Source organism: Mycobacterium sp. PO1, from assembly GCF_017312405.1.
In the GTDB taxonomy this organism is placed as follows: Bacteria; Actinomycetota; Actinomycetes; order Mycobacteriales; family Mycobacteriaceae; genus Mycobacterium.
Window position 1 is genome coordinate 113298 of record NZ_BLTG01000009.1, and the last position, 54670, is coordinate 167967.

The 54670-nt window shown below is 67.5% G+C and carries 51 protein-coding genes (1 of these 51 running past the window's edge); 32 read left to right on the forward strand and 19 right to left on the reverse strand.

All coding sequences use genetic code 11. From position 1 onward, the window contains the following. From J3476_RS03690 to J3476_RS03705, 4 genes are all read left to right on the forward strand, one after another. A protein-coding gene (locus J3476_RS03690; protein ID WP_207065187.1) for a bifunctional MaoC family dehydratase N-terminal/OB-fold nucleic acid binding domain-containing protein crosses the window boundary here: on the forward strand, positions 1-942 show its 3' portion. The gene continues 33 nt to the left of window position 1, outside the view; the window shows 942 of its 975 coding nt (coding positions 34-975); its start codon lies off the left edge, out of view; it ends in the stop codon at positions 940-942. Beyond that, positions 939-1385, forward strand: coding sequence for a MaoC family dehydratase (locus J3476_RS03695; protein ID WP_207065188.1), 447 nt, complete (start codon positions 939-941; stop codon positions 1383-1385). The genes J3476_RS03690 and J3476_RS03695 overlap by 4 nt, the downstream gene beginning before the upstream one ends. Continuing rightward, the gene (locus J3476_RS03700) at positions 1385-2542 is read left to right on the forward strand and encodes a lipid-transfer protein (RefSeq protein ID WP_207065189.1); all 1158 of its coding nucleotides are present in this window, start codon (positions 1385-1387) and stop codon (positions 2540-2542) included. Before J3476_RS03695 ends, J3476_RS03700 begins: the two co-directional genes overlap by 1 nt. A gap of 64 nt (positions 2543-2606) precedes the next feature. Then, positions 2607-3332 (forward strand): hypothetical protein, encoded by a 726-nt coding sequence (locus tag J3476_RS03705; protein WP_207065190.1) that lies wholly within the window; start codon positions 2607-2609, stop codon positions 3330-3332. Positions 3333-3358: 26 nt separating this feature from the next. Here the strand turns inward: J3476_RS03705 and J3476_RS03710 are convergent, their stop codons facing one another. Then, a complete protein-coding gene (locus tag J3476_RS03710) occupies positions 3359-4264 on the reverse strand; it encodes an MPT63 family protein (RefSeq protein ID WP_207065191.1) in 906 nt (301 codons plus the stop codon). 650 nt (positions 4265-4914) lie between these two features. Here J3476_RS03710 and J3476_RS03715 point away from each other — a divergent pair. After that, positions 4915-6354 (forward strand): hypothetical protein, encoded by a 1440-nt coding sequence (locus J3476_RS03715; protein ID WP_207065192.1) that lies wholly within the window; start codon positions 4915-4917, stop codon positions 6352-6354. 125 nt (positions 6355-6479) lie between these two features. Continuing rightward, a complete protein-coding gene (locus tag J3476_RS03720; RefSeq protein WP_207065193.1) occupies positions 6480-6983 on the forward strand; it encodes a hypothetical protein in 504 nt (167 codons plus the stop codon). Positions 6984-6987: 4 nt separating this feature from the next. Here J3476_RS03720 and J3476_RS03725 read toward each other — a convergent pair whose 3' ends face one another. After that, positions 6988-7848, reverse strand: a complete 861-nt coding sequence (locus J3476_RS03725) for a MaoC family dehydratase (RefSeq protein ID WP_207065194.1) — start codon at positions 7846-7848, stop codon at positions 6988-6990. 3 nt (positions 7849-7851) lie between these two features. Next, entirely contained in the window at positions 7852-9546 is a 1695-nt protein-coding gene (kstD, locus tag J3476_RS03730; RefSeq protein ID WP_207065195.1) for a 3-oxosteroid 1-dehydrogenase, read from the reverse strand. 72 nt (positions 9547-9618) lie between these two features. On the opposite strand from kstD, the gene J3476_RS03735 reads away from it, so the two are divergent. The 7 genes from J3476_RS03735 to J3476_RS03765 all read left to right on the forward strand — a co-directional run bounded on the left by J3476_RS03735 (position 9619) and on the right by J3476_RS03765 (position 16247). Next, positions 9619-10404: a 2-keto-4-pentenoate hydratase gene (locus J3476_RS03735; protein WP_207065196.1), complete on the forward strand. Its 786-nt coding sequence runs from the start codon at positions 9619-9621 to the stop codon at positions 10402-10404. Between the two features lie 10 nt (positions 10405-10414). Next, the gene (locus J3476_RS03740; RefSeq protein ID WP_207065197.1) at positions 10415-11341 is read left to right on the forward strand and encodes an acetaldehyde dehydrogenase (acetylating); all 927 of its coding nucleotides are present in this window, start codon (positions 10415-10417) and stop codon (positions 11339-11341) included. Continuing rightward, positions 11338-12390 (forward strand): 4-hydroxy-2-oxovalerate aldolase, encoded by a 1053-nt coding sequence (gene dmpG / locus J3476_RS03745; RefSeq protein WP_207065198.1) that lies wholly within the window; start codon positions 11338-11340, stop codon positions 12388-12390. The genes J3476_RS03740 and dmpG overlap by 4 nt, the downstream gene beginning before the upstream one ends. A 154-nt stretch (positions 12391-12544) precedes the next feature. Next, positions 12545-13012: a heme-binding protein gene (locus tag J3476_RS03750; protein WP_286182561.1), complete on the forward strand. Its 468-nt coding sequence runs from the start codon at positions 12545-12547 to the stop codon at positions 13010-13012. A gap of 161 nt (positions 13013-13173) precedes the next feature. Continuing rightward, positions 13174-13338 (forward strand): hypothetical protein, encoded by a 165-nt coding sequence (locus tag J3476_RS03755; protein WP_373889015.1) that lies wholly within the window; start codon positions 13174-13176, stop codon positions 13336-13338. A gap of 111 nt (positions 13339-13449) precedes the next feature. Then, positions 13450-14100: a hemolysin III family protein gene (locus J3476_RS03760; protein WP_286182580.1), complete on the forward strand. Its 651-nt coding sequence runs from the start codon at positions 13450-13452 to the stop codon at positions 14098-14100. A gap of 71 nt (positions 14101-14171) precedes the next feature. Next, positions 14172-16247 (forward strand): RecQ family ATP-dependent DNA helicase, encoded by a 2076-nt coding sequence (locus J3476_RS03765; protein WP_207065200.1) that lies wholly within the window; start codon positions 14172-14174, stop codon positions 16245-16247. Positions 16248-16257: 10 nt separating this feature from the next. Here the strand turns inward: J3476_RS03765 and J3476_RS03770 are convergent, their stop codons facing one another. Then, entirely contained in the window at positions 16258-16908 is a 651-nt protein-coding gene (locus J3476_RS03770) for a TetR/AcrR family transcriptional regulator (RefSeq protein ID WP_207065201.1), read from the reverse strand. A gap of 136 nt (positions 16909-17044) precedes the next feature. On the opposite strand from J3476_RS03770, the gene J3476_RS03775 reads away from it, so the two are divergent. From J3476_RS03775 to J3476_RS03785, 3 genes are read left to right on the forward strand one after another with little or no spacing between them, the layout of a single operon-like run. Beyond that, the gene (locus J3476_RS03775; protein WP_207065237.1) at positions 17045-17719 is read left to right on the forward strand and encodes a hypothetical protein; all 675 of its coding nucleotides are present in this window, start codon (positions 17045-17047) and stop codon (positions 17717-17719) included. Further along, entirely contained in the window at positions 17716-18525 is an 810-nt protein-coding gene (locus tag J3476_RS03780) for an SDR family NAD(P)-dependent oxidoreductase (RefSeq protein ID WP_207065202.1), read from the forward strand. The genes J3476_RS03775 and J3476_RS03780 overlap by 4 nt, the downstream gene beginning before the upstream one ends. Before the next feature lie 17 nt (positions 18526-18542). Next, positions 18543-19976, forward strand: a complete 1434-nt coding sequence (locus tag J3476_RS03785; protein WP_207065238.1) for a cytochrome P450 — start codon at positions 18543-18545, stop codon at positions 19974-19976. A 24-nt stretch (positions 19977-20000) separates the two neighbouring features. On the opposite strand, the gene J3476_RS03790 is transcribed toward J3476_RS03785, so the two are convergent. Further along, on the reverse strand, positions 20001-20888 hold the full coding sequence (locus J3476_RS03790; RefSeq protein ID WP_207065203.1) for an IclR family transcriptional regulator: 888 nt from the start codon (positions 20886-20888) through the stop codon (positions 20001-20003). A gap of 101 nt (positions 20889-20989) precedes the next feature. Between J3476_RS03790 and J3476_RS03795 the strand changes: the two genes are divergently transcribed. The 3 genes from J3476_RS03795 to J3476_RS03805 all read left to right on the forward strand — a co-directional run bounded on the left by J3476_RS03795 (position 20990) and on the right by J3476_RS03805 (position 24207). Beyond that, a complete protein-coding gene (locus J3476_RS03795) occupies positions 20990-22117 on the forward strand; it encodes a hypothetical protein (RefSeq protein ID WP_207065204.1) in 1128 nt (375 codons plus the stop codon). 2 nt (positions 22118-22119) lie between these two features. Further along, positions 22120-22911, forward strand: coding sequence for an SDR family oxidoreductase (locus J3476_RS03800; protein WP_207065205.1), 792 nt, complete (start codon positions 22120-22122; stop codon positions 22909-22911). Between the two features lie 150 nt (positions 22912-23061). Continuing rightward, complete coding sequence (locus tag J3476_RS03805) at positions 23062-24207, forward strand: sulfotransferase (protein WP_207065206.1); 1146 nt, start codon at positions 23062-23064, stop codon at positions 24205-24207. Between the two features lie 2 nt (positions 24208-24209). Here the strand turns inward: J3476_RS03805 and J3476_RS03810 are convergent, their stop codons facing one another. Both J3476_RS03810 and J3476_RS03815 read right to left on the reverse strand, forming a co-directional pair. Next, a complete protein-coding gene (locus tag J3476_RS03810; RefSeq protein ID WP_207065207.1) occupies positions 24210-24680 on the reverse strand; it encodes a hypothetical protein in 471 nt (156 codons plus the stop codon). 2 nt (positions 24681-24682) lie between these two features. Next, complete coding sequence (locus tag J3476_RS03815; protein WP_373889017.1) at positions 24683-25825, reverse strand: Rieske 2Fe-2S domain-containing protein; 1143 nt, start codon at positions 25823-25825, stop codon at positions 24683-24685. Between the two features lie 236 nt (positions 25826-26061). Between J3476_RS03815 and J3476_RS03820 the strand changes: the two genes are divergently transcribed. The 4 genes from J3476_RS03820 to J3476_RS03835 all read left to right on the forward strand — a co-directional run bounded on the left by J3476_RS03820 (position 26062) and on the right by J3476_RS03835 (position 29999). Then, entirely contained in the window at positions 26062-27282 is a 1221-nt protein-coding gene (locus tag J3476_RS03820) for an MFS transporter (RefSeq protein WP_207065239.1), read from the forward strand. A 4-nt stretch (positions 27283-27286) separates the two neighbouring features. Further along, on the forward strand, positions 27287-27886 hold the full coding sequence (locus J3476_RS03825; protein WP_207065209.1) for a TetR/AcrR family transcriptional regulator: 600 nt from the start codon (positions 27287-27289) through the stop codon (positions 27884-27886). Between the two features lie 249 nt (positions 27887-28135). Then, the gene (locus J3476_RS03830) at positions 28136-29389 is read left to right on the forward strand and encodes a cytochrome P450 (RefSeq protein ID WP_207065210.1); all 1254 of its coding nucleotides are present in this window, start codon (positions 28136-28138) and stop codon (positions 29387-29389) included. Next, complete coding sequence (locus J3476_RS03835) at positions 29382-29999, forward strand: TetR/AcrR family transcriptional regulator (RefSeq protein ID WP_207065240.1); 618 nt, start codon at positions 29382-29384, stop codon at positions 29997-29999. The genes J3476_RS03830 and J3476_RS03835 overlap by 8 nt, the downstream gene beginning before the upstream one ends. 167 nt (positions 30000-30166) lie before the next feature. Here the strand turns inward: J3476_RS03835 and J3476_RS03840 are convergent, their stop codons facing one another. Genes J3476_RS03840 through J3476_RS03855 form a run of 4 tightly spaced genes read right to left on the reverse strand, consistent with a single transcriptional unit; the run spans position 30167 to position 34315 of the window. Next, positions 30167-31048 carry a TIGR03619 family F420-dependent LLM class oxidoreductase gene (locus tag J3476_RS03840; protein ID WP_207065241.1) on the reverse strand — a complete coding sequence of 294 codons (882 nt, stop codon included), beginning with the start codon at positions 31046-31048 and terminating at the stop codon, positions 30167-30169. A gap of 5 nt (positions 31049-31053) precedes the next feature. Then, positions 31054-32250, reverse strand: a complete 1197-nt coding sequence (locus tag J3476_RS03845) for a thiolase domain-containing protein (RefSeq protein WP_207065211.1) — start codon at positions 32248-32250, stop codon at positions 31054-31056. Between the two features lie 3 nt (positions 32251-32253). Beyond that, positions 32254-33312, reverse strand: a complete 1059-nt coding sequence (locus tag J3476_RS03850) for a thiolase domain-containing protein (protein ID WP_152518831.1) — start codon at positions 33310-33312, stop codon at positions 32254-32256. 10 nt (positions 33313-33322) lie between these two features. Further along, the gene (locus J3476_RS03855) at positions 33323-34315 is read right to left on the reverse strand and encodes an OB-fold nucleic acid binding domain-containing protein (RefSeq protein ID WP_207065212.1); all 993 of its coding nucleotides are present in this window, start codon (positions 34313-34315) and stop codon (positions 33323-33325) included. 70 nt (positions 34316-34385) lie between these two features. Here J3476_RS03855 and J3476_RS03860 point away from each other — a divergent pair, with 70 nt between their 5' ends. The 3 genes from J3476_RS03860 to J3476_RS03870 all read left to right on the forward strand — a co-directional run bounded on the left by J3476_RS03860 (position 34386) and on the right by J3476_RS03870 (position 37511). Beyond that, the gene (locus J3476_RS03860; protein ID WP_207065213.1) at positions 34386-35417 is read left to right on the forward strand and encodes an LLM class F420-dependent oxidoreductase; all 1032 of its coding nucleotides are present in this window, start codon (positions 34386-34388) and stop codon (positions 35415-35417) included. Between the two features lie 97 nt (positions 35418-35514). Continuing rightward, entirely contained in the window at positions 35515-36273 is a 759-nt protein-coding gene (locus tag J3476_RS03865; protein ID WP_207065242.1) for an acetoacetate decarboxylase family protein, read from the forward strand. Positions 36274-36308: 35 nt separating this feature from the next. Continuing rightward, a complete protein-coding gene (locus J3476_RS03870) occupies positions 36309-37511 on the forward strand; it encodes a cytochrome P450 (protein WP_207065214.1) in 1203 nt (400 codons plus the stop codon). A gap of 564 nt (positions 37512-38075) precedes the next feature. On the opposite strand, the gene J3476_RS03875 is transcribed toward J3476_RS03870, so the two are convergent. Next, positions 38076-38810: a crotonase/enoyl-CoA hydratase family protein gene (locus tag J3476_RS03875; RefSeq protein ID WP_286182581.1), complete on the reverse strand. Its 735-nt coding sequence runs from the start codon at positions 38808-38810 to the stop codon at positions 38076-38078. A gap of 134 nt (positions 38811-38944) precedes the next feature. Between J3476_RS03875 and J3476_RS03880 the strand changes: the two genes are divergently transcribed. Genes J3476_RS03880 through J3476_RS03890 form a run of 3 tightly spaced genes read left to right on the forward strand, consistent with a single transcriptional unit; the run spans position 38945 to position 43302 of the window. Beyond that, positions 38945-40597 (forward strand): acyl-CoA synthetase, encoded by a 1653-nt coding sequence (locus J3476_RS03880; RefSeq protein WP_207065215.1) that lies wholly within the window; start codon positions 38945-38947, stop codon positions 40595-40597. A gap of 12 nt (positions 40598-40609) precedes the next feature. Then, positions 40610-41731 carry a nitronate monooxygenase family protein gene (locus J3476_RS03885; protein ID WP_152518826.1) on the forward strand — a complete coding sequence of 374 codons (1122 nt, stop codon included), beginning with the start codon at positions 40610-40612 and terminating at the stop codon, positions 41729-41731. Between the two features lie 20 nt (positions 41732-41751). Beyond that, positions 41752-43302, forward strand: coding sequence for an acetolactate synthase large subunit (locus tag J3476_RS03890; RefSeq protein WP_207065216.1), 1551 nt, complete (start codon positions 41752-41754; stop codon positions 43300-43302). On the opposite strand, the gene J3476_RS03895 is transcribed toward J3476_RS03890, so the two are convergent. The 7 genes from J3476_RS03895 to J3476_RS03925 are packed head-to-tail and all read right to left on the reverse strand — an operon-like array spanning position 43292 to position 52267. Continuing rightward, positions 43292-44008 (reverse strand): LpqN/LpqT family lipoprotein, encoded by a 717-nt coding sequence (locus J3476_RS03895; protein ID WP_207065217.1) that lies wholly within the window; start codon positions 44006-44008, stop codon positions 43292-43294. The genes J3476_RS03890 and J3476_RS03895 overlap by 11 nt on opposite strands. A 15-nt stretch (positions 44009-44023) precedes the next feature. Further along, entirely contained in the window at positions 44024-45184 is a 1161-nt protein-coding gene (locus J3476_RS03900; RefSeq protein WP_373889018.1) for a Rieske 2Fe-2S domain-containing protein, read from the reverse strand. An 11-nt stretch (positions 45185-45195) separates the two neighbouring features. Further along, a complete protein-coding gene (locus J3476_RS03905) occupies positions 45196-46755 on the reverse strand; it encodes an FAD-binding protein (RefSeq protein WP_207065219.1) in 1560 nt (519 codons plus the stop codon). Next, a complete protein-coding gene (locus J3476_RS03910) occupies positions 46748-48427 on the reverse strand; it encodes an AMP-binding protein (protein ID WP_207065220.1) in 1680 nt (559 codons plus the stop codon). The genes J3476_RS03905 and J3476_RS03910 overlap by 8 nt, the downstream gene beginning before the upstream one ends. Continuing rightward, positions 48424-49956, reverse strand: coding sequence for a long-chain-fatty-acid--CoA ligase FadD17 (fadD17, locus tag J3476_RS03915; protein WP_207065221.1), 1533 nt, complete (start codon positions 49954-49956; stop codon positions 48424-48426). Before fadD17 ends, J3476_RS03910 begins: the two co-directional genes overlap by 4 nt. A 13-nt stretch (positions 49957-49969) precedes the next feature. Then, a complete protein-coding gene (locus J3476_RS03920; RefSeq protein WP_207065222.1) occupies positions 49970-51067 on the reverse strand; it encodes an acyl-CoA dehydrogenase family protein in 1098 nt (365 codons plus the stop codon). Positions 51068-51085: 18 nt separating this feature from the next. Then, positions 51086-52267 (reverse strand): acyl-CoA dehydrogenase family protein, encoded by a 1182-nt coding sequence (locus J3476_RS03925; protein ID WP_207065223.1) that lies wholly within the window; start codon positions 52265-52267, stop codon positions 51086-51088. Between the two features lie 171 nt (positions 52268-52438). On the opposite strand from J3476_RS03925, the gene J3476_RS03930 reads away from it, so the two are divergent. The 3 genes from J3476_RS03930 (at position 52439) to J3476_RS03940 (ending at position 54619) form a co-directional block, all read left to right on the forward strand. Beyond that, positions 52439-52630, forward strand: a complete 192-nt coding sequence (locus J3476_RS03930; RefSeq protein WP_152518816.1) for a ferredoxin — start codon at positions 52439-52441, stop codon at positions 52628-52630. A 13-nt stretch (positions 52631-52643) separates the two neighbouring features. Continuing rightward, a complete protein-coding gene (locus J3476_RS03935; protein ID WP_207065224.1) occupies positions 52644-53603 on the forward strand; it encodes a 3-oxoacyl-ACP reductase in 960 nt (319 codons plus the stop codon). Between the two features lie 254 nt (positions 53604-53857). After that, on the forward strand, positions 53858-54619 hold the full coding sequence (locus J3476_RS03940) for an ABC transporter permease (protein WP_207065225.1): 762 nt from the start codon (positions 53858-53860) through the stop codon (positions 54617-54619). Positions 54620-54670: the final 51 nt, after the last annotated feature.

A 54670-nucleotide genomic window follows, 5' to 3' on the forward strand; every position in this document is an offset into this window, starting at 1 on the left:
ATCAAGGCGGACGGTAAGAGCGAGCCGCGTACCGGCCGGGATCCGGTGAACCAGCCGATGATCCATCACTGGGTGGACGCCATCGGCGACAAGAATCCGATCTACGTCGACGAGGAGGCTGCCAAGGCGGCTGGGCACGCCGGGATCGTTGCGCCTCCGGCGATGATCCAGGTGTGGACGATGGGCGGCCTCGGACAGGGCCGCGCTGACGACGACCCGCTTTCGAAGATGATGAACCTGTTCGACGACGCCGGCTATGTCGGAGTGGTGGCGACCAACTGTGAGCAGACCTACCACCGGTACCTGACCCCGGGTGAGCAACTCACCGTTCACGCCGAGATCACCGATGTGGTGGGACCCAAGCAGACCGCGCTGGGCGAGGGCTTCTTCATCAACCAGCTCATCACCTGGACAGTGCCCAACGGTTCGACCGACGACGAGACCGTCGCCGAGATGAACTGGCGCATCATGAAGTTCAAGCCTCGGGCCGACGCGGAGTCGGACGTCCCCGAGGACCTGGACCCGGACAAGCTGATGCGGCCGGCCTCGTCGAAGGACACCCAGTTCTTCTGGGACGGCGTCAACGCTCATGAGCTGCGGATCCAGCGACGCCCAGACGGTTCCCTGCAGCATCCGCCGGTGCCCGCGGTCTGGAAGGACCACAAAGAAGGGGTGGCGCCGTCCGATTATCTCGTCTCCTCGGGCAACGGCACGGTCTACAGCTATGTGGTGCATCACGCGCCGAAGGTGCCCGGCCGGACCCTGCCCTTCGTGATCGCCCTCGTCGAGCTGGACGAGGGTGTGCGGATGCTCGGCGAACTACGTGGCGTCGACCCCAGCGAAGTTCAGATCGGAATGCCGGTGCGCGCAACGTATATCGATTTCCCCGACAGCGACATCAGCCCCGCGTGGACCCTGTACGCCTGGGAGGCCGCCCGATGACCGCCCCCGGCGCGGCCCCGGTTCTCGAGGTGGGCGCCACCCTGCCCGAACTCAAGATCTACGGCGACCCGACGTTCATCGTGTCCACGGCCATCGCGACCCGCGACTACCAGGACGTGCACCACGACCGGGACAAGGCGCAGGCCAAGGGCTCCAAGGACATCTTCGTCAACATCCTGACCGACACCGGTCTGGTGCAGCGTTACCTCACCGACTGGGCGGGCCCGGCGGCACGGATCACCTCGATCGGGCTGCGCCTGGGGGTGCCGTGGTATGCCTACGACACCATCACGTTCACCGGTGAGGTCACCGCCGTCGACGGCGGTGTCGCCACCGTGAAGGTCGTCGGCGCCAACAGCCTCGGCAACCACGTCATCGCCACGGCGACGCTCGATCTCGGTTCTTCGCGCGAGCGCTCATCACAAGAACTGGGGGACCGCTGATGCTCTCCGGCAAGGCCGCGATCGCCGGTATCGGCGCGACCGACTTCTCCAAGAACTCCGGCCGCAGCGAGCTTCGCCTGGCGGCCGAGGCGGTGCTCGACGCGCTCGACGACGCTGGGCTCGCGCCGTCGGACGTCGACGGGCTGGTCACCTTCACCATGGACTCCAACCTGGAAACCGCGGTGGCGCGGGCCACCGGAATCGGTGATCTGACGTTCTTCAGCCAGATCGGTTACGGCGGTGGTGCGGCGGCGGCCACCGTCCAGCAGGCGGCGCTGGCCGTGGCCACCGGAGTCGCTGAAGTGGTGGTGGCCTATCGGGCCTTCAACGAGCGCTCGGAACACCGGTTCGGACAGGTGATGACGGGTCTGACCGTCAACGCCGATTCGCGCGGCGTCGAGTACAGCTGGTCCTACCCGCATGGTCTGAGCACCCCGGCGGCGTCGGTGGCGATGATCGCGCAGCGCTACATGCACGAATACGGGGCCACCAGCGCGGATTTCGGTGCAGTGTCGGTCGCCGACCGCAAGCACGCCGCGAACAACCCGAAGGCGCACTTCTACGGCAAGCCGATCACCATCGAGGACCACCAGAACTCGCGGTGGATCGCCGAACCACTGCGGCTGCTCGACTGCTGCCAGGAGACCGACGGTGGTGTCGCCATCGTCGTCACCACGCCGGAGCGGGCCAAGGACCTCAAACACCGCCCGGTGACCATCGAAGCGGCTGCTCAGGCCGCCGGCGCCGACCAGTTCACCATGTACTCGTACTACCGCGAGGAGCTCGGCCTGCCCGAGATGGGCCTGGTGGGCCGCCAGCTGTGGGAGCAGAGCGGTCTGTCGCCCAACGACATCCAGACCGCCGTCCTCTACGACCACTTCACGCCCTACACGCTGATCCAACTCGAGGAGCTCGGCTTCTGCGGTAAGGGCGAGGCGAAGGACTTCATCGGCGGTGGTGCGATCGAGATCGGCGGAAGGTTGCCGATCAACACCCACGGCGGGCAGCTCGGTGAGGCCTACATCCACGGCATGAACGGCATCGCCGAAGGGGTCCGTCAGCTGCGAGGCACGTCGGTCAACCCGGTACCGGACGTGGAGCATGTTCTGGTCACCGCGGGTACCGGGGTGCCCACCTCCGGCCTGATCCTGGGTTGAGCCGGGGTCGCCACGAAGGTGTGGCTCACCCGTCTGGACTGTGGGGCCAACTAGGCTTGGCCCGATGAGCTCCGACGAGCCGGCGCCCGACGACGACACCGGGCCGCTACCGGTCGAAAACAGAGCGCCGCAGACCGGCGGTGCGGGGGAACGCCGGTTCGATGCCCCCTTGTCGGTGAATCCACGGCCGGTGCACAAGGACCGCCGCCCTGTGCTGCTGGTGGCCGTGGCCACGGTCGCGGTGCTGGCACTCGGTGTGCTCGCGTGGCTGTTCTGGCCGGCGCCGGACCCCGAGGACACGCCGACCGGTTCGATCGCCTCCGGGACGCCGTTGGGCTCCGGGGTTCCGGAGACGGAGGCGTCCGACGCGGCGGCCGAGCGCCTGCGCGGGATCCTTCCGCGCGGCTACCCCCCAGGTGCCTGCGAGGAGGTGGCCCCGCGCGACGGCGCCTCGGCGACGGTCAGGTGTCAGAAGAACGACGATCCGGGGGGCCCGCTGTCGGCGACGTACACGCTGGCCACCGACGAAGAAGCGCTCGAAGTGATGTTCGCCGATGTGGTCGACGCGTTGGCGGTGGTCGACTGCCCGGGCAACATCCAGTCACCGGGTCCGTGGCGGCGCAACGCGACCCCGCAACAGGTGGCGGGCACCCTGGTGTGCGGCTTCGACGAGAACACCTCAACGGTGGCCTGGACGACCGACTCTCAGCTGCTGATGAGCGAGATCCAGTCGGGCCCGCAGGGGCCGAACATGGTGCAGCTCTACGCGTGGTGGTCGTCGCACTCCTGACCCGACGGCAGGGCGCGGAGAAACCGTCAGGCCGGAGGCGGCGCCACGACCGTCGTGGTGACCGGGGCGGCGGGGGCGGTCTGCTCGCCTTCGGGCAGCGGCGTCCCCGAACTGCCGGACGGGGCCTGCGCGGCCGAGGCGCCTTCGGGCAGCGGCGTTCCTGCACTGCCGGCCGGTGCCGCCGGATCGGCGGCGGCCGGAACCGGTGCCGGGGTGGCCTCGCCGGGCAGCGGGGTTCCCGAACTTCCCTCGGGCAGCGGCGTTCCCGAGCTGCCTTCGGGCAGCGGGGTGCCGGAGCTGCCGGCCGGTGCCGGCGTCATCGTCGCCTCGGCGCCCTCCGGTGCAACCTCGTCGGTATCGCCCTCGGGGGCCGGGGTTTCCGTGGTGGCAGGTTCGGCCGGTGCGGTGTACGTGCCAGTCGAGGCCGGGGTTCCACCGGTGGGGCCGGTCGCCGGCGGGGCGGGCGGAGCCTCGACCCACACCAGCATGTCGGTGCCGCCGGCGTTGTAGACGACGCTGTCGGGTGCCTCACCGGTGACGTCGAAATAGACCTTGCCCGTGGTGGATTCGCCTTGGGCCAACGTTGCGGGGTTCACTCCCTGCGGGGTGGCGACACCGAACAGCACCCGATAGGTCTGTCCGCTCTCAGCGCGCGCGTTCAGGTTCGCCACAATGGGGATGACGCTGCCGGAGATGGCCTCGTCGGTGGCGGTGGCCTCCCACAACGTACCGGCGACCGGGTAGGGGATCGTGTCGGTGCTGGGCTTCAGGCCGGAAACCGTCCAGCCCTGCACGACGTCGCCGTTGACCAGTTCGCCCTGTTCGCCGAGATAGTGCATGTCGGCGTCAGCGGCTGCAGTCGGCGCGCCCGCGAGAGCGACAGTCGCGGCGGTTGCGGTGGTGATCGCCGCCAGAGCGGGCTTGATCTTCACGTCATGTCCTCCTGTTTTCGTGACATCGAGCAGCGAGGTGATCCCCCCGCGAGCAAGGTAGCAGGCGTTCACACCGAGTAAGCACGGCTCTGCCCCTTTCCGGGTACCAACGGGCAGGGGGCTGAGAAATAGCCGGAAACGCGGACGGCGGTCGCACTGGAGGTCGATGATGCTTTTCAGGCTGGATTCACACTAATTACGTTTTGTTTGCCAGCGGCCCATGCACCGGCTAATTGCCATTCGTGGGTACGCCTGTGTCGGGCAGCAAATGGAAAAAGCTTTGGATGCAAATCCTGCCGCCAGGAATATCCACCGGGGTATTCACCGTGCGTTCTGACTCGTCGTCGGCCTGGTGGTCGCCGTTGCCGACATCGGGTCAGGTGGACACAGCAGCATTACCCCGGTTCATCTGCGATTTGTCTGCACCCAGGAGTTCACTTGCCGGACGCCGGCACGTCAGAAACCGGCGTTGACGTGCGCACTTTGTTCGCGGCCGGACCGGCCGAAAGTCTTGACTAGGCAAAGATCGTGAAACGCTTGACACGGATATCAGCAAAGCCATAAATTCTGATCACATCTTTGTAAAGATGCAGGTGCTGCCGCCAAATGGGGAGATGGGCAGCACCTCGATATCTGTCTAGGGGGTTTTCATGGCCAAGCATGCCAAGAACCGCGCGCGTCCGGCCGCGGTTCGCGCCTACCTGACCGCGGGAGTCACCGGTGCCGCATTCGCGGGCCTCGGCGCGTTCCTCGCGGTTCAGGACGCCACTCCGGCGACGACGCAGTACGACATCAAGCTGGTGTCGAACGAGGAGGACACGCTCTTCCTTTCGCTCAACGGCGGCAGCGATCGCCGCGATCGTGAGCAGCGTGCGCTTGCGGTCCAGGAGGTGACCGACGCGAACCCGGCGCTGCGACCGATGTTCGGCGACGGCGGCTGGCTCATCGGCAACGGTCTGGACGCGGTGGAAGGCTGCGAAGGCGCGGCCTGCAACGGCGGCAACGGCGGCCTGCTCGGCGGTGACGGCGGTAACGGCCTGCACGGCGGCAAGGGCGGTGACGCCGGGTGGTGGTTCGGCAACGGTGGCCACGGCGGTGACGGCTTTGCTAGCGAGGGCTATGCGGCCTCTGCCGGCGGCGACGGCGGCAGCGGCGGCTACTTCTTCGGCTTCGGCGGTGACGGTGGCGACGCCGGTGAGGGAGCAGTCAAGACCTCGTCCGGTGTGTACGTCGGGTACTCCGGCGGAGACGGCGGTCGGGGCGGTGCGGGCTTCGGCACGGGCGGCAACGGTGGCGCCGGCGGCAGCTACCAGAACACGAATGACATCGCCGATGATCCGGACACCGAGATCGACGAGTCACTGCAGAACGATGTGATCGGCGGCGCGGGTGGCGACGGCGGTGCGGCCGGCGGATTCGTCGGCACCGACGGCCACGGTGGCGCAGGCGGAGCGGCCATCTCCGACAACGGAAGCGCGACCGGTGGTGCGGGTGGCGATGGCGGTGGCACCGGCACCATGACCGGCGGCCTCGGTGGCAACGGCGGCGACGGGGGTGACGCCGAGGCGAATGCCGAAGGCGAGACGGCGACCGGGGGCGCCGGCGGAGCCGGTGGCTGGACCGGCACCGGCAACGGTGGCCTCGGCGGCGACGGCGGTGACGCCAACGGCTACGGCGGCGCGGACGCGGTCGGCGGCGACGGCGGCGAGGGTGGCGGCTCCCGAGTCGGTAACGCGGGTGAAGGCGGCAACGGCGGCAACGGTTTCAGCACCGACGGCGAAGCCACCGGTGGGCGTGGCGGCGACGGCGGCCATACCTGGGTGTTCGGCGAAGGCGGCGGCGACGGCGGCAACGGCGGCAACGCCGAGGCCGAGGAAGACGCCACCGGCGGCGACGGCGGCGACGGCGGCAACGGCGGACTCTTCGGCTACCCCGGCGACGGCGGTGACGGCGGCGACGCCGAATCGACCAACGGCACCGCGACCCCCGGCTCCGGGGGCTCGGGCGGCGTCGGCGGCGAGGACGGTGAGTCGGGTGAATCCAGTGGCAGCGACAGCGACAGCGACAGTGACGGCGGCGACAGCGCCTGACCGCCAGCGACACTGACGACGACAGGAAGAGCGCCGGCCACAGCTGTGGCCGGCGCTCTCTCTGCTGTCAAAAAGGTTGTCGGCACCAGACTTTGACGCTACTCACGTGAGGCTATGATCGCCCAATGTCGGAAACCTCTGCACTCCGTCCCGACCGGCTCGTCGTCGTGGCCCTCGTCGTCGCGGTCGGCGCACTGGCTGTGGCGATCTGGGCGCTGCTCAGCGCCCCGTCCGCGGGCGAGGCGACCTCCGCCGGCGATGAGGCCTCGTCCGGTGACGAGGACTCCTCCGAGGAAGCCGGCGCCCACGTCTGCGGCGCCTTCGACACCGTGCGCACCGCGGTCTCGCTGCAGACGAACGCTGACCTGGGTGCGGACCCGGTAGCCGTGCAGGCGGTCGCGGCGAACGCCCGACTGGCAACCCTCGGCGGGGGGCAGTATCTGTTGATGCAACTGAGCGATGCGACGCCGAGCGACCTTGCCGAATCCGTGCGGTCGTTCGCGACCACGCTGCAGGACATCGGCATCGGCCAATTGGCGGGCTCGCCGGCCAATGATCCCGCTCAGGTGCAGCGTCTCAACGCCGCTCAAGACGACGCGGCGCGCATCTCCGAGCTCTGTCAGCAGTGACGGGTCAGGCGGGCACGAACTCCACGCCCGCCAACGCGACCGCGTCGTCACGGTCCGGCGCACTCACCACTGCCGCGTAGGAGTCGTCGGACTTCCAGACACTCACCTTCAGTGTCTCGCCGGGGAAAACCACTCCGGCCATCCGGGCGCCGAAGGATTTCAGTCTGGCGACATCTCCGTCAAGCAGGTTGTCCACCAAGGCTTTGCACGTCATGCCGTAGGTGCACAGGCCGTGCAGGATGGGGCGGGGAAACCCGGCAGCGGCAGCGAAGTCCGGATCGGAGTGCAGCGGGTTGCGGTCCCCGCACATCCGGTAGAGCAGAGCCTGCGACGGCAAGGTCGGCACCGACAGCTCGAAGTCGGGGGCCCGTTCCGGGGCGGCCTGGCTTGTGGACGGTCCGCGGTCGCCGCCGAACCCGCCCTCGCCGCGGGCGAAGATGGAGCGCTTCTGCTTCCACAGCAGTGTGCCCGCCGGATCGTTGACGGTCGTTTCGGACCAGATCACTGCCGCCTTGCCTTTGTCCCAGATCTCGGTGAAGCGGGTGACGGCGATACCGGTGCCTGCCGGCGGTATCGGGCCGGGCGCCTCGACCGCCTCGCTGGCGTGCAGCACCTTCGACAGCTCGATGTCGATGCCGGGAAACTTCACCGCAGGCGGCTCGGTCATGTGGAAACTCTGCGCGACGTTGCCGAACGTCGGCAGCACCTGCGGTGTGTCGTCGGTCAGGTAGCGCAGCTCCTGCTTGTCCATCGGGTCGGCGCCAGCGCCCAGACCCAGATGGTAGAGCTGGATATCGCTACTGGTCCACGAGAATTCGACCGGTTCCAGCTCGGCGCCGATCGCCTCGTCGAGGTTGATGGGCATTGCTCAGTCCTTCCGGTGCCCGGTCGCGGCGATGTGCAGCGCCGCGAGATAGCCGAACGTCATGGCCGGCCCGATGGTTCCGCCCGGGCCGGGGTAGGTGTGGCCCATCACCGGGGCGCTGACGTTGCCCGCAGCGTAGAGGCCCTCGATCACCGAGCCGTCGTCGCGCAGTGCCCGGCCGTCGTTGTCGGTCACCACCCCGCCCTTGGTGCCGAGGTCACCGGGAACCATCTTGGCCGCGTAGAACGGACCTTCGCTGATCTCGCCGAGGTTGGGGTTGGGCTTGTTCGTCGGGTCGCCGTAGTACCGGTCGTAGGCGCTCTCGCCCCGCTTGAAGTCCTGATCGACCCCGTCGCGGGCGAAGCCGTTGAAACGCTCGATCGTCGCGGTGAGTTCTACTGCCGGCAGGCCGGTCTTGGCGGCGAGTTCATCGAGGGTGTCGGCCTTGACGATGACGCCGGATTCCATCCACTTCGACGGGATCCGCTGTCCCGGCTGAAGACCGGCGAAAATGTAGCGGTCGCGATACCGCTGGTCGAACACCAGCCAAGCCGGGATGTTCTCTCCGGGTCCGGGGCCCTGTCCGTATTGCCCGCCGTACATGTGGTGGCACGCCTCGACATAGGGCATCGACTCGTTCATGAAGCGCTTGCCGGCCATGTTGACGATGATCGATCCCGGCGAGTTGCGTTCGGACAACGCGAACCAGGGTGCACCGACCAGGGGCACCGTAGGGCCCCACCAGGCGTCCTCCATCACATCCAGTGCGGCGCCGAGCTTCTCGGCCGCCAGGATTCCGTCGCCGGTGTTGGCCACCGCCCCGACCGTCCACTCGGTGGTGATCGGAGCGCGCTGGTACTTGACCCGCATCTGCTCGTTGTGTTCGAACCCGCCACTGCCCAGGATCACGCCGCGACGCGCCCGGATGAGTTGCGGTTCCGCTGTTTCGGGCCCCTGGGTGTCGCGCACCAGAATGCCGGCGACGACACCGTCTTCGATGTACAGGTCGGTCATGGCGGTGTTCAGCAGCACCGGCACTCCCGCGTCACGCAACCCGATCCGCAGCGGGGCGATGAGGGCGCGGCCCATCCCGACGAGGTTCTTGCCCGTGGCCTGGGCCCACATCGTGCGGGCGCCCACCTTGAGGCTGCGCAACACGCCGCGGGGGTGGCGCTTGAGCTGGTTGAGTCGCACGTAGTCCTGCTGCATCACCACCACGTTGAGTGGCACCTTGCCGTACGGGGGTTCGAGGCCCTTGAGGTCGGGGCCGAGCTTCTTGGCGTTGAACGGCTTGGGTTCGACCGACCGCCCGGAGGCCTTGCCGCCCGGGGTCTCGGGGTAGTAGTCGGAGTAGTTGGGAACCCAGCACAGCTTCAGCGGGGAGTGCCGCAGGACGAACGACAGCATCTCCGGCCCGCGCTTGAGGTAGGTGTCGATCTTGTCGGCCGGCACCACGTCTCCGATGATCGCGTGCAGGTAGGCGCGCGCCGCCTCGGTGGTATCCTTGACGCCGTCGCGCTGCAGGACCTCGTTGTTGGGGATCCACACTCCGCCACCTGACCGCGCAGTGGAACCACCGTAGTGCGGGGCCTTCTCAACGAGTACTGTCGAGAGTCCCTGGTGGGCGGCGGTGAGTGCGGCGACCATGCCGGCGGCGCCGCTCCCGACCACGACGACGTCATACACCTGTCCAGTCATGTAGAACACGTTATAGAATTGCCCGGCCAGCTAACAACTGGCCCGGTCAGAAAAACGAGGGGAATTCATCTGATGCTCCGTGACGAGGTTCGGGAACGACTCGCCGCCGATCTCGCGCAGGCGGAACGCAGCAGGGTTCCGATCTCGCCGTTGACCGATGGTCAGCCCGATATCGACGTGGTGGATGCCTACGAGATCCAGCTGATCAACATCCGGCAGCGGGTGGCTGAGGGGGCCCGGGTGATCGGGCACAAGGTGGGCCTGTCGTCGGAGGCGATGCAGAAGATGATGAATGTCGACGAGCCTGATTACGGGCATCTGCTCGACGACATGCAGGTCTTTGAGGACCGGCCGGTCCAGAGTGCGAGCTACCTGTATCCGCGGGTGGAGGTGGAGGTGGGATTCATCCTGGCCGACGATCTGCCGGGAGCCGGTTGCACCGAGGACGATGTGCTGGCTGCCACGGCGGCGTTCGCCCCGGCCATCGAGCTCATCGACACGCGCATCACCAACTGGCAGATCAAGCTGTGCGACACCATCGCCGACAACGCCTCGTCGGCCGGCTGGGTGCTCGGCGAGGCCCGGGTCTCACCCAAGGACGTCGACATCAAGGCCATCGACGCGGTGCTGACCAACAACGGGGAGGTCGTCGCCGAGGGGCGCAGTGACGCGGTGCTGGGCAATCCGGTCACCGCGGTGGCGTGGTTGGCCCGCAAGGTGGAGAGCTTCGGGGTGCGGTTACGGGCCGGCGACATCGTGTTGCCGGGTTCGTGCACCCGTGCGATAGATGCCCCGCCGGGCAGCCACTTCGTGGCCGAGTTCAGCGGGTTGGGTTCAGTACAACTGAGTTTCGAGTAAGGAGCCGCTCATGACTGACAAGAAGTCTGTGGCGATTGTGGGGTCGGGCAACATCAGCACCGACCTGCTGTACAAGTTGTTGCGTTCGCAGTGGCTGGAGCCACGCTGGATGATCGGCATCGATCCAGAGAGCGAAGGCTTGGCGCGGGCCCGCAAGTTGGGGCTCGAGACGTCGCACGAGGGAGTGGACTGGTTGCTGAACCAGTCCGAGAAGCCTGACATGGTGTTCGAGGCGACCAGTGCCTACGTGCATCGCGCCGCAGCGCCTCGCTACGCCGAGGCCGGCATCCGGGCCATCGACCTGACCCCGGCGGCGGTGGGTCCGGGGGTGATCCCGCCGGCGAATCTGGGTGAGCACCTGGATGCGCCCAACGTCAACATGGTGACCTGCGGGGGCCAGGCCACGATCCCGATCGTGCACGCTGTGTCGCGCGTGGTGGAGGTGCCTTACGGAGAGATCGTGGCGTCGGTGTCCTCGGCGTCGGCCGGCCCGGGGACGCGGGCCAACATCGACGAGTTCACCAAGACCACCAGTGCGGGGGTGCAGAACATCGGCGGCGCCAAGCGGGGCAAGGCCATCATCATCTTGAACCCGGCTGATCCTCCGATGATCATGCGCGACACCATCTTCTGCGCGATCCCCGAGGACGCCGACCGCGATGCGATCGCACAGTCCATCCGTGACGTCGTGGCAGAGGTGCAGACCTACGTTCCGGGCTACCGGCTGCTCAACGATCCGCAGTTCGACGATCCGTCGATGAACTCCGGAGGGCAGGCGCTGGTCACCACGTTCATCGAGGTGGAGGGTGCGGGCGACTACCTGCCGCCGTATGCGGGAAACCTGGACATCATGACCGCCGCGGCCACCAAGGTCGGCGAGGAGGTCGCCAAGAAGATGGCAGCAGCGAGCCTTTCCACGGCAGGAGGCCAATCATGAGCACGCAGGACATCTACTTCGACCCCATGTGGGACATCCGGATGACCGACACGTCGCTGCGTGACGGCAGTCATCACAAACGCCACCAGTTCACCAAGGACGAGGTCGGCGCCATCGTCGCGGCGCTGGACGCGGCCGGGGTGCCGGTCATCGAGGTGACCCACGGCGACGGGCTGGGCGGGTCGAGCTTCAACTACGGGTTCTCCAAGACCCCGGAGCAGGAGCTGATCAAGCTGGCCGCCGAGACCGCCAAGGAATCGAAGATCGCCTTCCTGATGCTGCCCGGTGTGGGCACCAAGGAAGACATCAAGGAAGCGCAGAACAACGGCGGGTCGATCTGTCGCATCGCGACCCACTGCACCGAGGCCGACGTGTCGATCCAGCATTTCGGGCTGGCCCGCGAGCTCGGCTTGGAGACGGTCGGCTTTCTGATGATGAGCCACACCATCGCGCCGGAGAAACTGGCCGCGCAGGCGCGCATCATGGCCGATGCCGGCTGCCAGTGCGTCTATGTCGTCGACTCCGCGGGCGCGTTGGTGCTCGAGGGGGTCCGCGACCGGGTGGCTGCGCTGGTGGCCGAGCTCGGCGATGACGCCCAGGTCGGGTTTCATGGCCACGAGAATCTCGGCCTGGGGGTGGCGAACTCGATCGAGGCGGTGCGCGCCGGCGCCAAGCAGATCGACGGGTCGTGCCGCCGGTTCGGTGCCGGCGCCGGCAACGCCCCGGTCGAGGCGCTGATCGGGGTGTTCGACAAGATCGGCGTCAAGACCGGTATCGACTTCTTCGACATCGCCGACGCCGCCGAGGAGGTTGTCGCTCCGGCGATGCCCGCCGAGTGCCTGCTGGATCGCAACGCGCTGATCATGGGGTATTCGGGGGTGTACTCGAGCTTCCTCAAGCACGCCATCCGCCAGTCCGAGCGCTACGGGGTGCCCGCCCACCAGCTGCTGCACCGCGCGGGGCAGCGCAAACTGATCGGCGGCCAAGAGGACCAGCTGATCGACATCGCACTGGAGATCAAACGCGAGATGGACTCGGCGTCGGCCTGACCGGTCACGCTCACCCCCACCGGCGCAGGGGCCTTGTTCGCCTGGTGCGCCGATTCTCGACTGGTGTTCCACCTGAGCGGATACGCTGGCGCGTGCGACCGACAGGTCGTCGACAACGTCGTCGATAGTGGGGGATTTCATGACCATGTCCGTGATGACCGTTCGCCGTGGCCTGTTCAGCGTGCTTGCCGGCGGGGCACTCGTGTTCGGCCCTGCGGCGATCCTGGCCCCGGCGGCCGCCGCGCAGCCCGACCCCGCGCCCGACTGCTCGGCAGCCAACGTGGCCCGCACCGTCAGCGCCGCCACCGCGGCCGAGGGGGACTACCTGGTCGCCAACCCGCCGACCAACTCGCAGCTGTCGAGCATCTCGTCGCAACCGGCGGAGCAGGCCCAGGACGCCTACAACGCGTATTTCGAGCAGAACCCCCAGGTCAGAGATGACCTGGCGGCGATCCACCAGCCGGTGAGTGCGTTGAGTGAGCAGTGCGGGTTCGATGTGGCGCCGACGCTGGTGGCCGCCGCGGTGTGGCAGACCCAGCCCCAGACGGCGGCGGGTGTCGATACCCCGAACCTCAACCAGAACCAGGAAGGCACTCCGGCAGGAGTCGAGCCGCCGTCCTAGACACCGGCTGAGGACCGCGGCGGGCAGTCACGACAAGGACGCCTTCGGTCGGGCTGAGGAGTTGGCTCCCGACCCGCTGACCTGGTCGGAGTTTGGTGCGCAGCCGAATCGGCTAGGCACGGTGTACGAGCTTGTTCGCACACCGTGAGGAGTGATCTTCCATGACCGCGTCTGTCAGGACCGTGCGGCGTAGTCTCTTCGGCGTTTTCGCCGGTGGCCTGCTCGCCTTCGGGTCAGCGGCCATCATTGCCCCGGTGGCCAACTTCGAGCCTGCGCCCGCCTATGTGTACACCACCAGTGTGAGCGGACAGACCGACTCGAACTGACTCGCCGTTGATCGGACCGGCAACCGGTTGGGCTGTTCACGGCGGTAAGGTCGCGATGTGCCGCGGTTCTGCGGCTGCCGGTGACGGCGCACCCACTGCATCGGAGATCTACTGACCGTTCTTCTCGTTGCACCGCGTGCGCGCGGCCTCATACATCTGGTGAGCGCAGTCGCAGCTGCTGTGGCCGGCGGGGGACTGCTACTGAGCGCGTGGGTGTCGTCCACTCCGCGCGCGGTCGGCGCTGTGCTGGTGTATGTCGTCGGAATTGTTGCAATGTTCGGCATCAGCGCCACCTACCACCGTGTCCGATGGGTGTCCGCGGTGGCGGAGAAGTGGATGATGCGGCTGGACCATTCCGCGATCTTCGTCTTCATCGCGGCGAGCTACACACCGCTGGCCATCCTTGCGATGCCGCCGGACATCGGCGCGGATGTGCTGATGATCGTCTGGATCGGTGCCGGCGCAGGTGTGGTCGTCAAGATGTGCTGGCCGTCTGCCCCCCGGTGGGCAGGCGTGTGTTGTTACCTGGTGTTGGGATATGTGGCGGTCTGGTTCGCCGAGACACTCGTGCTGGGCGCGGGCACCACCGTCGTCGCGCTGCTCGTCGCCGGCGGTGTTCTGTATAACATCGGCGCCCTGCTCTATGGGGCACGATGGCCCAACCCCTGGCCGTCGACCTTCGGCCACCATGAGTTCTTTCACGCCTTCACCGCCGCAGCGGCGATCTGTCACTTCGTAGCGATCTGGCTCGTCGTTCGTTAGGCAGAGGAGACCGCAACTCATCGGTGCCACCCGGCACTTGCTCGTCGGTGCCACCCGGCACGATGGGCCTCATGGCGACTCGAGCCGAAGCGCAGGCGATCCTGGAACAACTCGCTGGCCCGACGGCTGTCCTGCGGGACGACCAGTGGGCGGCGATCGAAGCGCTGGTGGTGCAGCGGCGCCGTGCGTTGGTCGTGCAGCGCACCGGTTGGGGCAAGTCGGCCGTCTACTTCATCGCCGCGAAGCTGTTGCGCGCGGCAGGGCTCGGCGCGACCGTCATCGTGTCGCCCCTGCTGGCGCTGATGCGCAACCAGGTCGCTGCAGCTGACCGGGCCGGCGTGCGCGCCGCGACGATCAACTCCAGCAACGTCGCGGACTGGTCGGACATCCACGCCCGGGTGCGCGGTGGTGACCTCGATGTGCTTCTGGTCAGTCCGGAACGGCTGAACAACCCCGATTTCCGCGACGAGGTGCTACCGGCGCTGGCCCGCGATGCCGGGCTGGTCGTCGTCGACGAGGCCCACTGCGTCTCGGACTGGGGACACGACTTTCGGCCCGATTACCGCCGCATCCGCACGCTGGTCGCCGAATTGGGCGCCGACATCCCGGTATTGGCCACCACGGCCACCGCCAACGACCGAGTCGTGGCAGATGTCGCCGCGCAGCTCGGCGTGGGGGGACGCGACACGCTGGTGCTGCGCGGCGGCCTGGACCGCGAGTCGCTGCGGCTGTCGGTGGTGCAGGCGGGCAACCCCGCCCAACGCGCGGCGTGGCTGGCCACCCACCTCGACGCGCTGCCCGGGTCGGGGATCGTCTACACCCTGACCGTCGCTCAGGCGCACGACGTCGCGGCGTTGCTGCGTGAGCACGGCTACCAGGTCGCGGCCTACACCGGCGCCACCGAGGCCGCCGAGCGCGAACAGCTCGAGACCGACCTGCTGGAGAACCGCGTGAAAGCGCTGATCGCGACGTCGGCGCTGGGCATGGGCTTCGACAAGCCCGATCTCGGGTTCGTTGTCCACCTCGGCGCGCCGTCCTCGCCGATCGCCTACTACCAGCAGGTGGGACGAGCGGGCAGGTCGACGTCGAGCGCCGAGGTGGTGCTGCTGCCCGGGCGGGAAGACCAGGACGTGTGGCGTTACTTCTCGTCGGTGGCGTTCCCGTCGGAAGCCATGGTCCGCTCGGTGATCGCCGCGCTCGACCCGGATCGTCCGACGTCGACACCCGCGCTGGAGCCGTTGGTCGATCTGAACCGTTCCCGCCTGGAGATGGTGCTCAAGGTGCTCGACGTCGACGGCGCCGTGCGCCGGGTGAAGGGTGGCTGGGTCGCCACCGGGACGTCGTGGGAGTACGACGAACGGCGATACCGGACTCTGGAGGAGGCCCGCCGGCGCGAGCAGGAGGCGATGCTCGATTACCAGTCCACCGCCGGCTGCCGGATGGCCTTCCTGCGTCGCCAGCTCGACGACCCTGAACTCGGGGCCCAGGAGCGGTGTGGGCGTTGCGACAATTGTGCCGGGGCCCGGTTCGACGGTGCCGTCGACAGCACTGCCGCCGATGATGCGCGCGAGCGGCTGATGCGTCCCGGTGTGGAGATCGCTGCTCGCCGCCAGTGGCCCACCGGGCTGGCGAAGCTCGGTGTCGAGCTGTCCGGACGGATCTCCGACGGCCCCGCCCCGGGCCGTGCCATCGGCCGGCTCACCGATCTGGGCTGGGGCGCGCGGCTGCGTCGGCTGCTCGCCGAGGAGGACGGCGAGGTGCCCGACGACGTGGTGGCGGCTGCGGTCAAGGTGCTTGCCTCCTGGGACTGGGACACCAGGCCGACCGCGGTGATGGCCCTGGACTCCGACACCCATCCGAAGCTGATCACTTCGCTGGCCCGTCGGCTCGCCGAGCTCGGTCGGCTGACGGATCTCGGCACGCTGCACTACCACCCGCAACGCCGGCCGGTGACCGCGGTGAACTCCGCCTACCGGGTGGCCGCCCTGCAGGGGTCCTGGTCCACGCCGGATTGTTCGTTCGACGGTCCGGTGCTGCTGGTCGACGACCTGGCCGACACGGGATGGACGTTCACGATGGCTGCCCGCGCCGTGCGTGCGGCCGGCGCCCCCGCGGTGCTGCCCTTCGCCCTGGCGGCGACGAGCTAGCAGCGGCAAGCTAGTTGCGCGTACGTGCCACCTCGGCAGCACCGTTGCCGGTGATGAGCCACAGCGTGGTGAGACTGGCCACGAGGTCGGACACCGAGATGTCGGCCCGGCCGTCCAGGTAGGCGAGGATCGCGTCGGCCGTCCCCCCGACGATGAACGCGGGCGCGACCTTGGCGAGAGCGTCCTTTTCCAGCTCGACGTCGTGAATGGTGCGCGCGTGTCCGACCAGAACGGCCGTCAACCCCCGCATCACGGATGCCCGGTGGTCGTGCAGCACGGGGGAACTCGCCACACCACCGAGAAGGATCCGGCCCCGGCGTGGATCGTCCACCAGGGTGTGGACCAGGGCGAGCACGGCGGCAGCGGCCTGATCCTCCAGTGGTGCGGTCACGGCGGCGGCGATGGCGCTCATCGTCGCGGTCCGGACCTCCTCGGCGATCGCATCGACGACGGCGGTGGCCACCTCGTCGAGGCTGGCGAAGTTCTCGTAGAAGTACCGCTTGTTGAGTCCGGCAGCGGCGCAGAGGCGGTCAACGGTGAGGGTTCGCCACTCATTGCCGGCAAGGGCATCGATGGCGGCGTCGAGCAGACGGGCTCGCCGCTGGTGCCGGCGCGCGTCCGCGGTCTGGCCCGCGTACGTGCGTCCCGAAGTGTCGGCCACCCGACGATCGTCGCACCCCCGGCGGCCGGGGTCGCGGGAGACTCTTGACAACACCGGCCCAATTCTGGCACGGTCCTGTGCCAGATGGTCTGGCACAGTCTCGTACCAAAAGTAAGGATCCCCGTTGAGCACATCGATCGCTGACCCGACGCCCGAATCTGCTGCGTCCCTTGTCGCCCGTGTCGCGTCGGTGCTCGCCGAACTGCGCGAGCTCGCAGCGACATCGCCGGCGCTTGCGCGTCGCCTCGGCTGGGACTACCTGCGCGAGTTGGGCGCCGGGAACCGTCGTGACCAGCTGGCCGAGCTATTTGCCAAGGGAGTGGCGCCCGACGGTCCCCACGGTGAGATGGAAGGCCTGATCGTGGGCAAGCTCTTCGGTATCCCCGAAGCGCATCTGGCCAACCCGTTGATGAAGATCGACCCGACGTGGCGTGGAAAAACATTCGACCAGCGCAGTGGAACCGGGTTCAACCGCCTCAGCCCGCTGGGGAAGTACACGTTGCGCGCGGTGGCGCCGCTCTACGGCGGTCTGCGCCGGGCCGGGCGAGAGGTGCAGGGTTACGGATTCACCCACCAGCTCGACACCGCTGCCGCCGAACCGTTCAACGAGGTTCGCGCGCTGGACTATTCGCCGGCGGAATACCGCAACCCGAGCGTTCGGACGTTCCCCATCAAACGCACCCGCGACGAGATCGTCGAGTTGGTGCCCCGGCTCTACCTCGGTCGCGCCCTGCTCACCATGCCCGACGGTGAGGTTCGCCTGATCGCCTACTTCGCGCTCCGCGAGTTCAGCGACGAGCGGGACGCATGATCGAGCTCGACGGCGCCGTGGTGTGCGTGACCGGCGGGGCCCGCGGCATCGGCAAGGCCACCGCCGCCGCGCTGGCACGCCGTGGCGCCCGGGTGTGGATCGGGGACATCGACATCGAGGAGGCGGACCGTACTGCGAATGAGATAGGGGCGCAGGCACTTCCGCTCGATGTCACCGACCCGGCAAGTGTGACGGCTTTCCGTGACGCGAGCAGCACCGACGGGCCACCGGACATGGTGGTGAACAACGCCGGCATCCAGATCATGGGGGCATTCGTCGACCAGAAGGTGGAGCTGTATCACCGGGAGGTCGCGATCAACCTGCTCGGCGTCATCAATGGCCTCCATGCTTTCCTGCCCGGCATGCTCGACCGCGACCGCGGACATATCGTCAACGTCGCGTCCATGGCCGCCAAAGTGACGACACCGGGAATGTCGGTGTACTGCGCCACCAAGTACGCGGTAGCAGCGCTGTCCCGGGCGGTGGGCGCGGAGATCGCCTCCAGCGCGGTGACAGTGAGCACCGTGTCCCCGACGGCCGTGCACACCGAGCTGACCGCAGGAGTGGCGCTCGATCTGCTGCCCACCCGCCAGCCGGAGGACATCGCCACGGCGATCGTCGACAGTGCTCGTCATCCGCGGCGCGAGATCACCATTCCCGGTTGGCTGTCGCCGATGGCATTGGTCGAGGAGTTGGCGCCGGAGCCCCTGCTGCAGCGACTCAAACATCTGGCGACGCTGCGTCGGCCGCCGGGGCATTACGACGAGTCGGTGCGCCGACGCTATCTCGACCGGATCGGCCAGTGACCGCCCTGGCGGGCCCGATGCACGCCAAGGTGCGGATGCAGTCCGTCGCGGCCGGCGTGACAGCACGTTACCCCAGCCGCGAGCGTCCCTTGGCCCATCCGCCGGCAGGCTCCGATCTGGAGCCGGTGATGGGTGACTACGGGTTTCCGCTCATCGGCCATCTCCTTAGCTCGATCGTCGAACCGCTCGACTTCGCGCGTCGTCGCTATGCTCGCTTCGGTCCGGTGAGCTGGGTCGGGGGCGTGGGTTTCCGCATCGTGTCGCTCATGGGTCCGGAGGCGCTCGAAACCGCGTGGATCAACAAGGACAAGGCGTTTTCCAGCGCGCGCGGATGGGCGCCGGTGATCGGTCCGTTCTTCCATCGCGGGATCATGCTGCTCGACTTCGACGAGCACCGAGACCACCGCCGCATCATGCATCAGGCGTTCACCCGCACTGCTCTCGACGGCTATCTCGCACTGATGAGACCGGGCATCCGGCGCACCGTCGGCGACTGGCCGGCGGCGCCCCGGTTTCCGTTTTACTCGTCTGTCAAGCAACTGCTGCTCGACCAGGCCGCCGAGGTCTTCGTCGGGACCACCCTCGGCCCGGAAGCCGACCAGCTGGCCGCCGACTTCCACGCCACGGTGCATGGCGGTCAGGCGATGATCCGCGCCGATGTGCCGGGTGGGGCGTGGGCTCGGGACCTACGAGCCCGGGAACGGCTGGAACGGTACTTCGCCGCCCAGATCCCCGACCGCCGCGCGGGCCGCGGCACCGACCTGTTCTCGATGCTGTGCCACAGCCGGGGCGAGCGCGGTGAACGGTTCAGCGACACCGACATCGTCAATCACATGATCTTCCTGTTGATGGCGGCGCACGACACCAGTGCGATCGCCATCTCGATGCTCGTCTACGAGCTGGGCCGGAACTTGGACTGGCAGGACCGGCTGCGGGACGAAGCACTTCACAACGCCAACGACGAATTGACCCTCGCTGATCTCGACGGCGGATACCCCCTGCTCGACGCCGCATTCGACGAGATCCTGCGGATGTACGCCCCCGCGGGAACGCTGTTCCGGCAGGCAGTCACCGACACCGAGGTTGCCGGACACTTCATCCCGCGTAAGAGCCAGGTGGCGATCAACGTCTACGACTCGATGCGGTTGGCCGACTGGTGGCCCGATCCGGACCGGTTCGACCCCGGTCGGTTTCTCGGTGGCGCGGACGCCCGGCCGGTGCACCGCTACGCGTTCGCCCCGTTCGGTGGCGGGGTCCACAAGTGTCTCGGTCAGCAGTTCGCCGACATGAACGTCAAAGCCGTGATGCACCAGTTGCTGCGCCACTTCGACTGGCACGTCCCTGTCGGATACCGTCCGGTGATGACCTGGGGTACCGGCCCGACGCCCGCCGACGGGCTGCCGATCACGCTGCGCAGGAGGGGCAGCGAGCATCGGCGCAACGGGACGTGACCCGCCGGCGGCCCCGCGACCGGGTCACCCGTCGGGCTTGGTGCCGCCGAGCTGCTCGGTGACGGCGTCGGCTGTCATCACCACCGCCCGCGCGCGCTCCCGGATCTCGTTGTCAGTCAGCGCTTTCCCGACCTGCATCGACACCACCATGGCCTGCCGCCGGTAGTGGTCGAACACCGGCGCCGAGATCACGCTGATGTCGTGGCGGGTCTCGTCGTCGTCGGTGTCGCGCAGGTACACGCGCTCACCGATGTCCGAGACGAGTTCGCCGAGCAGGGCGCGCAGTTCGTCGGGCAGGGTGGCCGACACCCCGGCCATCATCGCGTACAACCGCCGTCCGCCGGGCGTGAGCCGTTCCACCAGATAGCCGGAGCGTCGGCAGTCGGCCACCACCCGGTCGCGGCGCTCGGTGTCGGTGCGCAGCGGAATGGTGGGTTCCCGGGCCAGCCAGTCGCGCAAGGAGTCGTCGTCCCACAGCACGAACATCAGGCCGACCGGGGGAGCGAACGGGTAACTCTGTCCCACCTGCACGCCGACGTCGGCACCCGGTGGGCCGACCAACTCCAGCAGCGTGATGCGGTCGTCGACGACGGCCGCCAGCGCGGCGGTGGTGCCGAACTCCGAGGACAGCCGGCGCAGCTGGTCACGCGCCGGCGGTCCGATCCGCATCGATTCCTGTGCGACGTGCCCCAGCGAGATCAACGACGGGCCCAGCCGATAGGTCTTGTCGGCCGGGTCGCGCACCAGGTAGCCGGATTCGGCCAGCGTGATGACGATGCCCAGGCAGGTCGGCTTGCTCTGACCGACGCGTCGGGCCAGTTCGGAGACGCCGAACCGGTCATGCGGATGCCGGGCCAGGAAATCGAGGACATCGACGACGCGCTGCGTCGGCGGCGAGGCTCGCCCACCCATGCGTCCCTCCAGCGACGTTGACTCGAACTAGAACACGTTCTAATCTCGGATCAGAACTCTACCAGTCCGGTCCAATATTGAACCGTGGAGGCGCTTCCCGCATGTATTCCCAGCCCCTGGTCGACGCCATCGCCGAGGCCGAGGGCCTCGTGGCGGCCGCGCCGTTCATCGAGTCCGAAGCCGACCTGCTCGAAGGGCTGCAGTACCTCGCGGGCTGTATCGCCGCATGTACCCATGTCGGCTTCGACTACGACCGGGACCACCCGTTCCTGCACAGCGGCACCGGGCCCTTCACGAAGATGGGCCTGGACAACCCCGACACCATGTATTTCGGCACCCGCGTGCAGCCCGGCCACGAGTACGTGGTCACCGGCCGGCGCGGCACCACCACCGACGTGAGCTTCCAACTGCTCGGCGGTGAGTACACCGACGAAGTCGTGCCCGACAGCGAAACCGCGTTCGACGACCGCAAGCTCGACATCGCCGCCGACGGCACCTTCGAATGGCGGTTCACCCCCGAGGTGCCGTCGCAGCTCGTCATCCGTGAGGTCTACAACGACTGGTCCGCGCAGCGCGGGACCTTCGCCATCGCCAGGACCGACACTGCGGGCACGGCGCCGCCTCCGCTGACCCGCGAGCTCATCGAAAAGCGCTACGCCGTGGCGGGCAAGCAACTGGTGCAGCGCGTGAAGACGTGGCTGCAGTTTCCGCAGTGGTTCTACAACGACAGCGAGCCCAACACCATGGTGGCCCCTCGCCTGACTCCCGGAGGCCTGGCCACGCAGTATTCGTCGGCCGGCCAGTTCGATCTGACGCCCGACCAGGCCCTGGTGATCACGCTGCCGGTCACCGACGCGCCGTACCTCGGCTTCCAGCTGGGCAGTCTCTGGTACATCTCACTGGACTACATCAATCATCAGACGTCGCTGAACGGCACCCAGGCGCAAGCCGATCCGGACGGAAAGATCCGGATCGTGGTCTCCGAGCGCAATCCCGGGGTGACCAACTGGGTGGAGACGCTCGGGCACCGCAAAGGCTTTCTGCAGTTCCGCTGGCAGCGGGTGTCCCGTGAGATGACGGCCGAGGACGGGCCGACGGTGGAGCTGGTCGCGGCCGACAAGGTCGCGGAATCGCTGCCGTACTACGAATCGAACAAGATCTCAGAAGAAGACTGGCGGGCGCGGATTGCGTTACGCCAGAGGCAGATCGGCGAGAGAATGGTGGGTTGACGGTGGCCGGATCCGAAGGGCTTCTGCAGGACAAGGTCGTGGTGATCAGCGGTGTCGGACCCGCGCTGGGCACCACGCTGGCGCGGCGGTGCGCGGAGGCGGGTGCCGACCTGGTGCTGGCGGCGCGCACGGTCGAGCGTCTCGACGACGTCGCCAAGCAGATCACCGATCTCGGTCGGCGCGCGGTGTCGGTGGGAACGGACATCACCGACGACGCGCAGGTCGACAATCTGGTCGCCGAGACCCTCAAGGCCTACGGCAAGGTCGACGTGCTGATCAACAACGCCTTCCGGGTCCCGTCGATGAAGCCACTGGCCAACACCACGCTCGAGCACATGCGTGAGGCGATCGAACTGACGGTGTTCGGCGCGCTGCGGATGATCCAGGGCTTCACACCGGCCCTGGCCGACGCCAACGGGTCGGTGGTGAACGTGAACTCGATGGTGGTGCGCCATTCCCAGGCCAAGTACGGGGCCTACAAGATGGCGAAGTCAGCGCTGCTGGCCATGTCGCAGTCGCTGGCCACCGAACTCGGCGAGCAGGGGATCCGGGTCAACTCGGTTCTGCCCGGCTACATCTGGGGTGGCACGCTGGAAAGTTACTTCAACCACCAGGCCGGCAAGTACGGCACCACCGTGGACGAGATCTACAAGGCCACCGCGGCGGCCTCGGACCTCAAGCGCCTGCCGACCGAGAACGAGGTGGCCTCGGCGATCCTGTTCATGGCCAGCGACCTGTCCTCCGGCATCACCGGCCAGACTCTCGACGTCAACTGCGGGGAGTACAAGGCCTGATGGCGCGAAGACGAGCGCGAGTGAGGATCGCAGCGAGGAACGAGCGAGGACCGGAACGAGTGGGAGTCGAGCCATGACGGCGCGAAGACGAGCGCGAGTGAGGATCGCAGCGAGGAACGAGCGAGGACCGGAACGAGTGGGAGTCGAGCCATGACGGCGCGCACCGATGTGGGGACCGTCGAGGACCTGCACGCCTCGGCGACCAAAGCCTGCGGCCTGGACGATTTCGGTGCCGACGACGACAACTACCGCGAGGCCCTCGCGGTGTTGCTGGACTCGTTCGCCCGGGATGCTGCGCTGACCGAGTTCGGTAGCAAGATGAACCGGTTCTTCGTCCGCAACGCACTCGTCGCCCGGCTGGTCTCCGAGGCGGCGTTCAAGCAGTACCCCGAGCACGCCGACGTTGCGATCGAGCGGCCCATCTTCGTCACCGGGCTGCCTCGCACGGGGACGACGGCGTTGCATCGCCTGTTGGCGGCCGACCCCCGCCATCAAGGGCTCGAGCTGTGGCTGGCCGAGTTTCCGCAGCCGCGTCCACCGCGCGAAACATGGGCGGACAACCCGGTCTTCGCCCAGCTGGACGCGCAGTTCACCAAGGCGCACAACGAGAACCCGGACTACACCGGTCTGCACTACATGACCGCCGACGAAGTCGAGGAGTGCTGGCAGCTGTTGCGTCAGTCGCTGCATTCGGTGTCCTACGAGACGCTGGCGCATGTGCCGACCTACGCGCAGTGGCTGGCCAAGCAGGACTGGAGCCGGCCGTATCGGCGGCATCGGCGCAATCTCCAGCTGATCGGCCTCAACGACGTCGAGAAGCGGTGGGTGCTCAAGAACCCGAGCCACCTGTTCGCGCTGGACGCCCTGATGGCGACCTACCCCGACGCGCTGGTGATCCAGTGCCACCGGCCCGCGGAAACCATCATGGCGTCGATGTGCTCGCTGGCCCAGCACACCACGGAGGGCTGGTCCACGAAGTTCGTCGGGGAGACCATCGGAGCGGACTCGCTGGAGACCTGGTCGCGCGGGTTGGAGAGGTTCAACACTGTTCGCGCCCAGCACGATCCGGCGCAGTTCTACGACATGGACTACTTCGACCTGATCGCTGACCCGGTGGCGACGGTCGAAGCGATCTATCGCCACTTCGGTATCGACATGACCGACGAGGCCCGTGGGGCCATGCAGGCCAGCCATGAGGCGAGCAAGCAGGGCCCCCGCGCGCCCAAGCACACCTACTCTCTTGCCGACTACGGGTTGACCGAGGAGCAGGTCAAGGAACGCTTCAGGGAGCTTTGACTTCAGCCGTCGCCGGGGGAGGGGGCGCTGGAATACTCCTCGAGGCAGCCCTCCGACACCGCATGCCGGATGCTGTCCGATAACCGGGGGCATGCGCGCTCGCGGGCGGGGTCGCCGCCGGAGTCGCGGATCTCGGTGAAATAGGCGCAGCGCTGCGTGGCCGCGGAACTCCACTGCACTGACGTGTGCGCCGGTCCGAGCTTCTTCACCCGAACCGAGACGTGGCAGTGCCGGCAATCGACCTCCGCGAGACCGGAGTTGAGGTAGCGCTCGCGGTCCCGTGTGGTGCTTTCGGCCACCGCCGACGCCCGCACCGGGTCGGAGGCGAAATCCGGAGCTTTGCGCCACGACCCACCACTGTCACCGTCGTGTCCACCATGGCCGTGCTCGTGGTCGTCGTCGTGGCCGCCGTGCAGCAACAGCATGGACCGGGCCAGCCGGTCGACGTCGGGCGGTTGCTGCTCGGCAGCCATGATCAGGAGACCTCGGTGGGTTGCTCGGCTTCTGCGGCAGCGTCGTTGCGGGCCTTCAGGTTCTCCTCGACCTCCACCTGCCACTTCTCGTTGGCGATGGTGGTGTCGACCTCAATTTCGAAGCGGTCGGTCATCTCGGGGGTGACGTCGGCGGCATCGACGTAGAACTGCTGGTACCAGCGTCGCATCTGATAGACCGCGCCGTCCTCTTCGACCAACAGCGGATTGTCGATGCGGGTCTTGTGCTTCCAGATCTCCACGTCCTGCAGGAAGCCCTTGCTGACGCCGTCGGTGAAGGCGGTCGCCAGCTTCTCGGTGGTCTTGTCGTCGAGTCCCTTGGGCTTCTCGACGATGACACCCCACTGCAGCACGAACGAATCCTGGGTGACCGGGTAGTGGCAGTTGATCAGGATCGACTCGGCCTTGAAGTCGCCGTATGTGTTGTGCAGCCAGTTGATCATGAACGACGGGCCGAAGTAGCTGGCCTCGGAGTCCAGCGATGCGTCCCCGTACGCGGTGCCCATGTCGTTGACGTCGGGACGGCCCACGTTGTGCAGGTACTGACTGGCGATGTGCCCCTCGAAGACGTTCTTGAAGTACGTCGGCAGCCCGAAGTGGATGTAGAAGAAGTGCGCCATGTCGGTGACGTTGTCGATGATCTCGCGGCAGTTGCTGCCTTCGATCAGCATCGTGTTCCACTTCCAGTCGGTCCACTCACCGCTGGCCCACTCCGGGATGTCCGGAATGCGGACCTCTTCGTGCGGTGGGTTGCCTTCGTGGTCGTGCCAGACGAACAACAGACCGCCCCGCACATCGGTGTGCCAGGCGCGGGTACGGGCCAGGCGCGGCGTGCGCTTGGCGTACGGCACCAGCTTGCACTTGCCGTCGCCGCCCCAACGCCAGTCGTGGAACGGGCAGGCGACCTCGTCGCCCTTGATGGTTCCCTGTGCCAGATTGCCGCCCATGTGCCGGCAGTAACCGTCCAGGATCTTCAGCTCGCCCTGCGAATCGGCGAAGACCACCAGCATGGTGCCGAAGATCTCGATGCCGTGCGGCTTGCCGTCCTGAAAGTCCTTGACCGGCCCCAGGCAGTGCCAGCCCCGCGCGAACCGATCGGGCAGCGTGCCGGTGTCGATCTCGCGAATTGTCGCGGCTCCCGCAGTTGACTCGGTGCTCACGTCGGGCCTCCCGTTGTTGGCTTCTAACTAGAACACGTTACAGTTTTTCGCTGCGTGGACGCAATCCGATAGGCGTTCACCTGCGCAAAAAGTGACCAAAGACCCTCTCGGCTCCGAGTACCCACTGGCCCGTGGTCGATACCCGTGTGTCCCGCGCCGATCAGGTCGATATAGTGGACACTGTGTTCACTAATGCAGCGGTCCTGTCGCCGACTGCCGTCGGTGCCGAGGGCGACCGACGGCCCCGGCCCTGGCAGGCGGTCGCCGCCGCCACCTTCGCCATCGCCTGGGGCGGAAACGAGTTCACCCCGCTGCTGGTCATGTACCGCGACACCACAGGCTTCTCTCCGCTGACCGTCGACCTGCTGCTGTTCGCCTACGTGCTGGGCATCATCCCTGCGCTGCTCGTCGGTGGTGCGCTGTCGGATCGCCTGGGCCGCAGACCGCTGATGATGCCGGCGCCGGTGCTGGCGGCTGTCGGCTCGCTGATCCTGGCGCTCGGCGCGCACTCGGCCCTGGTCCTGGCTGTGGGCAGGGTGTTCAGCGGTCTCGCGCTGGGCCTGGCGATGGCGGTCGGTGGCAGCTGGCTCAAGGAGCTGTCGAGCCCGCCTTTCGGGGACGGCGGATCGGGTGCGCGCCGGGCCGCGATGAGCCTGACGGCCGGGTTCGGGCTCGGTGCGGCGGCGGCGGGTGTCCTGGCGGAGTGGGGGCCGGCGCCGGCGGTGATGCCCTACGTGATCAACATCGCGATGGCGCTCGCGGCCGCGGTCCTGCTCGGTACCGCACCGGAGACCCGAACCCCCGCCCGATCCGGGCGCGCCTGGTGGACCGATCTCGCGGTGCCGGCCGCTGTCAGGCGCCGGTTCCTGACCGTCGTCGTACCCATCGCACCCTGGGTGTTCGGCGCCGGGGCGACGGCCTACGCCGTGCTGCCTGCGCTGATGTCCGAGCACGTCACGCAGGCGCCCATCGCGTTCTCGGCGCTGATGTGTCTGGTCGCGCTCGGGGTCGGTTTCGGAGTGCAGCACGCGGGCCGGCGGGTCGTCGGCGACGGTATCGGCGGTGTGGTGGCGGCCTTGGTGTTGCTGGTCGCAGGGATGGCGATGGCCGCCTGGGCGGCCACCGTGCTGACGGTGTGGGCGGCCCTGCCGGCGGCGGCCGTGCTGGGCGCCGGTTACGGCCTCGCGCTTCTGGCCGGGTTGCAGCAGGTCCAGCACATGGCGGGTCCCGACGATCTGGCGGGACTGACGGCCGTGTTCTACAGCCTCTGCTATCTGGGCTTCGGTGTGCCGGCGGCCCTGGCGTTCCTGTCGGGAACCCATGGGTTGTCCTATCCGACGATGTTCGTGGTGGGCGGGTGCGCGGCGGTCGGCTGCCTGACCGCGGTGGTCTGCGGGAACAGGAGAACCGCGGCAATAAGCTGACGGCATGGTCAGCCGGCGCGGTCGCCCCCGCAGCTCCGCCGTCCGCGAGAAAGTGGTGCGCGCGGCGGCCGACCTCGCGCTCGACGGGGGTCCGGGAGCGGCGACGGTGGACGCCATCGCCAAACGCGCCGAGGTGAGTCGCACAACCATCTACAAGTGGTGGCCGTCCGCTTCGGCGATCGTGCTGGAAGGGCTGCTGGACTCGGTGCGGGACACGATCGTGCGTCCGCCCGGCAGCACGACGGTGCAGGCGTTGGAGCATCACGTCGGCGCGCTGTTCGGCCTTGTCGCCGATCCCGCGGTGGGGCCGCTGCTGCGTAACGTCATCGCCGCCTCGGTATCCGACCCGGCGATCGAGCGCGCCCTGATGGATCAGTGGATCACCCCGCGTCGCGCGGCGGTCGCCGTGACGCTGCGCGACGCCGTGGCGGCCGGGGAACTGCCCGCCCGTACCGACGTCGAGGTCGCGGTCGACGCCCTGGTGTCGCCGCCGTACTACCGGCTGATGCTGGGGATGGCGCCGCTGGACGACGCCGGAGTGGCTGCCCTGGTGAACACCGTGTGGTGTGGATGCCGAGCCACTCGGAAGGTTAGCGGCCCGTAGGCCCTGCGAGCCGCCCTTGGTGGTGCCCGGCGTCGGCGTTGAGTTCCAAGCGGGGGCGCCGTTCGCGAAGGGAACGGTCGCTGTCGCAGGAACTCCTCTTGGTAGTACGTGTCGAGACAAAACGTATGATGGCTGGTCCTGGAGCCGCGATATTTCGGGCGATTACCCACTGGATATTGACCGCAGCGTCCGTGTGGTCATACGTTTCTTGCGTAACTGTCTTATAAGCTCAGTGGAAGTGAGGCCAGGATGGCCGCGCACAGCACCGCACCCAACGTCTTTGAAGCTGGCCTGCCCACCCTCGACTACAGCCTGGCTGCCACGCCACACGACGTGGTCGATGCTGCCCGGCAGGCGCAATCGCTGGCGCCTGTCGCCATTGGTCCCCTTGGTCCGGAAATCCTGTCTTACCACCTGGTTCGCGAGATACTGCGAGACCACAGGTTCAAATTGCCGCCAGGTATCACGCTTGCGGCGCAAGGCGTCACGTCGGGACCGCTGTACGACAAGATGGCCAACAGCCTCTTGGGACTCGATGGGCCACCGCACGTCCGGTTGCGCAAACTGGTCTCCAAGGCGTTCACGCCACGTGCAACATCACGTCTGGATGAGACGATCCGCGCCGTGGTGAATACGCTGATCGATCGGGTGGAAGACGCAGGACGGTGCGACGTCGTCACCGATATCGCTCGCCCCTACCCCACGCCGGTGATGTGCGCGCTCCTCGGTGCGCCTCCCGAGGACTGGCAACTGTTCGCCGACTGGACAGAAGAGATATTCAAGGCGCTGAACTTTCAGCCGGATGTCACCTTCGACGAAGCGGCAATCATGGGCGCGTGGCGCGAACTCGATGCGTATGTCGATGACATGGTCGCGGCCCGCCGAACCAATCTGACCGACGATCTGCTCTCCGAGCTCATCCGCGCGGAAAGCGAAGGTGACCGTCTTGATCTCGACGAACTCCGGATGTTGGTGGCCGGCTTCTTGATGGCCGGGACTGATACGACCCGAAACCAACTGGCGGCATCAGTGCAGGTTCTCTGCGAGCATCCAGATCAGTGGCAGAAGCTGCGCGAGCACCCGGAACTTGCCATGCACGCTGTCGAAGAGACCATGCGACATTCACCAGCAGTGTGTATCGCGCCACGCGCCGCGGTCGAGGATGTCGAGTTCGGCGGCTACCTGTTCCCGGCGGGGACCTTTGTCCTTGCGAACACCTTCGCCGCCAACCGCGATCCGGCGATCTATGCCGATGCGGATCGCTTCGACATTTCGCGCAAGGACGTTCCGGCAATCATGACCTTCGGCGGAGGCGCGCACTACTGCCTCGGGGCGAACCTCGCGCGCCGTGAATTGGCCGAAGCGCTCGTCGTCCTGACTCGGCGCCTTTCCGTCGCCCATCGCATCGGTCCCGCACCGTGGAAGTCCCTGCTGGGCATGACCGGTCCAACGACACTTCCGATCGAATTCACCAGCGAACAGCTGGTAGGTGCTGATGCGTAGTCGTGGGTGGGCGGGCGCCACCCCGTCATCGGATGAGGAGGCCATCTCGCGAATTCTGAATGCGGTGGACGACGAGGTCGCCCAGCACGGGTCGGCCATACGCCTTGCCGACGTCGCCCGCAGGCTCGGTGTCACCCGTCAGACGGTGTACCGCTACTTTCCGAATGCTGACGCACTACTCATCGCCAGCGCGATGCGTGCGGTCAACGGGTTCATCGACCAAGTGATCGAACGCGCCCACGGCCTCAACGACCCGGTCGCTGCGATTGTCGAGAGCGTGTCGTTCGGCGTCGAAAATCTCGCCGGCGACCCACAGCTGGAAGCTCTCCTGGCGCGACAACCGGGGGGCGAAGCCGCCGTCTCGCTCACCTCTGACACCGCGATGGCGTTCTGCTTGTCGGTATTCCGCCGTCTTGACGTCGATTGGACACTTCACGGGTTTGACGACGCTGCGCTGGATGAACTTGCCGAGATGACCCTACGTACAGCTCAGTCCCTTCTCACTGATCCCGGACAGTCACAGCGCGACGGCATCGCACTACGCCGCTTCGTTAGACGATGGCTCGGACCCGCGATCCTCTATCCACGGCTGACGTCGCTGTCGCGATGAGGTCCTCTCGCCGGACGACCGGATGAGAATCGCCGGGGTGAGAATGCTGTCGAGCTGGCACCGGGCGACATGTCCTCGACCGACGCCTACAGCCCATCGGATGGCAACGGGAAGCTCGACATCCGTCAAGCTCGGGCACAACACCCGAAACCATTGTCAGACGAGCTCTACTTGTCCTGCCAGCCTGAGTGGATGTAGGTGTCGGCGAAGCGCTTCAGCGAGTCCTTCTTCTTCTCGATCGGCGCGTCGAAGCCCAATCCGTCGAACACCCAGGGGATCACGATGTTGTCGGTGACCCCGGCCTCGGCGAGCTCACGATGACCGTCCACGCCGAATTTGTCGATACACACCGCCTGGAACTCGAATGGTTCGTCAGCGCGGCCGTATTCGGCACGTAATGCGTTGAGCTTGCCGATGGTCTCGGCCAGCTGGTCACCCGTCATCATCGCGCTGGTCCAGCCGTCACCCACCCGGGCGGCCCGCTTGAGCGCCACCTCGGTGTGTCCGCCGACGTAGAACGGCACCGGCTTGCTGGGTGCCGGACTCATCTGCAGGCGGTCGAAGTCGTAGAACTGACCGTGGAACTCGACCATGCCGCCGGCCAGCACCAACTTGATGACCTCGATCATCTCGTCGACCCGTTTGCCGCGCTTGGCGTAGGGCACCCCGCACCATTCGAACTCCTCAGGTGCCCAACCGATTCCGACGCCGAAGCCGAACCGGTTGTTCGTCAGGTTGGCCACCGAGCCGACCTGACGTGCCAGCAGCAACGGGTTGCGCGAGCCGAGCTTCATCACGTTGGTGTAGAAGCGCAGCGTGGAGGTCACCGCGCCCATGGCACCCGCGGCGATCAGCGGGTCGACCCAGGGGGTGTCCTCGTTCCACATCCGCGACCCGTCGGGTGTGTACGGGTAATCGGCCGCCTGCTTTTCCATGTAGAACAGCGAGTCGGGAAGCGCGATCGAATCGAAGCCGACTTCCTCGGCGGTGCGCGCGATCTCGACGAGCTGGTCGACCGGGCCCATGGCGACGCTGCAGGTGTACTGCATCCGGCTCATGAGGCGGAGGAGGCCGGTTTCTCGCTGCCGACAACCCACATCGAGTAGTACTGGGCGCCACCGCCGTAGGCGTGTCCGAGCGCCTTCTTGGCGCCGGGAACCTGGTGATCGCCGGCCTTGTTCATCACCTGGATGGCCGACTCGGCGAAGCGGATCATGCCCGACGCGCCGATCGGATTGGACGACAGCACCCCGCCGGACGGGTTGAACGGGATGCGCCCGCCGATGGCGGTCTCGCCGGCTTCGGTGAGCTTCCAGCCCTCGCCCTCGGCGGCGAAGCCCAGGCTCTCCAGCCACATCGGCTCGTACCAGGAGAACGGCACGTACACCTCGCCGACATCGATCTCGTCGATGGGGCTGGTGATGCCGGCCGCCTTCCACAGCGCCGCGGCAGCGTCGCGGCTGGCCTGCGGGTTCACCTGGTCGCGCCCCGCGTACGCGAGAGGTTCGGTGCGCAGCGCGGTCGCGTGGATCCATGCCACCGGGTGACCCTCGGCGACGCGCGCGTCGGCGGTGGCTTCGTCACCGATCACCAACGCGGCCGCGCCGTCGGAGGACGGGCAGGTCTCGTCGTATCGGATCGGATCCCACAGCATCGGCGACTCGAGCACCTTCTCCAGCGTGATGTCGGGCTGATGAAGATGTGCCAGTGGGTTTTTCGCGCCGTTGAGGCGATCCTTGACCGCGACCATGGCGCCGATATGCGTCGGCGCTCCGGAGCGGCGGATGTAGGCGCGGATGTGCGGGGCGAAGTAACCGCCGGCGCCGGCGCCCACCGGCTTGGTGAACGGCACCGGGATGCTCAGCGCCCACATGGCGTTGGACTCCGACTGCTTCTCCCAGGCCATGGTCAGCACGCGCCGGTACTTACCCGACTGCACCAGGCTTGCGGCCACGATGGCGGTCGAGCCGCCCACCGAGCCCGCGGTGTGCACGCGGATCAGCGGTTTGTTCGTCGCGCCGGTGGCGTCGGCCATGAACAGCTCCGGCATCATGACGCCCTCGAAGAAGTCCGGCGCCTTGCCCACCACGACGGCATCGATGTCGTCCATCGTGCAATCGGAGTCGGCCAGAGCCTTGTCGATGGCCTCGCGCACCAGGCCGTTCATCGACACGTCCTTGCGTTTGGCGACGTACTTCGTCTGCCCGGTGCCCAGGACGGCGGCGAGATTCTTCTTTGCTCCGTCAGCCATGTCTCAACGCCCTTCCAAAACCGCGACCAGATTCTGCTGCAGCGCAGGCCCACTCGTTGCGTGGGCGAGTACCCGGGATGCCTCGCCGGCGAAGACGTGGCGGGCGGCGAAACCGATGCGCTCGAGGCCCGCCGAGAACATCGGGTTGGCGGCGAGCGCGCCACCGGACGGGTTGATCTTCGTGCTGTCGGACAGTCCGATCGCCTCGGTCAGGATGAGCTGCTGATGGCTGAACGGAGCGTAGATCTCGGCGAGCTCGATGGAGGAGGCGTCACCGTTGGTGGCCGCCGCCGCCGATGCGGCCGTCGACGGCGACGTGGTCAGCTCCCGGGCGCCGAGTACCGGCGTTTCGATGCGGTGCTCGATGCCCGAGATCCACGCCGGGCGCTCGCGCAACTCACGGGCCCGGTCGTCGGCGGCGAGCACGATCGCCGACGCGCCGTCGGTGATCGGTGCGATGTCGTGGCGACGCAGCGGATCGGCGAAGAACGGCTGGGCGAGCAACTCCTCGACGGTTCCGCCCGATTCGAGTCGGTCCACCCGCGGGCCGGCGGCCTGGGCGTCCAGGGCGACCTGGGCCATCTGCTCTTCGGTCCATGTGCCGGCGTCGAGGCCCATGCGCGCCTGCAGCCCGGCCATGCTCACCGAGTCGGGCCACAGCGGCGCGACGGTGTACGGGTCGGTCTGCAGCGCCAGCACCCGCCGCAACGTCCCGGCCGAAGACTTGCCGAAGCCGTAGACCAGCGCGGTGTCGACCTCCCCGGTGAGGATCTTGATGTAGGCCTCGTAGAGCGCCCAGGCCGCGTCCATCTCGACATGCGACTCGTTGATCGGCGGCACCGCGCCGATGGAGTCGATCGCTGAGATGAACGAAAACGCCCGTCCGGCAAGGTAGTCCGACGATCCGGAACACCAGAATCCGATGTCGGCCTTGGTGATGCCGAGGTCGTCGTAGATCTCGGCGAAGCACGGCATCAACATTTCGACACCGTTGGTGGTCCCGTCGGTGCGACGCACGTGCGGTGCGTGCGAGAACCCGACGACGGCAACTTCTCTGCTCACGAAAGTCCCTTTACAGGTGATGCTTGTAGGTGTCGTAGTCGGCGTCGGGTTCGCCCGTCGGCCGGAAGTACTCGATGTTGTCGATGCCCAGGCCCCATTCCTCGCGGGGCTTCCAGACCGCCTGCACCCGCATCCCCATCCGCACCTGGTCGGCCTCGATGTCGGCGACGAGGTGCAGCACCGGGATGTCGGCGCCGTCGAGCAGCACGTAGGCCGCCACGTAGGGCGGCTTGATCCGCTGCCCGGCGAACGGGATGTTGATGATCGCGAACGTCGTGACCGTGCCGGTGTCGGCCAGTTCGATGTACTGGTCGAGCGGCTGGCCGGTAGCCGGGTTGGCCTCTTTGGGCGGGAAGTACACCTTGCCGTCCGCGCCGGTGCGGGCCCCCAGCAGCTTGCCCTGTTCCAGCGCTCGCAGGAACGCGCTCTCAGGCTGGGATGCGGTGTGCTGGATCTCGATCCAACTGGGCACAACGAGCATCGTCACCGGGTCCAGCCCCTCCGGCGGCTCCGGCACGTCTTCGGCGGTGTCGCCGAGCGAGAAGTAGGCGATGTCGGTGATCGCGCCGGCCGGCTCGTCGACCCAGTGGACATGCACCCGGGCTCCGGTGCTGATCGCGTCGGGTCCCTCGGCCTCGACGGCGTGCAGCATCGGGGTGTCGGCGCCGTCGAGGCGGATCAGCGCCCACGCAAACGGCCGATCCAGCGGTTGCCCCTCCAACGGGTGGGACTGCCACGTCCACGACACGACGGTGCCCACGCTGGCCACGGGCACGACCTCGGTCAACGCCTCGTAGGTGACGGGGTCATACTCAGCGGGCGGAACCAACACGCGTCCGTCCGAACCGCGCACCCCGACGATGCGCCGCTCGCGTAGCGCGGTGAAGAACTGACCGAGGAGTGGTCCGACTGAACGGGTGTAGTCGAATGCCAGCTTCAGAGGAGCGGAAAGTGGCGGTTCATGCGGATCGATCTGCACCGGGCTGCTTTGGCTGGTGGTCACAGCATCGAGTAGAACAGGTTCTAAGAATGGTTTCAAGGGACGGCTGTGGCTTCCCGGAAAGGCGGATCGGATGAAACTGGGTCTGCAACTCGGATATTGGGGTGCGCAACCTCCGACCAACCATGCCGAACTGGTGTCCGTCGCCGAAGAGGTCGGCTTCGACACCGTGTTCACCGCCGAGGCCTGGGGCTCGGACGCCTACACACCGCTGGCGTGGTGGGGCCGCGAGACGACGCGGATGCGGCTGGGCACGTCGGTGATCCAGCTGTCGGCGCGCACCCCGACCGCGTGCGCGATGGCGGCGCTGACCCTCGACCACCTCTCCGGCGGCCGCCACATCCTCGGCCTCGGGGTGTCCGGTCCGCAGGTTGTCGAAGGCTGGTACGGCCAGAAGTTCCCCAAGCCGCTGGCACGGACCCGCGAGTACATCGACATCATCCGGCAGGTGTGGGCCCGGGAAGCGCCGGTACACAGCGACGGACCGCACTACCCGTTGCCGCTGACCGGGGAGGGGACCACCGGGCTGGGCAAGAACCTCAAGCCGATCACCCACCCGCTACGTCCCGACATCCCGATCATGCTCGGGGCCGAGGGACCGAAGAACGTCGCACTGGCCGCCGAGATCGCCGACGGCTGGTTGCCGATCTTCTACTCCCCGCGCATCGCGACCATGTACAACGAGTGGCTCGACGAAGGTTTCGCCCGCCCGGGTGCGCGGCACACCCGCGAGACGTTCGAGATCTGCGCGACCGCGCAGGTGGTCGTCACCGACGACCGGCCGGCGATCATGGACCTGATGAAGCCGCACCTGGCGCTCTACGTGGGCGGGATGGGCGCCGAGGGCACCAACTTCCACGCCGACGTCTACCGGCGGATGGGTTATGCCGATGTCGTCGACGAAGTCACCCGCCTCTTCAGGAGTGACCGCAAGGACGAGGCAGCCAAGGTGATTCCCGACGAACTCGTCGACGATTCGGCCATTGTGGGCGACCTGGCGTATGTGCAGGAGCAGATCAAGGCGTGGGAGGCCTCCGGGGTGACCATGATGGTGGTGGGCGCGCGTTCGGCCGAACAGATCCGGGATCTCGCCGCGCTGGTCTAGACACTTCTTGCAGTGTGTCTAGAACACGTTCTAGATTGACGGTGTGACCGAAGCCACGAACGCGTCCACACACACGATCGCCGGAACGGTGCTCACCATGCCGGTGCGGGTGCGCACCGCCCACCAGCACACCGCGATGTTCGTCGTGGACGCCGACGCCGCGCAGGCCATGATCGACTACAGCGGCCTGCAGGTGTGCCGGTTCGCCCGCAACCGGGCGATGGTGGTGCTGATGCTCATGCGCTACGAGGACACCGACCTGGGTGCGTACTACGAGTACGGCACCAACGTCATGGTCAACCCGCCCGGCTCGAGTGCAAGCGGGTTCTCGGCGCTGCAGTCGGCGGGCGCGTTCGTGCACCATCTGCCGGTCGATCAGTCCTTCACTCTGGAAGCCGGACGCACGATCTGGGGCTACCCGAAGGTGATGTCGGAGTTCACCATTCGCGGAGCGGATGATTCGGCTGGGGTTCGCGGAGCGGATGATTCGGCTGGGGTCCGCGGAGCGGATGGTTCAGCAGGAGTCCGGCAGGGCCGGTCGTTCGGCTTCGACGTCACGATCGACGGGCAGTTCGCCGTAGGGATGGACTTCCGGCCCGGCTTCCCGGTGCCCGCGGCGTTGACCGGACGCAAACAGGTGCACTCGACGTACTCCTATCTGGACGGCGTCACCAGGGAGACGCCGGGGGAGATGGTGATGACCGGGGTGCGGTACCGGCCCGGCGGGGTCACGGTGCGGTTGGGTGACCATCCCTACGCCGCCGAACTCGCGTCGCTCGGTCTGCCCAAGCGAGCGTTGATGTCCAGCTCGGCGGCCAACGTGGACATGACGTTCGGCGACTCTCGCGTCTTCTAGCCCGGCACCTCGAAGCAGCCACGAAAAGGAAAGTCATGACCTCGACACTGTCCGGCCTCGACGTCGATCTGGCCGACGGCAACTTCTACGCCGACCGCAACGCACGGGAGGCCTACAAGTGGATGCGGGCCAACCAGCCGGTGTTCCGCGACCGCAACGGACTGGCCGCGGCGACGACCTATCAGGCGCTGCTCGACGCCGAGCGCAACCCGGAGCTGTTCTCGTCCACCGGCGGCATTCGGCCGGACCAGCCGGGGATGCCGTACATGATCGACATGGACGATCCGGCGCACATCCTGCGCCGCAAGCTCGTCAACTCCGGGTTCACCCGCAAGCGCGTCATGGACAAGGTGCCGGCCATCGAGAACCTGTGCGACGCGCTGATCGACGCGGTGTGTGAACGCGGCGAGTGCGACTTCGTCCGCGACATCGCCGCGCCGCTGCCGATGGCCGTCATCGGAGACATGCTCGGCGTGCTTCCCGAAGAGCGTGACAAGTTGCTGCAGTGGTCCGACGACCTGGTGTGCGGACTGTCCTCGACGGTCGACGAGCTGACCATCCAGAAGCTGATGGACACGTTCGCCGCCTACACGGCGTTCACGATGGAGGTGATCGCCGACCGTCGCGCCAACCCGACCGACGACCTGTTCTCGGTGCTGGTCAACGCCGAGGTCGAAGGCCAGCGCATGTCGGATGACGAGATCGTGTTCGAGACGCTGCTGATCCTGATCGGTGGCGACGAGACCACCCGCCACACGCTGTCCGGCGGCACCGAGCAGCTGCTGCGTCACCGTGATCAGTGGGAGGCGCTGGTGGCGCAGCCTGAGCTGCTGCCCGGGGCGATCGAGGAGATGCTGCGCTGGACGTCGCCGGTGAAGAACATGTGCCGCACGCTGACCGCCGACACCGAGTTCCACGGCACGTCGCTGAAAGCCGGCGAGAAGATCATGCTGATGTTCGAATCGGCGAACTTCGACGAGTCGGTGTTCGGCGATCCCGAGAATTTCCGGATCGATCGCAACCCGAACAGTCACCTGGCCTTCGGTTTCGGCACGCATTTCTGCCTGGGCAATCAGCTGGCCCGTCTCGAGTTGAAGATCATGCTGACCAAGGTGCTGTCGCGGCTGCCCGATCTCCGGCTGGCCGACGACACCGCGCTACCACTGCGACCGGCGAACTTCGTCAGCGGGCTGGAATCCATGCCGGCCGTGTTCACACCTACCGCCCGGGTGCTGTAGCGCCCCTTCGGCGGTGCGCTCTTGCGTCGAGCGCCGTTCGGCGCCTCCTTGCACCCGCGCGCCGAGCGTGAAGTGAGTGCGAAAAGTCGCGCGGGTTTTCGCAGAGGATTCACGGCGGGCGAGCGGGCTGGTTGTCGTGGGCCGGACCTGCCCGGCCGGACCTGCCGCGGGCCGGAACCAGCCGATCGGACGTGCGTCCATGCTCTCGCTGTTCGTCGAGCGTGAAGTGAGTGCGAAAACTCGCGCGGGTTTTCACAGAGGATTCACGGTGGGCGAGCGGGCTGGTTGTCGTGGGCCGGACCGAGCCGATCGGACGTGTGTCCGTGCTCTCGCTGTTCGTCGAGCGTGAAGTGAGTGCGAAAAGTCGCGTGGATTTTCGCAGAGGCTTCACGGTGGGCGAGCGGGGCGGACCGGACCTGCCCGGCCGGACCTGCCGTGGGCCGGACCGAACGAGCGGACCCGCCCGGACCGAACGAGCGGACCCGGCCGGACCGAACCAGCCGGGCCGGAAAGCAGACCGTCGAAGCCGGCGCGACCGAACCAAGACCGCCGAAACGGCCCGGGCTACTTCATCTGGAAGTTCGGCGCCCGCTTCTCCTTGAACGCCCGCGGGCCCTCCTTGGCGTCCTCGGACAGGAACACCGGGATGCCGTTGGCGGTGTCGGGCTTGAAGGCCTCGTTCTCGTGCATGCCCTCGGTCTCGCGGATGGTCTTGAGGATCGCCTGCACGGCCAACGGACCGTTGTTGTTGATCACCTCGGCGATCTCGATGGCCTTGTCCAGGGCAGAGCCGTCTGGCACCACGTAACCGATCAGCCCATAGGACAGCGCTTCGGCGGCGGTGATGTGCCGGCCGGTCAGCAGCAGATCGCAGGCGATCGTGTAGGGGATCTGGCGCACCAGCCGCACGGCGGACCCGCCCATCGGGTACAGGCTCCACTTCGCTTCGGAGATCCCGAACTTCGCGCTCTCGCCGGCGATGCGGATGTCGGTGCCCTGCAGGATCTCGGTTCCGCCGGCGATGGCCGGGCCTTCGACAGCGGCGATCAGCGGCTTCTTCAGCCGGCGGCCCTTGAGCAGACCGTCGATGCGCGACGGGTCATAGCTGCCGTCCTTGAACGAGTCGCCCGGCGGCTTGGCCGAGGCCGCCTTGAGGTCCATGCCCGCGCAGAAGTAGCCGCCCGCCCCGGTGAGGATGCAGCTGCGGATCTCCGGATCTTCGTCGACGCGGTCCCAGGAGTCGACCATGATCGAGAGCATCTCGCCGGAAAGCGCGTTGCGCGCCTCGGGGCGGTTCATGGTGACGATCAGGGTGTGTCCGCGCTGCTCAACGAGGCAGTCGGCCTGCTTGTCGGGGTCGCTCACAGATGTCCGCCTTCCAGCGTCGTTGCCACAGACTTGTCTCGAAATGTAACACGTTCTAGTTTAGAGCTGTGGCTCTGAATATCGCCGATCTCGCCGAGCACGCCATCGACGCCGTGCCTGACCGCGTCGCCCTCATTTCGGGTGACGAGACGCTGACTTACGCCGAGTTGGAGGAGAGGGCCAATCGTCTGGCGCACTACCTCATCGACCAGGGCGTCAAGAAGGACGACAAGGTCGGGCTCTACTGCCGCAACCGCATCGAGATCGTCATCGCGATGCTGGGCATCGTCAAGGCCGGCGCGATCCTGGTCAACGTCAACTTCCGCTACGTCGAAGGCGAGTTGAAGTACCTGTTCGACAACTCGGACATGGTGGCTCTCGTGCACGAGCGTCGCTATGCCGACCGGGTGGCCAACGTGCTGCCCGAGACGCCGAACGTCAAGACCATCCTCGTGGTCGAAGACGGCACCGACGAAGATTTCCAGCGCTACGGCGGCGTCGAGTTCTCCTCCGCACTCGAGCAGGGCTCCCCGGAACGCGACTTCGGCCCCCGCAGCGAGGACGACATCTATCTGCTCTACACCGGCGGCACCACCGGGTTCCCCAAGGGCGTGATGTGGCGTCATGAGGACATCTACCGAGTCCTGTTCGGCGGCACCGACTTCGCAACCGGTGAACCGATCGCCGACGAATACGGGCTGGCCAACCAGGCCAAGGAGAGCGGGCCGATGGTCCGCTACCCCATCCCGCCGATGATCCACGGGGCCACCCAGTCGGCTACCTGGATGGCGTTGTTCTCGGGCCAGACCACCGTGCTGGAGCCGGAATTCGACGCCGACAAGGTGTGGCGCACCATCCACGAGCACAAGGTCAACCTGTTGTTCTTCACCGGTGACGCGATGGCGCGGCCACTGCTGGATGCACTGCTGGCTCATCAGGACGAGGGCAACACCTACGACCTGAGTTCGCTGTTCCTGCTGGCCAGCACCGCGGCGCTGTTCTCGACCAGCCTGAAGGAGAAGTTCCTCGAGCTGCTGCCGGATCGGATCATCACCGATTCGATCGGATCGTCGGAGACCGGCTTCGGCGGTTCGAGCGTGGTGGCCAAGGGGCAGTCACACACCGGCGGGCCGCGGGTCACCATCGACAAGAACACCAAGGTGCTCGACGAGGACGGCAACGAGGTCCAGCCGGGTTCGGGCAAGCGCGGTGTCATCGCCAAGTGCGGCCACATCCCGGTGGGTTACTTCAAGGACGAGAAGAAGACCGCCGAGACGTTCAAGACGTTCAACGGTGTGCGTTACGCGATCCCGGGTGACTTCGCCGAGGTGGAGGCCGACGGGACGGTGACGATGTTGGGCCGCGGTTCGGTGTCGATCAACTCCGGCGGCGAGAAGATCTATCCAGAGGAGGTCGAGGCCGCCCTCAAGGGCCACCCCGATGTCTTCGATGCGCTGGTGGTCGGTGTGCCCGACCCGCGCTTCGGCCAGCACGTCGCGGCCGTTGTGCATCCCCGCGAGGGCGCCAAGCCGCGCCTGGGAGATCTGGATGCGTTCGTGCGCAAGGAGATCGCGGGCTACAAGGTGCCGCGCAGCCTGTGGCTGGTCGACGAGGTCAAGCGCTCGCCCGCAGGAAAGCCCGACTACCGCTGGGCCAAGGACGTCACCGAGCAGCGGCCGGCTGACGAAGTGCACGAGAAGCACGCGGCAACGAGCTCGTAGGCAGGAATGAACATGAGAACCGAACTCTGCGATCGCTTCGGCATCGACTATCCGATCTTCGTCTTCACGCCCTCGGAGAAGGTGGCGGCCGCGGTGACGCGGGCCGGCGGCCTCGGGGTTCTGGGCTGTGTGCGGTTCAACGACGCCGACGACCTCGAGAACGTGCTGTGCTGGATGGACGAGAACACCGACGGCAAGCCCTACGGCGTCGACATCGTCATGCCCGCCAAGATCCCGACCGAGGGTACCTCGGTGGACATCAACAAACTGATCCCGGCCGAGCACCGCCAGTTCGTCGACAAGACGCTCGCCGACCTGGGCGTGCCTCCGCTTCCGGAGGACGAGGCACGATCCGAAGGCGTGCTGGGCTGGCTGCATTCGGTGGCCCGCAGCCATGTCGAGGTCGCGCTCAAGCATCCGATCAAGCTGATCGCCAATGCGTTGGGCTCACCGCCCAAGGACGTCATCGATCAGGTGCACGAGGCCGGGGTACCGGTGGCCGCGCTCGCCGGTTCGCCGAAACACGCGCTACGCCATGCCGAGAACGGTGTGGACATCGTCGTCGCCCAGGGCCACGAGGCCGGTGGCCACACCGGTGAGATCGGCTCGATGGTGCTGTGGCCCGAGATCGTCGACGCGCTCGACGGCAAGGCTCCGGTGCTCGCCGCGGGCGGGATCGGCACCGGCCGGCAGGTGGCGGCCGCACTGGCGCTGGGCGCGCAAGGGGTGTGGATGGGCTCGGCGTTCCTGACGTCGGCCGAATACGACCTCGGGGAGCGGCTGGACTCGGGTCGCTCGGTGATCCAGGAGGCCATGCTGCGCGCCACCTCCGCGGACACCGTGCGTCGCCGCATCTACACCGGCAAGCCCGCCCGACTGCTCAAGAGCCGGTGGACCGATGCCTGGGATGCGCCCGACGCTCCCGAGCCGCTGCCGATGCCGCTGCAGAACATCCTCGTCAGTGAGGCGCATCAGCGGATGAGCGAGTCGGCCGATCCCACTGCCGTGGCGATGCCGGTCGGTCAGATCGTCGGCCGGATGAACGAGATCCGGCCGGTCGCCGACATCATCGCCGAACTGGTGGCCGGTTTCGAGGAAGCCACGAAACGGCTGGACACGATCCGCGAGGGCTGAGCCCGCGGTATACCTGGGCTGTGAACGGTGCCCAGGCTCTGCTGACCACGTTCGTCGACAACGGGGTCGACGTCTGTTTCGCCAATCCCGGCACGTCCGAGATGCACTTCGTTGCGGCACTGGACGACGTCCCCTCCATGCGCGCGGTCCTGGCGCTGTTCGAGGGGGTGGCCACCGGCGCGGCCGACGGTTACGCACGAATGGCCGGACGGCCCGCGGCGGTGCTGCTGCATCTGGGGCCGGGCCTGGGCAACGGGTTGGCCAACCTGCACAACGCCAAGCGCGCGCACGTCCCGATGGTGACGGTGGTCGGTGATCACGCCACGCACCACAAGCGTTTCGACGCGCCGCTGGAATCCGACATCGACGCGGTGGCAGCAACGGTGTCGGGATGGGTGCACCGGTGCATGCGCCCCGGCGATGTCGGCGCCGACGCAGCCGCCGCCATCCGCGCCAGCGGTCGTGGGGAGATCGCGACGCTGATCCTGCCCGCCGATGTGTCCTGGTCGGACGGGGGCGTGCCCGGCACGGTGTCGCCGCTTCCCGATCCGGTCGTCGACGCCGACGCGGTGCGGGCCGCGGCTGCGGCGCTGCGTTCCGGCGGCCGGACCGTGATCCTGGTCGGCGGCGATGCCACGCGGCGGCCGGGTTTGACGGCGGCGGCCCGTCTCGCCGAGGCCACCGGCGCGGAGGTGCTCTGCGAGACCTTCCCCACCCGTCTGGAGCGCGGCGCCGGAGTGCCTGCGGTGCCACGCCTGATCTACTTCGCGAAGTTCGCCGCGCAGCAGCTCGCCGGGGCCACACACCTGATCCTGGCGGGCGCGCGCTCGCCGGTGTCGTTCTTCGCCTACCCCGATCCGGACAGCCCCAGCGATCTGGTTCCAGCGGGCTGCACGGTGCACCCGCTGGCCGGCCCCCGCGGGGCGGCCGCGGCGCTGCAGCAACTCGCCGACGAGCTGGCGCCCGGGATCGTCGCCCCGGTGCCGGACATCGCCCGGCCGGAGGTGCCCACCGGGGCACTCGACGCGGCGTCGTTGGCGGCGACGGTCGCCGCGCTGTTGCCGGAGGACGCCGTGATCGTCGACGAGTCCAACACCGCCGGTGCCGCCGTGCCCGACGCCACGGCGGGAGCGCCCGCGCACGACGTGCTGACCCTGACCGGCGGTGCCATCGGTTACGGCATGCCGGCCGCGGTGGGTGCGGCCGTGGCCGTGCCCGACCGCCCGGTGTTGTCGCTGCAGGCCGACGGTTCGGCGATGTACACGATCTCGGCGCTGTGGACGCAGGCTCGGGAGAGTCTGGACATCACCACCATCGTCCTCAACAACGGCGCCTATCAGATTCTGCGGTGGGAGCTGGCGAACGTCGGTGTCGCCGAACCGCACTCCCGGGGCCGGCGGGTCACCGATCTGCTCGAGCTGGGCAATCCCGACCTCGACTTCGTCAAGCTCGCCGAAGGCATGGGTGTTCCGGCCCGACGGGTGAACACCGCCGAGGAGCTGGCCGCGGCGCTGCGCGAGGCGTTCACCGAGCCCGGTCCGCACCTCATCGAGGCGATGCTCAGGGCGTGATGACGGTCTGGTCGTCGATGATGTCCGTCGCCGGGCCGATGATGTCGAGCTGGCTCTCCAGCCCATCGGCGTTGAGCTGCAACACGTACAGCCCGTCGTTGCCGGGGACCACCGCCGTCTTCTGGGCCACCACCTTGGTCACCCCGTCCTGCACCCAGGTGCCGCCGAGCTGATAGGCGGGGAAGCCGGACAGCGTGCTCGTCCGGCCCCGGCTGAGTGGTTCCCAACCGGGCAGATTGGTCAATTCACCCGCCGCGTACTCGATGATGGCGTCGGGGTCGACGTCCCCGGTCAGCCGCGACATCAGCGCGACGATGCTCGGGGTGTACTCCTCGGCGCCGGGGCCCGAATAGTAGATCGCCCCGTAGGCCCATTCCGGGGTGTCGGCACCGGCGTCCTCCCAGTCTTCGGGAAAGGGCAGGTCGACCGTGGGGGCTCCGGGATCGCCACGGAACACCGGTGTCTCGCGGATGTCGTGCTCGGCGATGTAATCGGCGATCGTCGTGGCGGGGCCCGGTGCGGACTCCTCGCGCGGCGCGATGCGCTCCCGCGACGGTGCCGCCGCGGCTCTGGTCGTGGTCGTCGTGGTGGCCGTTTCCGACGATTCGGCGATGGGGGTGCCGGACTCGGTTTCCGACGTGCCGCAGGCGGTCGCCACGAGCACCACGGCGGCCGCGGCGCAGCGGATCAGGGCGGTGGGCTTCACATCGGAAAGCCTAAGTCAGGAACCCGCCGAGCCGGATTGGGTAGAAGTACTCAACTTGCGTGCCAGCGCGGCCATGTTCTGCTCGACCTCCTGCTGCCAGAGGCCGTTGGCGTGGGTGGTGTCGACTTCCTGTTCGTAACGGTCGGTCATGTCCGCCGTGACGTCGGCGGCGTCGACATAGAACTGCTGATACCACCGGCGGTGCTGATAGACCGGCCCGTCTTCCTCGGTCAGCAGCGGGTTCTCGATCGGGGACTTGTTCTTCCAGATCTCGACGTCTTCGAGGAAGCCCTCGCCGAAGCTCTTGTTCATGGCCGCGGCGAGTTTGGCGGCCTTGTCGCCGGGCAGGCCCGGCATCTCCTGCACGGCTACCCCCCACTGCAGCATGAACGAGTTGTGGGTGACCGGGTAATGGCAGTTGATCAACGCGACCTCGACGGTGAATTCCGGGGCGAGGTCGTTGTGCAGCCAGTTGATCATGTAGGCAGGCCCGAAATACGTCGCTTCGGAACGCAGATAGGTTCCGTCCCAGAGCTTGTCCGGATCGGCGGTGTAGTCGGGCCGCGGCTTGGACTCCATGAACTGGCTGGCGGTGTGCCCCTCGATCACGTTCTTGAAGTACGTCGGATAGGCGTGGTGGATGTAGAAGAAATGGGCCATGTCGACGTTGTTGTCGACGATTTCACGGCAATGCGCTCCTTCGATGAGGATCGAGCTCCACTGCCACGGTGACCACCGACCCTCGTCGAACCCCTCGATCGTCGGCGGGGTCAGCTCAGCCGCCGGAGTGCTGCCCTCCGGGTCGTGCCACACCAGCAGCTGACCGTTCACCTCGGTGGTCAGCCAGGCCCGGGTACGAGCCAGCCGCGGGGTGCGCTTGGCGTAGGGCACCAGTGAGCATCGACCGTTGCCGCCCCAGCGCCAGTCGTGGAACGGACAGGCGACGTCATCGCCTTTGACGGTGCCTCGGGACAGGTCCCCACCCATGTGCCGGCAGTAGCCGTCGAGCACGTTGAGCTTTCCGGCGGAGTCGGCGAACACCACCAGCCGGGTGCCGAATGCGTCGATGCCGTGCGGGCTTCCGTCTCTGAAGTCCTCGGCCAATCCGAGACAGTGCCACCCGCGGGCGAACCGGGTCATGGCCTGTCCGGGGTCGATGTCGCGAACTCCCTGCATCTCTGCGCTGCTCATGGCCTGCTTCCTTTCAGCATGTCCAGCACAGCCAGATGGCTGAAGACCATGCTGGTTCCAATCGGGTTGCCACCGCCGGGGTAGGTGGTGCCGCTGGGGGCGGCCATCGTGTTGCCCGCGGCGTACAGCCCCGGGATCACCTGGCCGGTCGTGTCGAGGACTCGCGCCGTCGTGTCGGTGCGCAGACCTCCTTTGGTGCCCAGATCCGACACCCCGAACGCGGCGGCGTGGAACGGTGGCTGGTCGATGGGGTGCAGCGGCGACGCGCCGCCGGAGAACGCGCGGTCATACGGCTCGTCCCCGCGGCCGAAGTCCTCGTCGATACCGTGCGCAGCGAACTCGTTGAACCGGGCGACGGTGTCGGTCAGGTTCTGCGGCGGCACACCGATCGCCTCGGCCAACGACTCGAGGGTGTCCGCGCTGCGCCACAGTCCCGCTGACACGTAGCGCTGCGGCTCGACCATCGACACGTTGGTGGCCTTGACCGGAGGGACAGGGACCTCCTCGTCCCCACTGCTGTCGTAGACCATCCAGAACGGCAGCGTGACCGTGCCGTCGGCCATCGCGGCCAGCACCGCCCGGCCGAGCCGGTCGTAGGCGGCGGACTCGTTGACGAACCGTCTGCCGTGGTCGTCGACGAAGATCCCGCCGGTGAACCAGAGCGCGAACGCCGACGACCCGTCGGGGTGGGTCAGACCGGGCGACCACCAGGCTTGATCCATCAGGTCGGTGTCGGCGCCGACGGCGATCCCCGCGAGGTGGGCCAGTCCCCGATTACTCCAGGGCCCCATGCTGTCTCGTGACTGCCCGGGCACGCCGTAGCGGGCCCGCATCTCGTCGTTGTGCTCGAAACCGCCGGCGGCCAGCAGCACGCCTCGACGGGCCCGGATCCTGCGCCGGCCTTCCGGGGTCTGCACCACCGCGCCGGCCACCCGCCCGTCCTCGACGACGAGCTCGGTCAGCGCGGTGTCCAGGTGCGCGGAGGAATGCGGATACTGCCGGGTGGCCAGCAGGAATCGGGCGATCAGAGCACGGCCGCCGATGAAGTAGTCCTCGGGCGCCGGTTGCCCCAACCGGTCGGTGTCGAGCGGTCCGCGGATCAGCTCGCGCAACTCGGGGGCCGCGGCCACCTTCAGCGGCTTGGCCGCGATGTGGCGCATACCGTCACCGCGCGCCTTCGGTGCGCTGCCGAAGTAGTCCGGCCAGGGCAGCAGTGAGAACTTCAGGCGCTCTTCGGCTTCCAGGTATTCGACGAGCGGCGCGCCCCCGCGGACATAGGTCTCCTGCAGCGCCGCCGGGGTACGGTCACCGACCACGGCCGCGTAATACTGCACGGCGTCGTCGACGTCATCCTCGATGCCGGCGCGGCGGACCACGGGGTTTCCGGGAAACCACATCCCGCCCCCACCGGAGTACGCGGTGGTGCCGCCGAACCGGTCGCTGGCCTCGACGAGGATGACCGACATCCCCTCGCGGGCGGCGGTGTAAGCCCCGGTGACACCGCCCGCACCCGAGCCGGCGACCAGCACATCGGTGGTGTCGTCCCACTCAGACATGGTGTTGCCTTCCGTGCGTGGTGAACTCGGCGTCGAGGTCGAGGCGGTCAGTGTCTGACATGAGGCGGTAGTCGGGACAGCCGCGGCCCGTCCAGCGGTACACGGAGTCTCCGGTGTGCCATCGTTGGGCCTGCAGATCGCGTTTGAGCACCTTGTTGGAGCCCGTCGCGGGCAACTCCGCTGAGACCCGCAGCAGTCGCGGCATGCCCTTACGGCCCAGATCGTCCTGCTCGGCCAGGAACGCCGCGAACCCGGCGGCGTCGAACACGGCAGGATCGGTGACCTCGATGGCGGCCATCACCTGATCACCGGAACGCGGGTCGGGCACACCGTAGGCTGCGGCGGTGATCACCGCGGGGTGGCGGCGCAGCACCCGTTCGATCGTCACCGCCGACGTGTTCTCGCCGTCGACCCGGATCCAATCGCCGCGTCGCCCCGCGAAATACAGGAAACCGTCGCAGTCGACGTAGCCCAGATCGCCCGACCAGTACCAGCCGTTGCGCACCCGCTCCGCGTCGGCGGTGTCGTTGCGGTAGTAGCCCTCGAAATCCCGCGCGCCGCGGCGGTCGACGATCTCACCGATCGCCTCGTCGGGGTTGCGAACGCGGCCGTCGGAGTCGAGCAGCGCACGCGGGCGCTCGGCCATCGTCTCGGGGTCGACGATCACCACGTCGGCGTGCGCAGGACGGCCGAGCGCGCCCGGCGGGGCAGCCGGGTCTGCGACCGCCACCGCGCCTCCCTCGCTGGAGCCGTACCCCTCGAAGAGTTCGGCGCCGAACCGGCGGCGGAACTCCTGCTGATCCTCCGGGGAGGCCTCGGTGCCGAATCCGCGCGTCAGGGTGTTGACCGCGTCGTCGTCGCGCTGCGGGGTGGACAGCAGGTAGGCCATCGCCTTACCGACGTAGGTGAAGAACGTCGCGCCGAAGAACCGGACGTCGGGCAGGAAGCGGGAGGCGGAGAACGTCGGTGTCAGGCACACCGTCGCGCCCACGGCCAGCGCGGGCGCCCACAGCGCCATGATCGCGTTGCCGTGGAACAGCGGCATGCAGCAGTAGTCGACGTCGCCGCGATGATGGCCGTACTTCTCGGCGGCGGCGTAGGCGATGCGGGCCAGCCGGCCCTGGCTGCACCGGACCGCCTTGGAGGCACCGGTGGTGCCAGACGTGAACAGCAGCAGCATCAGGCGCGTGCCGTCCACCGCGGGCGCGATGACCGGGTCGGTACGGTGCGCGTCGACGCGGCGCTGATGGCCGGGGTCGTCGACGAGCAGGAAACGCTCGGCGGGCAGCCCGTGCGCGAGCTCGCGCAGCCGTTCTGATCCCCGGCGGTCGGTGACGATCAGTGCACAGTCGGCGTGCCGGATGTCGGCGGCCAGATCGGCCGATCCGCGCGTCGGGTTCAGCCCGACGACGGTCGCGCCGGCCAATGCGGCACCACCGAGCCAGAACACGAAGTCGGCGACGTTGTCCAGCAACACGCCGATGTGGCAGGGCGTGTCCGGAAAGAGGCTGTCCTGCAACGCATTTGCCAGTGCCGCACGAGCCGCCGACTCGCGTACCACATCGTCCCAGCTCCAGTCGCGCTCGTGGGTGCGCAACCCCGGCCGGGTGTCACCGACACGGTCCATCAGCATGGAGGCGATGTCGGTGCGGCGCGGGGTCGGTGCGGTCATGGTCGCCGGATCTGGTGGACGGGGTCGGCACAATCGGTGCCCTCGGCCGAGAGCGTGCGCTTGATGACCTTGAACGTCTCGGTGCGGGGCAGTGCAGTGGCAACCCGCACGAAGGCGGGCCATTGCTTGGGTCCGAGATCGTCCTGCTCGGTGAGGAACCGGGCGAAGGCGCCGGGATCGAACTCGATTCCCTCGGGCAGCACCAGCGCTGCCATCACCTGATCGCCCACGTTCGGATCCGGGATCGGGTACACGACCGCTTCGGTGACGTCGGGGTACCGCGCCAGGACCCGCTCGATCGGGGCGGTGCCGAGGTTCTCGCCGTCGACCCGCATCCAGTCACCCAGACGCCCCGCGAAGTAGGCGAAGCCGTGCTCGTCACGGTAGGCCAGGTCACCGCTGTGGTAGACGCCGCCGGCCATGCGTTGCGCTTCGGCGTCGGAATCCTTGTAGTAGCCCCGGAACTGGCCGCGGCCGGTGGTGTTGACGAGCTCGCCGATCACACCGGGCGGGCACGGTTCGCCGGTGTCGACGTCGACGATGTCGACACCGGCGGCCAGCGGCCCCAACGCGCCTTCCGGGGTGTCGGGCGTGCGGGCGATCGACACCCCGCCCTCGCTGGAGCCGAAGCCGTCGACGACGTCGACATCGAAGCGGTGCCGGAACCGGGCCAGGTCTCGGGGTGCCCCTTCGTTGCCATAGGCCACCCGAAGCGGATTGTCACGGTCGTCCGGCCGTTCCGGCGTGGCGAGGATGTAGGACAGCGGCTTTCCGACGTAGTTGGCATACGTCGCACCGAAACGCCGCGTGTCGGGGATGAACTGGGATGCGGAGAATTTGCGCCGCAACGCAATCGACGCCTGCGCGGCGACGGCGGGCGCCCACCCGGCCATGATCGCGTTGCTGTGGAACAGCGGCATGGACAGGTAACACGTGTCCGTGGGTCCGAGGCCGAACCGCGTTGCGAGCATCACCCCGGGAAACGCCACTTTCTCATGGGTGCAGCGCACTGCTTTCGGGTCGCCACTGGTTCCCGAGGTGAAGATCAACATGAACAGATCGTCGGGGTCGACCGTCGGGAACTTCACGACGGCGCCCCGGTGGGCGCGCAGTTCGTCGGCGAAGTCAGCAGAGTCGACATCGATCGCGTCGACGCCCGCGTCCTGCCCGGTGGCATCGGACAGCACGAGTTGGCAGTCGGCGTGGGCGATGTCACGCTGCAGGGCCGCGCCACGCCGGGTGGGGTTCAGCCCGACGGGCACGATCCCGGACAGCGCGGCGGCCACCAGCACCGTGCCGAAGAACGGTGTGTTGCCCAGCAGCACCCCGACGTGGGGTGGCTCGGCCGGGTTCAGCCTGGCGCGCAGCGCTGCGGCCAGGTCGGCGCCGGCTTGGATGTGATCACGCCAACTGGTGAACACCACCGTGTCCGCCTCGGAACCGGTGTCGCCGGCTCCGATCGCGGCCACACCCTGGTCGTCGACCTCGGTCAACGGCTCCAGCAGGGAAGCGACAGTCGGTTCGTCCACCGTGACGCGCGAATCAGGCTGGGGTGTCTGCCAGCTCGCGACCGATGTGCAGCAGCGCCCCGGTGGCGCCACCGACCGCGAACTCCGTCTGCTTGGCGGCCAGGAAATAGCGATGCACCGGATGGTCGGTGTCGATGCCGACGCCGCCGTGCACGTGCACGGTCGTGTGTGCGACCCGGTGCCCGGCCTCCGCGGCCCAGAACGCAGCGGTGTTGACGTCGATGTCCGCCGGCAACCCCTCCGAGAGGCGCCACGCCGCCTGGGTCAGCGTGAGCCGCAAAGCTTTGACGTCGATGTAACCGTCGGCCAGTCGCGCGGAGACCGCCTGGAAGCTGCCGATCGGCCGCTCGAACTGTTCGCGCTCGCGGGCGTAGACCGCGGTCAGCTCCAACGCGCGTTCGACGACGCCGAGCTGGAACGCACTGCGGCCCAACCGGCCGAGCGTCGTCAGCCAGGCGAGCGCTTCGGCCTCACCGACCACCCGGTCACCGGCCACCTCGACCCCGCGCAGTTCCAGATGGCCCATGCTGCCGCGTCCCGTCGTGCTCAGCGCCTCGACGGTGACACCGGCGTCTTCCTTGGCGACGAGGAAAACCTTTGTACCCGAGTCGGTTTCAGCGGGGACCAGGAATGCGTCAGCCAGGGGCCCGTAACTGACCTGGGTCCGGGTGCCCGTCAGCCGGTAGCCGCCGTCGGCGGAGTGCGCCTGCACGGGGCCTTCACCCATGTCGCCGTCCAGTGCGACGGTGAGGATCTTCTCCCCGGTCACTGCCGGCCGCGCCCACTGCTCGCGCACGGTCTCGTCGCCGAACTTCTCCAGCCCGGCCGCGGCGACCACCACCGATTCGAGGTACGGCACCGCCGACATCTGCCTGCCGAGCGCCACGAGCACCGCCACCTGTTCGAGCAATCCGAACCCGCCGCCACCCAGCGATTCCGGGGCGGCCGCGGAGAGAATGTCGGCGTCGATCAGCTTGCGCCACAGCGCACTGTCGAAGCGTTGCTCGAGACCGTCGAGCTCCTTCTGGTGTGCGGGCGTGCACACCGACTCGGTGATGGTGCGCACCAGGCCGCCGAGGTCCTCGCTGGCTTCGGTCGTGTTGAAATCCATGGTGGTGTCAGCCCTTTCCTACCGGTTCACCCGGGGCAGCCCGAGGGCGACCATGCCGATGATGTCGCGCTGGATCTCGTTGGTCCCGCCGCCGAAGGTCAGGATGAGGCAGGAACGGTGCATCCGTTCGATCCGGCCGCGCAGCAACGCGCCCGCCGAATCGGTGCGCAGCGTCGCCGCGGAGCCGAGGACCTCCATCAGCAGCCGGTACGCCTCGGTGGCCAGTTCGGTGCCGTAGACCTTGGCCGCCGACGCGTCAGCCGGCGACGGGGCGGAATCGGTGGCCGAGGCCAACTCCCAGTTGATCAACTTGAGCACCTCGGCCTTGGCGTGCACCCGGGCCAGGTTGAGCTGCACCCACTCCGCGTCGATCAGGCGTCTGCCGTGCACGTCCTTGGTGTTCTGCGCCCACTCGCGGACACCGCCGAGCGCGACGAAGATCGGTTGTGCCGACACGAGTGCGACACGTTCGTGATTGAGCTGATTGGTCACCAGTTTCCAGCCGGCGTTCTCCTCGCCGACGAGGCTGGTCACCGGCACCCGGACATCCTGGTAGTAGGTGGCGCTGGTATCGACGCCGGCCATGGTGTGCACCGGTGTCCACGAGAAGCCCTCGGCGGTGGTGGGCACGATCAGCATCGAGATGCCGCGGTGCTTCTTCGCCTCGGGATTGGTGCGCGCCGCCAGCCACACGTAGTCGGCGTAGGCGATCAGCGACGTCCACATCTTCTGACCGTTGATGACGTAGTCGTCCCCGTCGCGCACGGCGGTGGTCCGCAGGGACGCCAGGTCGGTGCCCGCACCAGGCTCGGAATAGCCGATGGAGAAGTGCAGGTCGCCGGCGGCGATCTTGGGCAGGAAGAACCGCTTCTGCTCGTCGGAGCCGAAGTGCATGATCGTCGGCGCGACGCTGTTGATCGTCAGGAACGGCACCGGGACGTTGGCAATCGCGGCTTCGTCGTTGAAGATCAGCCCGTCCATCGGCGGACGCGCCTGTCCGCCGAACTCTTCGGGCCACGACAGCGTCAGCCAGCCGTCCTTGCCCATCTGCGCCACCGTCTCGCGGTAGACGTTGCCGCGGCCCATCTCGCCGTCGCTGGCCGCCAAGGCCTCGGCCCGCTCCGGGGTCATGAGCTTGGTGAAGTACGCCCGCAGTTCGCGGCGCAGCTCCTCCTGTTCAGGCGTGTAGCCGATCCGCATCGCGTCGTCCTCACTTGTCTGCGAGCCTTGGTAAAGATGTCATTCTCGGATGCCTGGTGGCACCTCAGGGCTACCCCGGTTGTAACACGTTCTAGTGTTGGGGTCCAGGGTGGTGTCACACTGGTTGCCCGACGGCATCGGACCAACAGCCCGGACCGACAGGAGGTTCTCATGCGAGTGGAAGTGGATCGTGACCGCTGCGAAGGTAACGCGGTGTGCGTCGGAATAGCCCCCGACCTGTTCGACCTCGACGACGAGGACTACGCCGTGGTGAAGTCCGATCCCGTGCCGCCGGGGGAGGAGGCGGTGGCCGAGCAGGCCATCGCCGAGTGCCCGCGCGCCGCCCTGATCCGTCACGACTAGAGGTATTCGTACTTTGTCTTCTCCCCAGTCTTCGCCCGAGTCTGCTGACTCTCCCTCCGACACCGATCTGTCCGGACGCGTCGCGGTCGTCACCGGCGCCGCGGCAGGTCTCGGCCGTGCCGAAGCCATCGGCCTGGCCAGGGCCGGCGCCACCGTCGTCGTCAACGACATCGCCCCGGCCCTGGACAAGTCCGACGTGATGGACGAGATCGCCGCCGTCGGGTCGAAGGGCGTCGCCGTCGCCGGTGACATCAGCCAGCGCGCCACCGCCGACGAGCTGGTGGAAACGGCCGACGGCCTGGGCGGGCTGGCCGTCGTCGTCAACAACGCCGGCATCACCCGCGACCGGATCCTGTTCAACATGACCGACGAGGAATGGGACGCAGTCATCGCGGTGCACCTGCGGGGGCATTTTCTGCTCACCCGCAATGCGGCGACCTACTGGCGGGCGAAAGCCAAGGCCGGCGGTGACGGCGGGTCGGGTCAGGTGTACGGCCGCATCATCAACACTTCCTCGGAGGCGGGTCTGTCCGGACCCGTCGGGCAACCCAATTACGGGGCGGCCAAGGCGGGGATCACCGCGCTGACACTGTCGGCGGCGCGCGCACTGGAGCGGTTCGGCGTGCGCGCCAACGCGATCGCGCCGCGGGCCCGCACGGCGATGACGGCCGGGGTGTTCGGCGATGCGCCGGAACTGTCCGACGGCGCCGTCGACCCGTTGTCGCCCGAACATGTGGTCAACCTGGTCCGATTCCTGGCATCTCCGGCCTCCGAAGCGGTCAACGGACAGCTGTTCATCGTCTATGGTCCGACGGTGACGCTCATTGCTGCTCCGACCGCGGAGCGGCAGTTCAGCGCCGACGGAGAGATCTGGGAACCGGCACGGTTGTCCGACGAGTTGCGGAGCTACTTTGCTGACAGGGATCCGGAGCGGAGTTTCTCGGCCGCGATGGGGCTCGGAGATCGAGACTGACAGTCTCGATGACCGACCGGGCTCGCCCATTAGAACACGTTCTAGGCAGCTATCGCCCTGCCATGCCTTGAGCTGGGGAAATATAACGATTTGCGCGGTTATGCCGAACTTTGACAGTGCGAACACGTTCTAGTTAGTATGATCCGGCTCACTAAGTGGAGCGCTTACACCAGGGTGGGTTCAGGTCTACGGCGACCGATGTCGAACTATTCGCCACAGCATGTACCTGAGCCCGCTGGGAGAACGGAGCCGAGGTGATCGAACAACTTGCGGCGCCTGCGCGGGCCGTGGGTGGGTTCGTCGAAATGTCCTTGGAGACGTTCGTCAAGACGTTCCGCCGGCCGTTCCAGTTCCGGGAGTTCCTCGATCAGACGTGGATGATCGCCCGCGTCTCGTTGGTGCCGACCCTGCTGGTCGCGATCCCGTTCACGGTGCTGGTCGCCTTCACGCTCAACATCCTGCTGCGCGAGATCGGTGCGGCGGACCTGTCCGGCGCCGGCACGGCGTTCGGGACGATCACCCAGCTCGGTCCGGTCGTGACGGTGCTCGTGGTGGCCGGTGCGGGCGCCACGGCGATCTGCGCGGACCTCGGCGCCCGCACGATCCGCGAGGAGATCGACGCGATGCGGGTGCTGGGCATCGACCCCATCCAGCGCCTGGTGGTGCCCCGTGTGCTGGCCTCGACGTTCGTGGCCCTGCTGCTCAACGGCCTGGTCTGCCTGATCGGGTTGTCCGGCGGCTACGTGTTCTCGGTGTTCCTGCAGGGGGTGAACCCGGGCTCCTTCATCAACGGACTGACGGTGTTGACCGGACTTCCCGAGCTCATTCTCGCCGAGATCAAGGCGCTGCTGTTCGGCGTCGTCGCCGGGCTGGTGGGCTGCTATCGGGGGTTGACGGTGCAGGGCGGCCCGAAGGGCGTGGGCAACGCGGTGAACGAGACGGTCGTCTACGCCTTCATCTGCCTGTTCGTGATCAACGTGATCATGACGGCGGTGGGAGTAAGGGTGCTGGCCTGATGAGCGCTTGCGCGAAGAAGCAGAGTGCCCTGATGAGTAGCCCTGTGTCAA

What these genes read in the sequence shown, in the direction of transcription:
- J3476_RS03910 (WP_207065220.1), bottom strand. Translation starts at nt 48,427, where the DNA reads ATGACCGCACCGACCCCGCGCCGCACCGACATCGCCTCCATGCTGATG.
- J3476_RS03740 (WP_207065197.1), top strand. Translation starts at nt 10,415, where the DNA reads ATGACTGACAAGAAGTCTGTGGCGATTGTGGGGTCGGGCAACATCAGC.
- J3476_RS03785 (WP_207065238.1), top strand. Translation starts at nt 18,543, where the DNA reads ATGCACGCCAAGGTGCGGATGCAGTCCGTCGCGGCCGGCGTGACAGCA.
- J3476_RS03840 (WP_207065241.1), bottom strand. Translation starts at nt 31,048, where the DNA reads ATGCAGTACACCTGCAGCGTCGCCATGGGCCCGGTCGACCAGCTCGTC.
- J3476_RS03705 (WP_207065190.1), top strand. Translation starts at nt 2,607, where the DNA reads ATGAGCTCCGACGAGCCGGCGCCCGACGACGACACCGGGCCGCTACCG.
- J3476_RS03905 (WP_207065219.1), bottom strand. Translation starts at nt 46,755, where the DNA reads ATGTCTGAGTGGGACGACACCACCGATGTGCTGGTCGCCGGCTCGGGT.
- J3476_RS03835 (WP_207065240.1), top strand. Translation starts at nt 29,382, where the DNA reads ATGCGTAGTCGTGGGTGGGCGGGCGCCACCCCGTCATCGGATGAGGAG.
- J3476_RS03805 (WP_207065206.1), top strand. Translation starts at nt 23,062, where the DNA reads ATGACGGCGCGCACCGATGTGGGGACCGTCGAGGACCTGCACGCCTCG.
- J3476_RS03865 (WP_207065242.1), top strand. Translation starts at nt 35,515, where the DNA reads ATGCCGGTGCGGGTGCGCACCGCCCACCAGCACACCGCGATGTTCGTC.
- J3476_RS03925 (WP_207065223.1), bottom strand. Translation starts at nt 52,267, where the DNA reads ATGCGGATCGGCTACACGCCTGAACAGGAGGAGCTGCGCCGCGAACTG.
- J3476_RS03860 (WP_207065213.1), top strand. Translation starts at nt 34,386, where the DNA reads ATGAAACTGGGTCTGCAACTCGGATATTGGGGTGCGCAACCTCCGACC.
- J3476_RS03715 (WP_207065192.1), top strand. Translation starts at nt 4,915, where the DNA reads ATGGCCAAGCATGCCAAGAACCGCGCGCGTCCGGCCGCGGTTCGCGCC.
- kstD (WP_207065195.1), bottom strand. Translation starts at nt 9,546, where the DNA reads ATGACTGGACAGGTGTATGACGTCGTCGTGGTCGGGAGCGGCGCCGCC.
- J3476_RS03920 (WP_207065222.1), bottom strand. Translation starts at nt 51,067, where the DNA reads ATGGATTTCAACACGACCGAAGCCAGCGAGGACCTCGGCGGCCTGGTG.
- J3476_RS03870 (WP_207065214.1), top strand. Translation starts at nt 36,309, where the DNA reads ATGACCTCGACACTGTCCGGCCTCGACGTCGATCTGGCCGACGGCAAC.
- J3476_RS03695 (WP_207065188.1), top strand. Translation starts at nt 939, where the DNA reads ATGACCGCCCCCGGCGCGGCCCCGGTTCTCGAGGTGGGCGCCACCCTG.
- dmpG (WP_207065198.1), top strand. Translation starts at nt 11,338, where the DNA reads ATGAGCACGCAGGACATCTACTTCGACCCCATGTGGGACATCCGGATG.
- J3476_RS03810 (WP_207065207.1), bottom strand. Translation starts at nt 24,680, where the DNA reads ATGGCTGCCGAGCAGCAACCGCCCGACGTCGACCGGCTGGCCCGGTCC.
- J3476_RS03725 (WP_207065194.1), bottom strand. Translation starts at nt 7,848, where the DNA reads ATGCCCATCAACCTCGACGAGGCGATCGGCGCCGAGCTGGAACCGGTC.
- J3476_RS03735 (WP_207065196.1), top strand. Translation starts at nt 9,619, where the DNA reads ATGCTCCGTGACGAGGTTCGGGAACGACTCGCCGCCGATCTCGCGCAG.
- J3476_RS03750 (WP_286182561.1), top strand. Translation starts at nt 12,545, where the DNA reads ATGACCGTTCGCCGTGGCCTGTTCAGCGTGCTTGCCGGCGGGGCACTC.
- J3476_RS03885 (WP_152518826.1), top strand. Translation starts at nt 40,610, where the DNA reads ATGAGAACCGAACTCTGCGATCGCTTCGGCATCGACTATCCGATCTTC.
- J3476_RS03700 (WP_207065189.1), top strand. Translation starts at nt 1,385, where the DNA reads ATGCTCTCCGGCAAGGCCGCGATCGCCGGTATCGGCGCGACCGACTTC.
- J3476_RS03765 (WP_207065200.1), top strand. Translation starts at nt 14,172, where the DNA reads ATGGCGACTCGAGCCGAAGCGCAGGCGATCCTGGAACAACTCGCTGGC.
- J3476_RS03755 (WP_373889015.1), top strand. Translation starts at nt 13,174, where the DNA reads ATGACCGCGTCTGTCAGGACCGTGCGGCGTAGTCTCTTCGGCGTTTTC.
- J3476_RS03900 (WP_373889018.1), bottom strand. Translation starts at nt 45,184, where the DNA reads ATGCAGGGAGTTCGCGACATCGACCCCGGACAGGCCATGACCCGGTTC.
- J3476_RS03845 (WP_207065211.1), bottom strand. Translation starts at nt 32,250, where the DNA reads ATGGCTGACGGAGCAAAGAAGAATCTCGCCGCCGTCCTGGGCACCGGG.
- J3476_RS03795 (WP_207065204.1), top strand. Translation starts at nt 20,990, where the DNA reads ATGTATTCCCAGCCCCTGGTCGACGCCATCGCCGAGGCCGAGGGCCTC.
- J3476_RS03830 (WP_207065210.1), top strand. Translation starts at nt 28,136, where the DNA reads ATGGCCGCGCACAGCACCGCACCCAACGTCTTTGAAGCTGGCCTGCCC.
- J3476_RS03875 (WP_286182581.1), bottom strand. Translation starts at nt 38,810, where the DNA reads ATGAACCGCCCCGAGGCGCGCAACGCGCTTTCCGGCGAGATGCTCTCG.
- J3476_RS03780 (WP_207065202.1), top strand. Translation starts at nt 17,716, where the DNA reads ATGATCGAGCTCGACGGCGCCGTGGTGTGCGTGACCGGCGGGGCCCGC.
- J3476_RS03825 (WP_207065209.1), top strand. Translation starts at nt 27,287, where the DNA reads ATGGTCAGCCGGCGCGGTCGCCCCCGCAGCTCCGCCGTCCGCGAGAAA.
- J3476_RS03790 (WP_207065203.1), bottom strand. Translation starts at nt 20,888, where the DNA reads ATGGGTGGGCGAGCCTCGCCGCCGACGCAGCGCGTCGTCGATGTCCTC.
- J3476_RS03930 (WP_152518816.1), top strand. Translation starts at nt 52,439, where the DNA reads ATGCGAGTGGAAGTGGATCGTGACCGCTGCGAAGGTAACGCGGTGTGC.
- J3476_RS03720 (WP_207065193.1), top strand. Translation starts at nt 6,480, where the DNA reads ATGTCGGAAACCTCTGCACTCCGTCCCGACCGGCTCGTCGTCGTGGCC.